Genomic DNA, 54655 nt, shown 5'->3' on the forward strand with positions numbered 1-54655 from the left:
CCTCCACCGCGGTGCGCTCGCCGTCCACCTCCACCACCGTGGAGCCCACTTCCTCCAGGGCGTCGCCGGCGCGGCGGTAGGCGCCGACCCCGACCACCTGGGGGTGGGGCCGGCCGTGGGGGCCGCGCGCGGTGAGCACCAGGCCGTCGTCACCACGCTCGATGCCGAGCCGGTCGACGCCCGCGGTCTCCAGGCAGGCGCGCCTCCACGGCTGCAGGTCGCGACCGCTGGCCTGCTCGAGGGAGGCGACGAGGTCGTCGAGGGTGGTGTTCCCCCACGCGTGCTCGGCGAAGTAGGCGCTCATCCCGCGAGAGAAGGTCTCCTCGCCGACGAAGTGCATCAGCTGCTTGAGCACGGCCGCGCCCTTGGGATAGGTGATCGAGTCGAAGATCGACTCGGCGTCGGCGACTGTCGGCACGGGCTGACGGATGGGGTGCGAGGCCGGTCCCTGGTCGGCGAGGTAGGCCGCGAGCTTGTCGCCCACGAGGTTGTTGGCCGCCGTGTCGCCGTAGGCCGTGGCGCGCTCGGCGGCCCACATGCACGCGAACTCGGCGAACGCCTCGTTGAGCCATAGGTCGTCCCACCAGCGCATCGTGACGATGTTGCCGAACCACATGTGCGCCATCTCGTGCAGCAGCACGTTGGTGAACAGCTGCCACTCGGCGGTGGTCGGCTCGTGGCGACGCAGGATGGTGTCGGACCACGTGACGCAGCCGTAGTTCTCCATCGCCCCGCCGAAGTCGGGCAGGAAGACCTGGTCGTAGCTGCGCTGCGGGAAGGCCATGCCGAAGCGCCCCGCGAAGAACGCCAGGCCCTGCTCGGTGAGGGTGAACAGCTGGTCCGCGTCGCGCTCGAGGGCGGTCTGCAGCGTACGGCGGGCGTACAGGCCGAGGTCGTGGCCGTCGACCTCGCGGCGCACCTCGACGAAGGGACCGGCGACGACGACCGGGTTGTAGGTCGACAGCGGCGGGGTCGGCTCGAACGTCCACCGCCGGGCGTCGTCGACGTCCTCGATCCGGGGCTCGCCGGAGTTGCTGACCACGGTCCACCCGACCGGCGCGGTGACCGTGAACGCGTGCGGGGCCTTGAGGTCGGGCTGGTCGAAGCAGGCCCAGGCGTAGCGGGCCTCGTCGGGCTCGAAGGTCGTCCAGAGGTAGACGTTCTCGTCGGCCGGGTCCACCGCCCGGTGCACCCCTCGGCCGTCGGTGGTGTCGCGCTGGACGGTGGCGACGACCAGCTCGTTGTCCCCGGCGAGGCCCGAGAGCTCGATGCGACCCTCCCGGGGCGCGGGGAGCGGCGTGCCGTTGAGGATCGCCGACTCCACCTCGGCGCAGCAGTCGACGAACGTCGTCGCGCCGGGCGTCGCGCCGAACCGCACGGTGCTGACCGCGCGGAAGTCCGGCCCGTCGACCAGCCCGGTCAGGTCGAGCGAGACGTCGTAGGACGTGACGGACAGGACGGCCGCGCGCTCGACGGCCTCCTCCTGGCTGAGACTGCGGACGGTCACGGGCGGGTCCTCTCGAGTGGGTGCTGCCCCGACCCTAGGTCGATCCGCCGCCCGGTGGCACCGCCCTGCGGGCCGGACGCGCGATCCTTGCTATCGTGCGCCCGCCGGGGCCGGTCCCGGCGCGGACGAACGGAGCTGCGGTGCTGGTGCGACGCCTCGTGGGAGTCCTGGCACTCGCGGTGGTGTCCGGGTGGCTCGTTCCCACCGCCGCAGGGGCGGCCGTGCCGCGCCCCGGATCCGTCGCAGCGGAGCTCCGGTCGGTGCCGCGTGCGCTGTACCTCGTGGTCGGTACGCCGTCCTTCGACCACTTCACCCTGCGCGCCGTCGCGGACGACTCGGCCGCGGGGCACCGCGTCGTGCTGCAGCGCCGGACGCCGAAGGGATGGACGGGAGTGGCGGCACGCCGCTTCTCGCGCGACGGCAAGGCCCGCTGGGAGGTTCCCCGGCCTGATCGGCGCATCACCTACCGGGCCGTCACGCGGATCGGCGGAGAGCGCATCGTGTCCACCGAGGTGAACTTCTCCTAGACGGAGGCGTCGGCTGCCGGACCTGTCGGGCCGACGCCCGGACGCGGTCGCCCGCGCGACCTGTCATCCCCGCGTTCCTGCGAGCGGCCAGTGCGGTCCTCCTGACTCACCCGCCACGTCACCAGGACCGCACGTCGCGCACGTCGCGCACGACCGCAGTGCGACGCGCCCCATGACGTGCACGTCGACGACGCCCACGTCCGAGGCCGTCGCGCCACCTGGTCGACTACGCTCTGCCTGCCCACGACCGATGCCACCCGCGGCAACGTCAACCTCGAGGACGTCCGTGCCCTTCACCCTGTCGCACGTCGCGGCGATCGTGCCGCTCGCGCGCCTCCCGTTCAGCACGCCCGCGCTGGTCGCCGGCGCCGTCGCACCGGACGTGCCGTACTTCGCCCGCGCGCTGCCCGTCCCGGTCAGCGCGCAGTCCTGGTACGAGCCGCTCTTCAACGCGACCACCTCCCACACCGTCACGGGCAGCCTGGTCGTCGCCGTGCCGTACGCGGTCGTCCTGACCGTCGCCTGGTGGGTGGCGGAACGGCCTGTCGGTGCCCTGGTGGGCGCCCCGCCCGCACCGGAACCGCAGCGGAGGCAGCGACCAGCAGCCGCGTGGGTGCTCCTGTCCGTGCTCGTCGGGATCGCCACCCACCTGCTGTGGGACTCGTTCACGCACAGCGACGGATACGTGGTCGAGCACTGGTCCGCGCTCAGCGACCCGGCCGTCGGTGGGATGACGTGGGCACGCCTGGTCCAGCACGCGAGCACGGTGCTCGGACTCGTGGTGCTGGCCCACGTCGTGTGGCGAGCCAGGAAGGACTTCCGTCCACGGCTGGGCGCAGTCGTGGCGGTCGCCGCGGTAGTAGCCGCCGGAGTGCTGCTCGGCGCGCTGCGCGAGTGGCGACAGGCCGAGACGTACGGCACTCCCGTGTCGGTGGAGGCGCTGCTCCGGAGCAGCGCCGAGGGCGCGGTCGTGGTGCTGGTCGGTGCCAGCCTGGTCTTCGTCCTGGTGTGGTGGGCGGCGCAGCTGCGGCGCGAGCGGGAGCGGTAGATGGACGTCCAGGACTACCGGGACGCGCGCCACCGGATGCTCGTCGAGATGGCGATCGAGCTCGGCGTGCCGGCGGACCGCGCCCCGGCCGTGGTCGATGGCGTGATCGAGGCGCAGCGACGCCGCATCGTGCGCACCGCCGACCCCGACCAGGTCGTCGTCCCCGCGCTGCGTGAGGAGGTGCTCGGCGGACGCTCCCGCCGCCCCCAGCTCGCTGCCGGCGTGCTCGTCGCCGCCGTGACGGCGGCCTTCGCGGTCACCGCCCTGACCGGTCCGCCGGACCCCGAGAAGGTCGAGCGAAGCGCCGTGACCGTGCCTGCCTTGATCGGTCTCACCGCCGACGAGGCCGCGACTGCGCTGGGCCGCGCGGGCATCTCCTCGCGCGTCGACCCGGTGCCCCAGTGCGACCCGGCCGGGCAGGTGCTGGGCTCGGTGCCCCCGTCGGGCGACACGGTCCGGCGGGACGAGGTCGTCGTCGTCATGGCGACGACGACGCCGTCGTGGAGGTGCCCCGCGGACGCCGCCGTTCGCTCCCGGGCGTGGTCGTTCCTGCGCTTCCTCGTCTCCGGCTCGGCACGCCCCCGCCTCGCGCCCGAGGTGCGGCTGTACGTCGACGGCGAGGCGGCCGGGACGGCCGACGGGACGCACGCGGCCACGTCACCCGACTGGCGCCGGCGCGTGCGCGACCCCGTCGTGGCGTACGCCCTGCGACCCGTGGCCAACGACCTCGGGCAGCCGGTCGTCTCGATCACCAGCGGACCACCGCCGCGCACCACGTGCGGCCTCCCGACGGCGAGCCCGTCCGGTGTCGCCGGTGCTCCCACCCGCGTCGTGCTGACGGTCGGCGGCGGCACGGTCGGTGGAGGTGACGGAGCCGAGCTCGGGTGCCAGCTCACGATCGACCTCTTCGAGGACGACGCCGGAGACATCGCCGTCGTCTCCGTGACGCTCCCCGGTGGCACGGGTCTGGGCCCGCCGCCCTGGGTACGGACCCGCGACGACGGGGACGCACGCGCCGGATGAGCTCAGTCCGGGGGGCCGTACGGGTGCAGGTGCAGCACCTCGGAGAGACGCTCGCCCACGAGCAGCCCGCGCACGCTGTTGCCCCGGTCGTCGAGGGCAGGGCTGTAGGAGCCGATCCCCAGTCGCCCGGGTGCGACCGCCATCAGCGCCCCGTCCACGCCGGACTTCGCCGGCAGTCCGGCGCGGTGGAGCCACCGACCGCTGCCGTCGTACATCCCGCACGTGGCCATGACGCTGACGACGTCGGTCGCGACGTGCCGGGGAAGGACCTGCTCGCTCGACCCCGGACGGCTGCCCCACCCGGCCAGCGTCGCGCCCATCGTGGCCAGGTCGACCGTGGTGATCGAGATGGCGCACGCTCGCGCCAGGACCTCGACGGCATCGTCGACACCGCAACGCAGCAGGTCCCCGTCGCGCATGAGGTGGCCGAGCGCCCGGTTGCGGTGTCCGTGCTCGATCTCGTGGGCGGCGACCTCGTCATCGACGGCGAGGTCTCGACCGGCGGCCCGCGAGCAGGTGTCGACGATGCGCTCGACGCGCTCGTCGGCGTCCCGACCGGACACGAGCGACGCCGCCATCAACGCACCGGCGTTGACCATGGGGTTCGGTGGGCGGCCGGTCTCCTCCTCCAGCACGAGCGCGTCGAACGGTGCGCCGGTCGGCTCGACACCGACCGACTCGAGCACCTCGTCCCCGTGGTCGAGGAGCGCGAGGGCGTAGATCCACGGCTTGACCACGGACTGGATGGCGAACGGCACGTCGGCGTCGCCGGCCCGGCTGAGACGCCCGTCGATCGACATCGTCGCGAGACCGAACAGGCCCGCGCCTCGGTCCTGGTCCAGGCGGACGTCGTGCACCTCGCCGGACCGCTCGTCGAGGAACCGCTCGTGCTCGCGGGCCAGGACAGCGGTCAGGTCGTGCGTGTCACCAGCCACGCCTCGATCGTACGGACGGCGCCCACGCGGAGCGGTGAGTGAGCCACGTTCTGGGCCCGGGAAACGTGGCTCACGCACCGCTGGGACGGATGCGCCGCGGGCAGCGGTGAGTGAGCCACGTCCTGAGCGCCGAGAACGTGGCTCACGCACCGCTCGGGGCCGGGGGAGGGATCGGTCGTCGGGCCGAGCCTCAGGTCATCCGGCGCAGCACCGAGACCGGCACCCGCTTCACCACGGCGCCGAGGGGAGCCCACGGCCACGCAGGTACGCGGGCCGAGGGCTTTTCCTTCTCGATCGCCGCGACCATGGCGCGCACGCCCTTCTCGGTGGACGTCATGAGCGGCGTCCGTGCCGACGTGCCGGACATCTCCGAGACGATGTAGCCGGGGTAGAGCACGGTCACCTTGATGGCCGTCCCGTGCACGTCGGCGCGGAAGCCCTCGGCGAGGTGGGCGACGGCGGCCTTCGTGGCGGCGTACGTCGTGGTGTTCCTCGGCATCCCGCGCAGCGCCGAGAAGGACGAGACCATGACGAGGTGGCCGCGGGCCTGCCGCCGGAAGATCGCGGCGGCGGCCTCGGTCTGGGCGAGCGCGCCGATGAAGTTGGTCTCGGCGGTCTGCCTGTTGGCGTCGAAACGGCCGGTGCCGAGCGGCTGGCCCTTGCCGAGCCCGGCGTTGACGACCACCCGGTCGAGCCCGCCGAGCTCCTCGGCGAACTCCTCGAAGACCCGGAACACCGCGTCGTGGTCGTTGACGTCGAGCGCCCTCACTGCGACCCGCACGCCGGGGTGGGCGGCCTCGATCTCGGCCTTCAGGTCGTCGAGGCGATCGGTACGCCGCGCGCACAGGGCGAGGTCGTTGCCGAGGGCCGCGAGTTGGCGCGCCATCTCGGCGCCGAGCCCGCTGCTGGCGCCGGTGATGAGGGTGGTGGTCACGAGGGCTCCTGGTGATGCGTGGTCAGCGGTAGGTGATGAGGTCGGGGGTGAGGTGGTCGTGGGCGTTGAGGGCGACGAGCGTCGTGCCGCGCGACCCGCGCACGAGCGTCGTCACGCCGGAGTTGACCGACACCGGGTTGATCCGCAGCCACAGCTCCGCACGCACGGCCGGGTCGTCGGCGAGCAGGGTCGCGGCGGTCCAGGCGATCGCCCCGCCGCTGGTGAGCACGACGGCCGTCCCTCGCCGGGGCAGGATCTCGACGAGCCGGGCCACGGCCGCGTCGACGCGCGCGCCGAAGTCCGCGAACGACTCGTCGTACGCCTCCGCGTGCTCGCCGGAGGTCCAGCGTCGGGTCGCGTCCTCGAACCACCGCTGGAAGGCGGCCTTCTCGTCCTCGCCCTCGGTGGTGCTCGGCGGGGCGTGCACGTCGAGGACCTGCAGGTGGTCGAACTCGTTCCAGCCCGCGTCCACGGTGATGTCGACATCCCAGCCGCCACCCTCGAGCACGCCGCGGGCGGTCTGGTCGTGGCGCTTCATGTGGCCCGCCACGACGAGGTCCGGGCGGACGCCGCGCGCCGCGAGGGCGGCGCCGAGGATCCGCGACTGCTCGTGACCGAGGTCGGAGAGGTTGTCGTAGTCGTCCGCGCCGAAGGACGCCTGCCCGTGCCGCACCAGGAAGATGCGACTCACGACAGGACCTCCGCGATGCGCCGGTCGAGGATCTGCACGCCGGGGCCGAACAGGGCGAACATCTCGTTGGTGGTCTGGCCGTGGAAGTAGCGGTAGTAGATCTGCTGGGCGATGACCGCGTTGCGGAACAGCCCGAAGACCTCGTAGAACCGCCACCGCTCGGGGGTCATGTCGAAGCCCATCCGGTCGCAGTAGGCCTGCACGAACTCCTCGCGGGTGATCATCCCGGGCAGGTCCGTGGGCACCCGCTTGGTCATCTTGAGCTCGTCGGAGTCGTCGGCCTGGACCCAGAACGCCAGCGCACCGCCGACGTCCATCAGCGGGTCGCCGAGCGTGGCCATCTCCCAGTCGAGGACGCCGACGACGCGGGTCGGGTCGTCGTGGGCGAGGACGATGTTGTCGATCTTGAAGTCGTTGTGGATCACGCACGTCGCGACGTCGTCGGGCTGGTGCGCGTCGAGCCACGCCATCACCTCGACGAGGTCGGGGTTGTCCGGCGTGAGGGCGTTGCGGTAGCGGGTCGACCAGCCCTCGACCTGCCGGCGGACGTAGCCGACGCCCCGGCCGACGTGCCCCAGCCCCGCGGCGTCGGCGTCGACGCCGTGCAGCTCGGCACAGACGTCCACCACGTTGAGGCACAGCTGCCGTGCCTGCTCGGGGGAGAGCGGCACGTCTGCGGGCCACGTGCTGCGCGGGATCACGCCGTCGATGCGCTCCATCGCGTAGAAGTCGCCACCGAGCACCGTCGGGTCGTCGCAGAAGGCGACCATCGGTGCGACGTAGGGGAAGACCGGGGCGAGGGCCGCCTGGATCTCGTGCTCGCGCCGCATGTCGTGAGCGCCCCTGGCCTTGGTGCCGCCGGGGGCGCGCCGCAGGATCAGGTCGCGCCCCGAGGGGTAGCGCAGCAGGTAGGTCAGGTTGGACGCGCCGCCGGAGAACTGGCGCACGTCGGGCTCGCCGTCCAGCCCGGTCGGGTCGGCGGCGTGGGTCCGCAACCAGGCGGACGCCGCTCCCACGTCGAAGGCGTCCTCCGCGCGCACGTCCCGCGCCCCCGGCACCGCGGTCACGAGCCGGCCCGGTGGAGCTTGGCCGCCTGGTCGCGCATCACCGCGTCGTAGGCGGGACGGTCGGCCCACTTGAGGAAGTACGCCTGACGCGCGGGCTCGTCGGGGACGATCACGTCGTCGCCGGCTTCCATCCCGGCCAGGACCGCGGCCGCGATGTCGTCGGCCGTGATCGGCGAGCGCTCGACGAGACCTGCGACGACCTGGCCGACCAGCTCGTCGCTGCCCTGCATGCTGTCCATCAGGTTGGTGCGGAAGTAGGACGGGCAGACCACGCTTGCCCGGATGCCGTGGGCGGCCAGCTCGTGGCCGCAGGTCTCGGTGAAGGCCACGACCGCCGCCTTGACGGCGTTGTAGGAGCCCATCCCCGCCGGGTGGACCAGGCCGGCGAGCGACGCGACGTTGACCAGGTGGCCCGAGCCCTGCTCCTTCAGCAGCGGGACGAACGCCCGCGTGCCGCGCACCGCGCCGAACAGGTTGATGTCGGTGATCCACTGCCACTCGTCGATCGTGCAGACGTCCACCCGACCGCCGCCGGCGACACCGGCGTTGTTGACCAGCACGTCGAGGCCGCCCCAGCGCTCGCGGACCGCCTCGACGGCCGACGACCAGTCGGCGTCGGAGGTGATGTCGAGGACGAGGTCGATGCCGTCCCCGGTGACGCGGTCGGTGGCGAGCACCTCGTCGCCCCTGGCGCGGAAGGCGGCGACGAGGGCGGCGCCGAGGCCCGACGCGGCACCGGTGACCAGGACGCGACGCGGGGTCGGGGTGGGGGTGCTCATGCGGTGTGCTTCCCGATCTCGATCTTCGCGATCACGTTGCGGTGCACCTCGTCCGGGCCGTCGGCGAGCCGGAGCGTGCGCGCGCCCACCCAGGCGGCGGCCAGCGGGAAGTCGTCGGACATCCCGGCGCCGCCGTGCAGCTGGATCGCCATGTCGATCACGTCGAGGGCCATGGAGGGCACCTCGACCTTGATCTCGCTGACCGCGGAGTAGGCCTCGGCGCTCATGCCCTGGTCGAGCAGCCAGGCGGCGTGCAGAACCAGCAGGCGGGAGCGGTTGATCGCGATGCGCGCGTCCGCGATGCGCTCGCGGTTGCCGCCGAGGTTGGCGAGCGGCTTGCCGAACGCGGTGCGCGAGGTGGCGCGGGCGACCGCGAGCTCCAGGGCGCGCTCGGCGAGGCCGATGGCGCGCATGCAGTGGTGGACGCGCCCGGGACCGAGCCGGCCCTGGGCGATCTCGAAGGCGCGGCCCGGACCGAGCAGGACGTGGGAGAGAGGCACCCGCACGTCGTCGAAGGACACCTCGCCGTGGCCGAGGGGCTCGTCGTAGTAGCCCATCGTCGTGAGCATCCGCTCGACCCTCACGCCCTTCGCGTCCCGGGGGACCAGCACCATCGTGTGTCGCGAGTGCCGGTCGGCGTCGGGGTCGGACAGGCCCATGAAGACGAACACCTTGCAGTCCGGGTTGCCCACCCCGGTCGACCACCACTTGCGGCCGTTGATGACGACCTCGTCGCCCTCCACCCGCGCGGTGGCGGCCATGTTGGTGGCGTCGGAGGAGGCGACGGCCGGCTCGGTCATGCAGAACGCACTGCGGATCTCCGCGCGCAACAGGGGCTCGAGCCACTGCTCCTTCTGCTCGTCGGTGCCGTACTTCAGCAGTACCTCCATGTTGCCGGTGTCGGGCGCGTTGGAGTTGAAGACGAGCGGGGCGAGGAATGAGCGGCCCATCGCCTCGGCGACCGAGGCGTAGTCGACGTTGCTGAGACCCTCGCCACCGTCGGTGCCGAAGTCCGCGGGATAGCGGCCGGCGTGGGTCGCGGGGAGGAAGAGGTTCCACAGGCCCTGGGCGCGGGCCTTGGCCTGGAGTTTGGCGATGACCGGGTCGGGCGTCCAGTGGTCACCGCCCGACTCGCGGAGCCGGGTGATCCGCTGGTGCGCGGCCGCCTCGACCGGCTCGATCTCGTCGGCGACGAAGGCGCGCACGCGGGCCTGGAGGTCGGCGGCGCGGGGGGAGAGCGAGAAGTCCATGCCGTTGACCTTCGCACACTGTTGAGCAATGCTCAACAGTGTGACGGAGCACAGCACGGAGCCTGGTGCGACGTCTGCGGACGCGCCGGTACGCCGGCGGCTGAGCGCGCAGGAGCGCCGCCGGCAGCTGGTGGGGATCGGGCTGGCCAAGATCGTCGAGAGGCCGATCCAGGACCTTCCGTTGGACGACGTCGCCGCCGAGGCGGGGATCTCGCGGGGGCTGCTCTTCCACTACTTCCCGACGAAGACCGACTTCTACCTCGCCTGCATCGCCGCGGCCGGGCGACGGATGCTGCGGACCACCGCGCCGGACCCCGACGCCCCCGGACCCGAGCAGGTGGAGACCATCACCCGCCTGATGATCGAGCAGATCGATCGCCGGCGTGACTTCTACCTCGCGCTGGTCCACGGCCACGGCGTCGCGGACCCGAGGGTCACCGAGGTGATGGAGTCGGTGCGCGACGGCAGCACCGACCGCGTCGTGCGAGCGCTCGACCTGCCCGACGACCGGCGCGACGTCGTACGCGCGTGGTGGGCGTATACGGAGGACCGGGCGCTCAGCTGGTCGGCGGTGCCGACCGGCGAACGCCCGGTCCCGGTGTCACGGCTGGTCGAGGAGTGCGTCGCCGCGCTCCACGCCCTGCTCGCGATCAGGTGATGCTCTGTCGCGGGTGAGGACGGGCCTCACCCACGGGTCACTTGGTGACCTTCGCCTTCACGGCGAAGCGCAGCTTGTCATCGAGCGGCTTGCCCTCGCACGCGAGGACGGTGCCGCGGCCGCACTTGTAGCGGGTCGAGCCGTTGATCAGCGAGACCGAGACGGCACCGACCTTGCGGTTGTCGAAGGTCACCTTCTTGGATCCGTCGCCGCGCTTGTTGAGCTTGATCGTCTTGACCTGGCGCTTGCCGTTGAGCTTGTAGATCACGACGACGGCGGCCGGCGAGGTGACGCGGGCGGGTCCGCTGACCTTGAGGGACAGCTTCCACTTCTTGCCGCTGAGGCCCTTGCCAGGACCGAACGCGTAGGACGCGGACGACAGGTGGTGGATCTTGGTGCCGAACCGCTTGGAGCGCTTGCCCTTGCTCAGGACCTTGCTGCCGAAGATGCGTCCGCCGCCGAACTGGGCCTGGATGTCGGCGCCCTCCGGGAAGTTGACCGCGGGCGTGAGGTTGCCGGCGACGTAGTTGGCGTAGTTCTTGTGGAACCCGCCCTTGCCCTTGAGGGCGCGGTCGATCGCGTGGAGGCTGTACTTGTTGCCGTCGCCCTTGAGGGTGCCGGCCTGCTTCCAGGCCTTCTGGACGATCTTGAGGCCGTAGCGGCTGGAGAGGTACTCCCAGAAGACCCAGTTGCCGTACTGGAAGCCGCTGGTCTGGCTGAAGGCGTCGAGCGGGATCTGCGGGGCGTAGATCTGGCTGGCCGGGAGGTACTGGCGGTTGTCGTTGACCGCGGTCGCGATGCGCTCCTCCATCCAGGTCGCCGTCGACTCCATCATCCACGGGTCCTCGGCGTAGTCGTAGGCGTACTGGACGGCGTGGAAGAACTCGTGCCCGGCGGTCACGGTGAGGTTGTCGAGCGGCGTGCCGTTGGGGAACTGCGTGGCCGCGAAGTCGTTGTCGAGGACGCAGTAGCCCGACGCGGTGCGCTTCTTGGCCTTGCGCTCACCGGCGCAGAAGCCGTAGAGGTCGCCACCGAGGTCCTTGAGGTAGACGTCGAAGAGCGGGTTGCCGCCCTTGGTGCCGTCGCTGACCGGCTTGCGGTAGCCCATCTGGTCGACGATGGTCGTCCACACCGAGTCCATGACGGCGAGGTTGGTGGCCGGCCAGTCCGGCGTCGGCGGGGCGTCGGTGCCGGTGGGCACGTAGTGGATGCACAGGCGGGTGTTGCACAGCGGCGGCGCCTCGGCGACGGTGTAGCCGAAGCCCTGCGGGTCGCTGAAGCCGTCGGTGGGGCGCGCGAGCAGGCGGTCGGCCAGGCGGCGGTCGGCACCGCGGAGCTGGGACTTCTGCATGAACAGGTCGCGCAGCACGATCGTGGCGGACGGGTCGCTCGGGCGGGAGTTGCCGGCCAGCACGCGACGAGCGGTCGCGAGGGTCTCCGAGGCGCTCGGCTCGTAGGCGAGCTCGAGGCTCGGCTCGACGGGCGGCTGCGTGAGGTCGATGACGCTCCGGGCGTCGAAGCCCTCGAGCTCCTGGGTGACGCCCGGGACCGCCGGGCGGTCCTGGTCGGCCGCGGTGGCGGGCGCGGCGAGTGCCGCGCTGCCGACCAGTGCGACGGCCAGGGCGGTGGTGACGATTCTGCGCATGGTTCCCCTCGTGGTTGTCAGCTCGTGAGTGACACTAACCCAGCCGTCGGACGCCGAAACCTGTCGAAGGGCGGCGTCTCGGCGTCAGAGGTCGGCGATGTGCTCGATGATCGCGGTCGTGGAGATGGCCGGCGTCCGGGGCAGGTAGACGACCTCGCACGCGTCGGCGAGCTCGTCGAACTTCCCGGCCCAGTCGTCGCCCATCACGAGGACGTCCGCCTCGTGCTCGACGATGTAGTCGCGCTTCTGCTCCAGGCTCTCCTCGACGAAGACCGCGTCGACGACCTTGAGGGCCCCGACGATGGCCAGCCGCTCGCGCTGGGTGAAGATCGGCGCGCGGCCCTTCTTGCGCTCGTTGAGGGCGTCGGCAGAGACGCCCACGACCAACCGGTCTCCCAGCTCGGCCGCGCGCTCGAGGACGCGCAGGTGCCCGACATGGAACACGTCGAACGTGCCGAAGGTGATCACGGTGCGAGGCATGCGCGGCATTCTGGCACGGCAGGGGAGGATGACCGGCATGGCCGCGACCCCGACCGCCCAGAGGCCCAGCGTCTCGCTGATCACCCCCGACCCGGGGGCCGACGAGGCGCGCCGCCGCGGCCTGCGCCGGATGCGCACCGTCGCCGTCGGGCTGCTCGTCCTCGCCGCGTGCGTGTACGTCGCCACGCTCGGCCGCGACGACGTCTGGGGCTTCGTCAACGCGGGTGCCGAGGCGTCGATGGTCGGTGCGATCGCCGACTGGTTCGCCGTGACCGCGCTGTTCAAGCACCCGCTCGGGCTGCCCATCCCGCACACCGCGCTCGTCCCGCGACGCAAGGACGAGCTCGGCAAGGGGCTGGAGGAGTTCGTCGGGGAGAACTTCCTGCAGGAGGAGATCATCCGCGAGCGGGTCGCCGCGGCGGAGATCTCGGCGCGGGTGGGGGACTGGCTCGCCGACCCGGCCAACGCCCGCCGGGTGGTCGACGAGGCCTCCGACGTCGCCGCGATCGCGCTCGACAAGGTGCGCGACGACCACGTCGCCGACCTCGTCACCCAGGCGCTGGTGCCGCGCTTCCACGAGGAGCCGATCTCGCCGCTCCTCGGCACGACGTTGATGGAGGTGCTGCGCGACGACCTGCACCACGGCGTCGTCGACCTCGCGGTCGACGAGATGCACCGCTGGCTGGAGGAGAACCCCGAGACCTTCGTGAGCGTGCTCGAGGAGCGAGCGCCGTGGTGGGCGCCGCCCAGGCTCAACGACGCGGTCACCTCGCGGCTGCACGTCCAGGCGCTGGCCTGGCTCGAGGACATCCGCGACGACCCGCACCACCGAGCCCGCGAGGCCCTCGACTCGATGCTCGGGCAGCTCGCCAGCGACCTGCTCAACGACGAGGAGACCCGCGCCCGCGCCGAAGCCTTCAAGGACCGGCTGCTCGAGCACCCACAGGTCGTGACGACCGCCATCTCGCTGTGGAAGGCGATGCGCTCCGCGCTGCTCGCCTCGGTCCGCGACCGTGAGGGAGCCGTACGCCAGCGCCTGCTTCTCGAGCTCAACGCGTTCTCGCTGCGGCTGCGTGAGGACGCGGCGCTCCGCGAGCGGCTGGACCGCGCCGCGGCCGACGTCACGGTGTTCCTCGTCGAGCGCTACGGCGCCGAGGTGACGACGGTGATCACGTCCACGATCGAGCGCTGGGACGGCAAGGAGGCCGCCCGGCGCATCGAGCTGCACGTGGGGCGCGACCTCCAGTTCATCCGGATCAACGGCACCATCGTGGGCGGGCTCGTCGGCGTGCTGATCCACGCGCTGAGCCTGCTCGTGCACTGATCGCGACGTGCCCGGCCGTCACGACCGGCCGCGGCAGGGCTTCATCACGGGCATCACCCGCGTGGCGCTCTGCCGCGCCCGGGCGTACGCGTCGTCGAAGTGCGCGAGGTACTGGTCGTGGAGCCACTCGTTGCCGACGACGCGGAGCATCACCTCGTCGTTGTAGAACAGCCCACCGCACGTCGTGTTGGACGTGCCGGTGACGACGAGGTGGGTCTCACGTCCTCGGAGACGGGCGTGGGCGACGAGCATCTTGTCGTGGGTGAGCACCGTGCGGACCTGCGCGTCCGGGACGTCGCCGGCGGGAAGGTCCTGCTGGAGCCAGTTCTCCACGGTGTCGCGCGACGTCACGATGCGGACCCGACAGCCCTTGCGGGACAGCCGCGCGAGCTGGTCGCGCACGTCGGCGCGCTGGATGACGGCGAACATCGCCGACACGTCTCGCGCGCCGCGGGTGCAGGTGATGGCGCGCAACGTCGTCAGCAGGAGGTCGCTGCGTCGCGGATAGACGGTCGCGGTGACCGGCCCCTTGGACCACTGCTTGTCCTTGTCCGTCCACCGCACGCCGTCGACCTTCGGGCTCTGTGCCCACAGGCGGTCGAAGTAGGCGACGCCGAAGTCGTGCAGTCCGGGGTCGTCGATCTTCAGGAACGAGTTGTACTGGCGGTACTGCCGGTCCTCGAGGTTGGCCGAGGACGTGATGAAGGACTGCACGCCGCCGATGTCGGTGACGTAGAACTTGAGGTGCTGGACGTTCTGGCTGTCGGGGTACGGCCCGGGCGCGCGCCACGGCAGGCAGGCGCCCTTGCAGATGACGACGTTCCTCCGGTCGGGGTCCTGCTCCTCGATCGTGCGGACCAGCCGGCGTCCCTGCCTGTTGAGCCGCAGGTCGTCGTCGCCGACGAGCAGGACGACCGCGCCGCGCCGCTGGGCGGCGATCAGGGCGTCGGTGGGCGGCTGGATGTCCCACCGGAACATCGCGACCCGGATGGTGTCCCCGGGCCCGGCGCTGTCGAAGAGCCGGCTCGCGCGTCCGAGGACCGTGGGGTCGCCCGGGACGGTCGGCGGCGAGGTGAAGCAGGCCTCGAACCCGTCGCGGGCCGCGCAGCCGGTCTTCCCCGGAGGCTTCGCGGACGGACCGACGGGCGCGGCACGCTCGGCGCCGACGGGGGAGCCGAGGCTCAGCAGGGCCGCCACCAGGCCGAGCAGGCAGAGGGAGGCGACGGACCGGGACCACCGTGGGGTGCGCACGGACGCCTACCCTAGAGAAGTGTCCAGCGACCTGCCGCCGACCGGCGCTACCAGCGAGCCCCTCGACGTCCCGATCCGCGACGAGTCGATCCGGCTCGGCCAGTTCCTCAAGCTCGCGAACCTCGTCGAGACGGGCGCCGAGGCCAAGCCGGTGATCGCCGACGGCGCGGTGCGGGTCAACGGGGAGGTCGAGACGCGACGGGGCCGCCAGCTCGTCCCCGGCGACGTGGTCGCGCTGGGCGGGCTGGCGGCCCGTGTCGCCACGGGGGAGGTCGAGATCGACGTCCCCTGGTGAGTGGCGACGGTGAGGTGGAGCGTCCCCCGACTACTTCACCTCACGGGTCAGCACGCGCCACGTGCCGACGACCAGCGGCAGCAGCACCCACACGCCGGAGGCGGTGGCGAGCTGTGCCCAGTCCTGACCGGCCATCTCGCCGGCGAAGAGCGGCTGCATCACCGAGTCCAGGTTGAGCCACCTGCCGGCCTCCTCGAGCGAGGAGACGGCCATCGTGGCGATCGACCAGATGGTCGGCAGGACCAGCACCGACACGATCGCGACGGGCGTGTTGAGGAACAGGAGCCCGAACGCCACGCCCTGCAGGACGTAGATCAGCAGGGCCAGCAGCACGCCTCCGCCGACGGCGGCGGTCAGGTCCCACTCGCCGGTGCCCCCGGCGATGTTGGCCACCGCCGACGCGGCGACGGCGACGACGAGCACCACGGCAGCCAGCACGAGCGCGGCCAGGGCCTTGGCCAGCACGACCCGGCCGCGGCGCGGCTCGAGGGTGAAGGTCACCAGACCCGTCCGCTGGGTCCACTCCGCCGTGGCGGCCATGATGCCGAGCACGGGCAGGAGCATGGCGAGCGGCAGGGTCGAGAGCTCGAGCAGGCTGCGGAAGGACGCGTCCTCGGCAGGGCCCCAGATGAGGAAGGCGGCCAGGATGATCGCGGCGACGGCGGCCATGACGATGACCATCCAGCGGCCGGCGCGCGTGTCGACCATCTTGCGGAGCTCGGCCTGCAGGGTGCGGGAGAACGGCACTCCCGGTCGCCCCTGGAGGGGGGTCGGCCGCGGGTGGGTGTCGCTGCCGCCCACGGCGGGGGCAGTGGTGGTCGGGGTGCTCATGCTGCGTCTCCTTCGCGGGACGTGGCGGCCGTGAGGCCGAGGAACATCTCTTCGAGGCCTTCGGAGCCTCCGGACCGCAGCTCGAGGAGCACGACGCGCTCCTCGGCGGCGATGCGGCCCACGACGCCGGGCTCGGCGTCGACGACGAGGCCCGAGCCGGTGCGCGAGACGGGCACGTCGGCCTGCTCGAGCAACCCGGCCAGCCGGGCGTTGTCGGTCGAGTTGACCGTGGTGCCACCGCGGCTCAGCAGCTCCTCCTTGGAGCCCATCGCCACGATGCGGCCGCGACCGATCATCACGAGGTCGTCGGCGACGATCTGCACCTCGTGCAGCAGGTGGCTCGACAGCAGCACCGTGCCGCCGCCGTCGGCGAAGCGGCGCAGCAGCCCGCGCATCCAGTGGATGCCCTGAGGGTCGAGGCCGTTGGCCGGCTCGTCCAGGATCAGCACCTGCGGCTCACCGAGCAGCGCAGCGGCGATGCCGAGGCGCTGGCGCATGCCGAGGGAGTAGTTGCGGACCCGGCGGCCCGCCTCCTCGTCGGTGAGGCCGACCAGCGTGAGGACCTCCTCGACGCGGGAGCGGGAGACGCCGACCGACACGGCGGCGACCCGCAACACCTCGCGGCCGGTGCGGCCCGGGTGCTGGGCGGAGGCGTCGAGCATGACCCCGACCTGGCGTCCGGGGTTGTGCAGCTCGCGGTAGGTCTGGCCGAGGATGGTGGCCCGGCCCGACGTGGCGGGGGTCAGGCCGGTCATCATCCGCATCGCGGTGGACTTGCCCGCGCCGTTGGGCCCGAGGAAGCCGACCACGCTGCCGGGACGCACCTCGAACGAGATGTCGTCGACGGCGGTGAAGCCGCCGTAGCGCTTGGTGAGGTTCTCCACTGTGATCATGGCTCCAGCCTGCGCGGCCGAAGGGGGCCGGGACATCGGGCGCAGGGGTCGCTCGGGTCCGACCTCGGTATCGACCCGGCTCGCTGGCCGACACCTTGGTCGGACGCAGGGGTCCGACCCGGTCCTCTAGCCTCGCCACCATGGCCCCTACCCACGTCGTCCCCGAGCGACGCGGGCGCCTGGCGCCGACCTGGCGGTACGCCCTGGCCCTCCTCATCAGTCTCGTCGCGTGGGGCGTGCCGCTCCTGAGTGCGACCGAACGGACCTCCGACACCCGGCTCATGTGGTTCCTCTGGGGGGACCCGCTGCTCGGGCTCGTCTCCTTCGTGCTGATCAGGTGGCGGCACCGTCAGCCTGCGGCGGTGTCGGTGCTCCTCAACACCTTCACCTTCGTCTCCGCGTCGAGCGCGGGCCCTGCGTCGTGGGCCCTCGGCTCGGTCGCCTCCCACCGACGGTGGCGCCTGGTCGCGGTCGTGGTGCCGATCAGCGTGGTCGCCGGGATCGTCCAGGAGCGCATCGGGCTCGCGGAGGACACCCTGCCCCTGTGGGCGTCGCTCTCGTTCGGCGGTCTCGTGTCGGGGATCCTCGTCGCGACGGGCTATGCGATGGGCTCCCAGCGCCAGCTCGTCGACTCCTACCGGGCCCGCGCCGAGACGGCCGAGCGGGAGCAGCGCGCGCGGGTCGCGCAGGCGCAGGCCGCCGAGCGCACCCGGATCGCCCGCGAGATGCACGACGTGCTGGCCCACCGCATCTCCCTCGTGGCGATGAACGCGAGCACCCTGAGCTATCGCACCGACCTGTCGGAGGAGGACCGGGCGACGGCGGCGCGCTCCATCGAGGAGAACGCCCACCGCGCGCTCTCCGACCTGCGCGCCGTGCTGGGCGTCCTGCGCGACCCCACCCAGCCCGCGGACGAGGGGCCCGAGCGGCCGCAGCCGGGCATCGACGACCTGGCCGCGCTGGTCGAGGAGGAGGCTGCCGGCGGGATGCGCGTACGCCTGTCGCAGGCCGTCGAGGGTGAGCTGCCGACGAGCACGGGGCGCACGGCGTACCGCATCGTCCAGGAGGCGCTGACCAACGTCCGCAAGCACGCCCCCGGCACCACGGTCACCGTCGACGTCGCCGGCAGCCCCGACGACGGCGTGGTGATCGCGGTCCGCAACGCCGCGCCCGTGGCGCCGGTGCGCGGGCCGTCTCTGCCGGCGTCCGGCCTCGGCCTGCTCGGCCTGGCCGAGCGCGCCGCCCTGGCCGGTGGGCGGATCAACCACGGCGTGGACGCCACCGGCGGCTACTCGGTGCGGGCATGGATACCGTGGGCCACGTGAGCGACGAGGGGAGCGGGCGCCCGCAGATCCGGCTGGCCGTGGTCGACGACGACCCGATGGTGCGCACGGCGCTCGGCATGATGCTCGGCGGCGGCTCGGGGATCACCGTGGTGGCCGAGGCAGGCGACGGCGAGGAGGCGCTCTCGGTCGTCCCGTCGTCGGGGGCGGACGTGGTGCTGATGGACATCCGCATGCCCGTGCGCGACGGGCTCAGCGCGACCGAGGAGCTGCTGCGCGTCCACCCGCAGCTGAAGATCATCGTGCTCACGACCTTCGACACCGACGACATGGTGCTCAAGGCGCTGCGCACCGGCGCGGCCGGGTTCCTGCTCAAGGACACCCCTCCGGCGCGTCTGGTCGAGGCCGTCCGCACCGTGGCGTCCGGCCAGCCGATGCTCTCGCCGAGCGTCACGGCCCAGCTGATCGCGGCCGTGACCCGCACCGACGAGGGCTCGGACGCCGACCGGCGCACGCGTGCAGCGCAGGACGCGCTCGCCGGCCTGACCGAGCGCGAGCGCGACGTCGCCGACGGCGTGGCCCGCGGGCTGAGCAACGCCGAGATCGCCGCCGAGCTGTTCATGGGCGTCCCCACGGTGAAGACGCACGTCGGGCGGCTCTTCGCCAAGCTGGGCGTCGAGAACCGGGTGCAGGTCGCGATCCTGGTCCACGACGCCCAGGGGTGAAGGACCGCCCGACGTCAGGTGTGGCTGCCGGTCAGCGGACCTCGAGGAGGTCCACGACGAAGATGAGCGTCTCGCCCGGCTTGATGACGCCGCCGGCGCCGCGGTCGCCGTAGCCCAGGTGCGGCGGGATGACGAGTCGGCGGCGGCCGCCGACCTTCATGCCCTGCACGCCGGTGTCCCACCCGGAGATCACCTGGCCGATGCCGAGGCGGAACTGCAGCGGCGTGCCGCGGTTGTAGGACGCGTCGAACTCCTCGCCCGTCGAGTGGGCGACACCCACGTAGTGGACCGAGACGGTCGATCCGGACGCGGCCTCGGCACCGTCGCCCTCGACGAGGTCGGTGACCTCGAGGTCGGCGGGCACCTCGCCCATGTGCGGGTCGACGTCGGGCTTCTCGCTCACAAGTACTCCTCTGGGGGATGGTCGAAGGTGGTGCGTCAGGTCTGGTGGACGTAGCTGTCGAGCTGGTCGCGCTCGAACTCGAGCTCGCCGATGCGGTTCTTGACCACGTCACCGATGGAGATGATGCCGGTCAGCCGTCCGTCGGCCAGCACCGGGACGTGCCTGATGCGGTGCTCGGTCATCGTCTGCATGAGGTCGGTGAGCGAGTCCTCCGCTGCGCACGTGCGGACGTCGGCGGTCATGATCGAGCGCACGAGGCCGTCCAGGACCGCCGCGTCGGCGTGCAGGCGCCGCACCACGTCGCGCTCGCTGACGATGCCGTCGACCCGGTCGCCGTCCTCGCTCACGACGAGCGCCCCGACGTTGTGCTCGGCGAGCAGGGAGACCAGCTCGCGCACGGTGGCGTCCGGCCCGATGGTCACCACCGTCCGGTCGCCCTTGCCCTGGATGACGTCCTGGATCCTCATGGTCCACCCTCTCGTCCGGAGACTGATGATCAGTCACCGTAGCCAAGTGCGGCGTCGAGGGACAGGGCCGCAGGACCCGTTCCGACGGCCTTCCCGCGGCCGGGGTCAGTCGAGGACCGGGGGTGCCTGCCGGTCGCGCAGGCTGCTGACCGAGCCGGGCCCGCGACGCGGCACGTCGGGGTCGGTGTCGTCCTCGATCGTGCCGAGGAAGGACAGGGCCGCGTCGTGCAGGTGGCCGTTGCTGGCCAGGGCGTTGCCGCCCCACGGGCCGTCGGTGCCGTCGAGCGAGGTGAACCGGCCACCGGCCTCGCGGACGATCACGTCCAGCGCCGCCATGTCGTAGAGGGCGAGCTCGGGCTCGGCCGCGATGTCGACGGCACCCTCCGCGAGGAGCATGTAGGACCAGAAGTCGCCGTAGGCACGGGTACGCCAGCACCGCCGCGTCAGCGAGACGAAGTCGTCGAGCCGGTCGCGCTCGTCCCAGCCCGAGAGGGAGGAGTAGCTCAACGACGCGTCCTCGAGTCGCCGCACGTCGGAGACCTCGCACCTCGTGGCCTTCAACAGCGAGCGGCCCGTCCAGGCGCCGTTGCCGGCCGAGGCCCACCAGCGGCGCTGCAGCTGCGGTGCGGAGACGACACCGAGGACGACCTCGTCGTCGATCGCGAGCGCGATGAGGGTCGCCCACACGGGGACGCCGCGGACGAAGTTCTTCGTGCCGTCGATCGGGTCGATGATCCATCGGCGCTGGCTGTGCCCGGTCGTGCCCTGCTCCTCGCCGACGACGGCGTCGCGCGAGCGGACGCGCGAGAGCGTACGCCTGATGCTCTCCTCGACGGCCTTGTCTGCGTCCGTCACCGGGGTGAGGTCCGGCTTGCTCATGACGTGGAGGTCGAGCGCCTTGAAGCGGGCCTGGGTCAGCGAGTCCGCGTCGTCGGCGAGCACGTGGGCCAGACGCAGGTCGTCGGTGTGGTCGTTGGAGCCGGTGATGGGCATGTTCACAGGCTATTCCCAGCATCGGGTCCTACTGTGCACGCATGGAACTCAACGGTGTGCCGTTGCACCCGCTCGTCGTGCACGCAGTCGTCGTCCTCGGTCCGCTCGCCGCCCTGACCGGTCTCGCGTACGCCTTCGTGCCGCGGTGGCGCTGGCTGCTCCGGTGGCCGCTCGTCGTCCTGGCCGTCGTCACGGCCGTCGCCGCGCTCGTCGCGGTCGCGGCGGGCGAGGACCTCCTCGCCGCGCGACCCGAGCTCGCACCGATCGTCGAGGAGCACGAGGAGGCCGGCGAGAACCTGCGCTCGGTCGCGCTGATCTACGCCGTCGTCGCCGCGGTCGGCGCGTGGGCCCTCGGCGGCACGTCCGCCCTCGCCTCCGGCCGGGGCGCGCGGCCGACCCGCTTCGGCATCCCGGTCATGGTGCTGCTCGCCGTCGCCGCGGTCGGCCTCCTGGTCACGCTCTACCTGGCCGGCGACTCCGGCGCCCGCGCCGTCTGGGGCTGAGTCCCCGGAGGGCCTACCAATCGCTGGCGCCCTCGCGCGCGGCCAGCAGCCGGCGGAACGACTCCACCCGGTCGGGGTCGGCCTCGCCCGACGCGACCGCCTCGTCGAGGCCGCACTCGGGCTCCTCGCTGCCGTGGGTGCAGCCGCGCGGGCAGTCCTCGGTCATCTCCTCGAGGTCGGGGAACGCCTCGATGAGGTTCTCCGGCTGGACGTGCGCGAGCCCGAACGACCGGATGCCCGGGGTGTCGATGATCCAGCCGTCACGGCCCGGGAGCTCCAGGAGGTAGGCGCTGGTGGACGTGTGCCGGCCGCGACCGGTGACCGAGTTGACGATGCCGACCTCGCGGCCGGCGTCGGGGACCAGCGCGTTGACGAGCGTCGACTTGCCGACGCCGCTGTGCCCGACCAGGACGCTGGTGCGGCCCCGCAGGCGCTCGCGCACCTCGGTGAGGTCGCCGGCGCCCTCGCCCTTGAGCTGCGTGACGACCCACGGCACGCCGAGCGAGCGGTAGGTCGAGAGCAGCGTCTCCGGGTCGGCGAGGTCGGCCTTGGTGAGGCAGAGCAGGGGAGCCATGCCGGCGTCGTACGCGGCGACGAGGGCGCGGTCGATGAGTCGCGGGCGCGGCTCCGGGTCGGCGAGCGCGGTGACGACCACCAGCTGGTCGGCGTTGGAGACGATCACCCGCTCCACCGGGTCGTCGTCGTCCGCGGTGCGGCGCAGGGTGGTCGTGCGTGGGACGACCTCGACGATCCGGGCGAGCGAGCCGTCGTCGCCGCTGGTGTCGCCGACCACGCGGACCCGGTCGCCGACGACGACGCCCTTGCGGCCCAGGGGACGTGACTTCATGGCCATCACGCGGTGGCCGTCGACGAGGAGCGTGAAGCGGCCCCGGTCGACGGTGACGACGACGCCGTCGACGGCGTCGTCGTAGGTGGGTCGGTCCTTCGTGCGCGGACGGGTACGACGGCGTGGGCGCTCGTAGTGCTCGTGGTCGTGCTCGGAGTACCGACCCGTCACGAGGGCGTACCGTCCGTGCGACCGTGGACGGCGACGGTCCACGCCGTCGCGAAGTCGGGGAACGTCTTCGACGTGGTGGCGATGTCCTCGACCAGGACGCCGTCCACCGCCAGCCCGAGGATGACACCGGCGTGCGCCATCCGGTGGTCGGCGTAGGTGTGGAAGGTCCCGCCGTGCAGGGCCGCCGGACGGATGTCGAGCCCGTCCTCGCGCTCGGTGACGTCGGCGCCGAGGCGGCCGAGCTCGGTGGCGAGGGCGGTGATCCGGTCGGTCTCGTGGCCGCGGATGTGGGCGACGCCGCGCAGGTGCGACGGGGACTTGGCGAGGGCGCACAGCGCGGCGACCGCCGGGGTGAGCTCGCCGACGTCGTGCAGGTCGAGGTCGACGCCGGTGAGCCGCTCGGGCCCGCGGACCGTGAGGTCGCCGTCGACCAGGGTGACCTCGCACCCCATCAGCGCGAGGATGGCGCGGAGCTCGTCGCCGGGCTGCGTCGTCGAGTCGGGCCAGCCGGTCACGGTCACGCTCCCGCCGGTGGCGGCGCCCAGCGCGAGGAACGGCGCGGCGTTGGACAGGTCGGGCTCGATGTCGTGGTCGACGGCCTTCACCGGCCCCGGGGCGACCGCCCAGCGGTTGGCGTCGGAGTCGTCGACCTCCACGCCGTGCTCGCGCAGCATCTGGACGGTCATCTCGATGTGGGGGAGCGACGGGACGGGCTTGCCGACGTGGCGCACGTCGACGCCGTGCTCGTAGCGTGCCCCCGCCAGCAGCAGCGCGGAGACGAACTGCGACGACGCGCTCGCGTCGATGGTCACCGTGCCGCCCGGCACCGAGCCGGTGCCGCGCACCGAGAACGGCAACGCTCCGCGACCGCCGTCGTCGACGTGGACGCCGAGCGCGCCGAGCGCCGCGAGCACCTGGCCGACGGGTCGCAGCCGCATGTGCGGGTCGCCGTCGAAGGCGACGGTGCCGGTGGCCAGCCCGACGACGGGCGGCACGAAGCGCATGACGGTCCCGGCCAGTCCGCAGTCGATGTCCGCGTCACGGTCCCAGGCGCCGGGGGTCACGGCCCAGTCGCCGGCGCCGTCCGCGGCGGTGTCGTCGACGCGGGTGCCGAGGGAGCGCAGCGCAGCCGCCATGAGGAGCGTGTCGCGCGAACGGAGCGGCCGGCGTACGACGCTGGGGCCGTCGGCGATCGCTGCCAGGACCAGGGCCCGGTTGGTCAGCGACTTGCTGCCAGGCAGGGACACGACGCGGTCGACGCGCTCGAGGGGACGCGGGGCCGGCCAGAGCTCACTCACCCGCGCAGCCTATCGAGGGCAGCGGGCGCTCAGGTCAGCTGCGCCTTGGCGAGCCTGGCCTCGCGCCGCGCGTCCTTGGCGACCTGACGTGCCTCGCGCCGGACGTCGGCGGCGGCGCGTCGGGCGCGCCAGGCCAGGCCGGGCTTGCCGTCGGTGTCGACCGCAGCGAGCAGCAGACCGCCGAGGACCGAGGTGTTCTTGAAGAACTGGAGGCGCTGGGCCGCCTTGGCCTTCGGGTCGGTCTCGTCCCAGAACGCGTGCCCTGCCAGCGTCGTCGGGACGAGGGAGGCGGCGAGCACGGTCGCGCTCAGGCGCGGCGCCCGGCCGGTGGCCAGAGCGGCGGCGGCGAGGATCTGCGCGCCGGCGTTGATGCGCACCAGGGTGGCGGGGTCCGAGGGGATCGGCGCCTGGGGAACGGCCTGCTGGGCAGCGGGGACGACCTTGTCGGTCACCTTCTTGGCCTTGGCCGCGTGGCCCTCGGTGTTGCGCAGGGCGTTCACGCCGCCGGCGACGAAGATCGAGGCCAGCATCGGACGGGCGAGCAACCGGGTGATCGTCATGGGCACTGTCTACACGATCGGGGGGAGCGGGCGCTCCGTCCGCAGGGGTGCCGGGCGCGGCTCAGCCGAGCCTGGCGCGCCAGGTGTTGTCGGCCGGGTCGGCGTCGCCGCCCGCCGGGGCCAGCGTGGCGGTGACCTCGGCGCCGCCCTTCGCCAGGACGACCGCAACGAGGAAGGAGGCGTCACCCGCGACCGCGCAGGTCACGGTCTGCTTGCCCCAGCTGCAGCGACCGTCGACGGTGCGCACGACCTGGGCGTCCGGTGCCGAGATCGTCAGCACGCCGGTGCCCCCCGCCATGCCGGACACCGTGACGACCAGGGCGTACACCGGACGCGTGCCGCTCACGGTGCCTGTGACCGACGCGTCCACGGGCGTGGCCGTCGGGCTCTCGGTCGGGGTCTGGGTCGGCTGCTCGGTCGGCTGCTCGGTCGGGACCTGGGTCGGCGTCTGGGTGGGCGTCTGGGTGGGCGTCTGGGTGGGCTGCTCGGTGGGTGAGGGAGTCGTGGTCGGGCTCGGCGTCGGCGTCCGGGTCGGCTGCTGGGTGGGGGTGGGGTCCTTCGTGGGACTGGGGGTGGGTGACGGGGTCGGGTCCTGCGTGGGTGCCGGGGTCGGGTCCTGGGTCGGGTCCGGCGTCGGCTGCTGGGTGGGGTCGGTCGTGACCGACGATCCGGGCGTCACGTCGGCGCCGTCGGGTGGGAGGACGAGGGCGGGCGTGGTGCGCGACCGCTCGCTCCGCGACGGGCTCGCGCCGCCGGACGGGGTGGCACCGGAGGTCTCGCCGGCGACGGACGACGTGGCCTCCCGGGCGCTCGGCGCGGCGGGATCCGCCGGGCCACGGCTGCCGAGTGCGATGCCGCCGGCGACGACGGCGGTGCTGAGGGCGACGCCCGCCACCGCCGCTGCGCCGGAGTTCGCGGTGACGAGGTCGCGGACCCTGCCCCAGACCAGGCCGATCCCGCCGCCCAGCGTCCCGGACGCCGCGGCACCGCCGAGGTACGCCGTCGCGGCACCCCCCAGCAGCAGCGGCGCCAGCAGGGCGCCGAGGTGGGAGTTGACCTCGGTGAGCTCGAGGTAGACGGCCATGCACGAGCGGCACTCGTCGAGGTGGTGCTCGACCCTGGCGCCGTCGCGGCGCGAGGTCGCACCTCGCACGTAGGCGCCGAGCTGTCCGTGGGTCCACCGGCAGTCGTCCTGGTCGAGCTCGGCGACGTGCTGGGTGAGGAAGGCCTGGCGCAGCCCCTCGCGCGCCCGGTAGGCGAGCGCGGACACGGAGTTGGCGCTCATCCCGAGCATCTCGGCGATGTCGGCGGGCTTGTCGCCCTCGACCTCGGTGTGCCAGAGGACGAGCTGCCAGCGCTCGGGGAGACTGGCGAACGCACGGGCCGCCGCGGCGCTCTCGAAGCCCTCGACCGCGGTGTCGCGGAACGGGACACCCGGGTCGAAGGCCTCCATGTCGTCGGTCGTGTGCAGCCGCGAGCCGGCGCGGAAGCGGTCCACCTGCAGCCGGCGCACGGACGTGAGGAGGTAGGCGCGGAATGCGACGTCCGGTCCACCCCCGCGCTGCAGCACGCCCAGCACCTTGACGAACGCCTCGGAGACGAGGTCCTCGGCGTCCCCGCCCGGCAGGATCTGGCGGGCGAGCCGCCGGGCGGCGTCCACGTGGCGCTCGAAGAGGATGCCGTAGGCGTCGACGTCCCCGCCGCGGACCGCCGAGATCAGCTCGGCATCGCCCGGCGCCTCGATGCTGGCGGCACTGCTCATGCGGATCGACGCTTCCCAGGGGCCCGGCCCGGTCGGCCGGGGCCGTTCGACTGTAGCCCTCGGCGCGCTCCGTGGCGCCCCCGAAGAACGAATCCGGGAAAAGTCGGTCTGGTCCGCGTCATGGACCGCGATGAGGCACGTCACACCCGTGAGGCATGACCGAGCCTGCCGAGGGGGGTTGCCGTGAAGATGTTCGCCGCGCGTGGGCGACGACTCACGGCTTCCGACCCTGGGGTGAGTGAGCCGCGGTCCACCGTCGAGCGGTCGGGGTTGCCGCACCGGTTGGAGGCTGTCGGCGAGGCACTCACCTCAGGGTCGGACGTCCTCGAGGCCTGCGCCGTGGCGGGCGGCGAGCTCGCCCGGGACGGGGCCTCGGTGGCGGAGGTCGTCGACGCGTTGCGCGTCACGTGGCAGGAGCTCACCGGCTCCGACCCGGGCCTCGACGTCGTGCAGACGATGCTCACGGCCTGGAGCGAGACCACGCTCGGCTACCTCCACCAGCTCTCCTGCGAGGACCCGCTCACCGGGCTGTCCAGCCAGGCCCACCTCCGCTCCCGGCTCAGCGAGCTCTACCGGCTCGGCGACGCGGTCCGCGGTCCCGTCGTGGGGGCGTACGCACTCGTCGTCTTCGGCATGCGCCCCGGTGACGACCCGGTGGAGGCGCCGGTCGACCACTTCACCCGCGCGATGCGGCTCGCGCGGGCCGGCGAGCTCGCCCGCACCGCCTTCGCCCGCGACGAGACGGTGGCTCGCGTCGGGACGCACCGTGTCGGCATCCTCACGCGCCGCGACGAGCACCTCGGCCGGCGGGTCCAGGTCCTGCGCACCCTGCTCGAGGGTGTCGAGCCGGGCTCGCCGGTGCGGGTGTGGATCGAGGGCCTGCCGGGCACGGACGCCGGCGCCGCGATGCTGTTCGACGAGCTCGCCCGCGCCTGACGTCCCTCGCGCCCGGCCCCGCCGGCCCTGGGGTCGTGGGTCTCGGTACGACCCGTTGCGACCTCGTGCCTCGGTCGCAGGGTCACTCGACCTCCCTCCCCACGCCGTGCGCTCGTCCCTCGCGCCCGGCTAGGGTCGTGACATGTGCGGCCGCTACGCCTCGTCCCGGAGCCCCGAGGACCTCGTCGAGGAGTTCGAGGTCGTCGAGAGTCGCATCGACGGACCGCTGGCCGCCGACTACAACGTGGCGCCGACCAAGGAGGTCTACGCCGTCGTGGAGCGTCCGCCGTCACGCGAGTCGGGACGTGACGGGGAGCCGCCGCAGCGCCAGCTCCGGGTGCTCACGTGGGGCCTGGTGCCGTCGTGGGCCAAGGACCCGTCCATCGGCAACCGGATGATCAACGCGCGGATGGAGACGGTCGCGGAGAAGCCGGCCTACCGCAAGGCGTTCGCCACCCGGCGAGCGCTGCTGCCGGCCGACGGCTACTTCGAGTGGTACCCCAGCTCGCAGACGAACGCCAGGGGCAAGCCGGTCAAGCAGCCCTTCTTCATCCGACCGAAGGACGGCGGTGTCCTGGCCATGGCCGGTCTCTACGAGATCTGGCGCGACCCGACGAGGGCCGAGGACGACCCCCACCGCTTCCGGTGGACCTGCACGGTCCTCACCACCCAGGCCGAGGACGAGCTCGGCCACATCCACGACCGGATGCCCCTCATGGTCGAGCGCGAGCGGTGGGACGCGTGGCTCGACCCGACGACCGCCGGCGACACCTCGCTGCTCGTCCCGGCAGCTCCCGGCCGGCTGGAGGCGTACGCCGTCCCGACGCTCGTCAGCAACGTCCGCAACAACGGCCCGGAGCTCGTGGAGCCGCTGCCGGCCGAGGGGGACCCCTCGTGAAGAGGGCGACGGTCCGCTCGGTCGACACCCCGCACGGGGAGGGCAGGCTGCACACCCGCCGTGCCAGCAGCCCGATCGCGACGCTCCTGCTCAGCCACGGCGCCGGGGGAGGCGTCGAGGCGCGTGACCTGCACGCCCTCGCCGACGCCCTGCCCGCGCAGGGCGTGTCCGTCGTGCTCTTCGAGCAGCCGTGGCGGGTGGCCGGTCGCAGGATCGCGACGGCCCCACCGACCCTCGACGCCGCGCTGACCCGGGCCGCCGACGTGATGCGGGTCCGTACGCCCCTCGTCGTCGGCGGCCGCTCCGCCGGCGCCCGCTCGGCCGCCCGCACGGCCCGGGCGCTCGGCGCCAGCGGGTGCCTCGCGCTGTCCTTCCCGCTCCACCAGTCCGGGCGCACCGAGCCCACGCGGCTGCCGGAGCTCCGGGGCGTCGGCCTGCCGACCCTGGTGGTGCAGGGGGAGCGCGACCCGATGGGCCGCCCCGAGGAGTTCCCCGGCGACCAGGACGGCCTCGACGTCGTGGTGATCCCCGGCGGCGACCACGGCCTCAAGGTGCCGGCGCGCGGCGAGCTCAGCCAGGACGAGGCGATGGGGATCGTCGTCGAGTCGACCCTCGAGTGGCTGGTGCGCGAGGTCGTCGGGAATCCCTCGGCCTGACCCGCTGTTGGGACCAGTGTGCAGTCACTGACCCTTGAACGACCGCGACCCCGAGAGCGCGGTACTGACCCTGCGGCCACGGCGGTACTGTGGGAGGCGATGACTGAATCGCTCGAGGACCAGGCGTCCTCCACCGAGACCCCCGAGGTCGACCGCGCCACGGAGACCGACGACGAGCGCTCGGCGCGCTTCGAGCGCGACGCGCTGCCGTTCCTCGACCAGCTCTACGGTGCCGCGATGCGGATGACCCGCAACCCGGCCGACGCCGAGGACCTCGTCCAGGAGACCTTCGCGAAGGCCTACAGCGCCTTCCACCAGTTCAAGCCCGGCACCAACCTCAAGGCCTGGCTCTACCGGATCCTCACCAACACCTACATCAACTCCTACCGCAAGAAGCAGCGCCAGCCGCAGCAGTCGATGTCTGAGGACGTCGAGGACTGGCAGCTCGCACGCGCGGAGTCGCACTCCTCGACCGGGCTCCGGTCCGCGGAGATGGAGGCGCTGGAGCACCTCCCCGACTCCGAGGTGAAGGAGGCGCTGCAGCGGCTGCCGGAGGAGTTCCGCCTGGCCGTCTACCTCGCCGACGTCGAGGGGTTCCCCTACAAGGAGATCGCGGAGATCATGGACACGCCCATCGGTACCGTGATGTCGCGCCTGCACCGCGGTCGCCGCCAGCTCCGCGACATGCTCGCCGACTACGTGCGCGCCAACGACCTCCTGCCGGCCAGCTCCCTCCCCGGCGGCACCGAGGGGAGCGGATCGTGAGCACGCACGAGCACGGCGGGTCCCACGAGCACGGGAAGGACGACTGCGTCGACTACATCGAGCGGATCGTCTACTTCATCGACAACGAGCTCGACCAGGCCGACTGCGCCGTCGTCGAGATGCACCTGCGCGAGTGCGGTCCGTGCCTCGAGCGCCACGACCTCCAGAAGGCCGTCAAGCAGCTCGTGCAGCGGTCCTGCTCGGAAGCGGCCCCCGAGTCGCTGCGCGACCGCGTACGCCTCCAGCTGCGCGAGGTCCGCGTCCAGATCACCGAGGGCGGCGGCGCCTGAGCGTGCCACCCGATTCGCCGCGACCCGGCGGATTTGAGACACTGCTCCGAGCACCGATTCCAGGAGGACCACCATGGGCAAGACCGGACGCAAGCGCCGCGCTCGCAAGAAGAAGGGCGCGAACCACGGCAAGCGCCCCAACGCCTGAGCGTCACTCGACGTCAGCACCGTAGAAGTCCCCGCCAGCGGCGGGGACTTCTGCACGTCCGGGCCGGGTCAGGCGTCGCGGACCATGTCGCCCAGGGTCGGCTGCGACAGCAGCGTCAGCGCCGACACGTGGGGCAGGTGGAGGTCGCCCCCGTGCTCGCTCAGCAGGGCGCGCACCTCGTCGACCGCGACGCGCCGCTCGTGCTCCGCCATCTCGATGCGCTGCCCCAGCGTCGCCAGCGCCTCGCGCAGGACGTCGTCCATGTGGTCCCTCCTGGGTCCGGGCGCGCGCCCCCGCGCACGCGGCTCGAAGCCTCCCATGCCTCCGGGGTCCGGACGCGGAGCACGCACCGATCCCGACGTGTGGTCTAGTCAGGCTTGCCTTGACGCTCGTCTAGAGCCTCGTCATGAACCTCTCCGCGTCGACCACGACGCGGGTGATCTCGCCGGCGGCGAGGACCTTGCCGCCGGCGGCGTCGCGGGCGCTGACGGTGAAGCGGTGCAGCCGCCCGTCCTCGTAGGCGCTCGACGCGCTGACCTCGACCCGGGCGCCCACCGGGCTCGCGGCGAGGTGCTCGACCTGGACCCGGGTGCCGACGCTCGTCGACCCCACCGGGAGGGTCCCCGCGAGCGCGGCGCAGGTCGCTGCCTCGAGCCAGGCCAGCAGTCGCGGCGTGCCCAGCACCGGCAGCGACCCGCTCCCCACGGCGACGGCGGTGTCGTCCTCTCCGACGGTGAAGGTCAGCGTGGCGGGCTCGGGAGAGGTCATCGGCGGGGCCTTCCGGGAGAAAGTCGGGTCGGTGGGGCAACCTGAGGCACGCACGTACGTCTACCAGACATGAGCACGAGGACCTCGCACGCGGGGACGGGAGTGGGGACGGGCATGGGCACGGGGGTGGAGGCGTCGGTGGACATCACCGAGCTCTACGCCGCCCACCGGCTCGCCCTGGTCCGGCTCGCGGTGCTCCTCGTCGACGACCTCGCGTCCGCCGAGGACGTCGTGCAGGACGCGTTCGCGGCGCTGGCGAGGCGCCCGGAGGCGGTGCGGGACCCGTCGAGGGCGCTGGCCTACCTGCGGGTCTCGGTGGTCAACACCGCCCGGTCCGCGCTGCGGAGGCGGCGCACCGCCCGGGCGTACGCGCCACCCCGCGACACGGGTCCGCCGTCACCTGAGGAGAGCGCGGTCCTGGCCGAGGAGCACCGCGAGGTGATCGTCGCGCTGCGTCGCCTCGCGCCACGCCAGCGCGAGGTCCTGGTGCTGCGCTACTGGTCGAACCTCACCGAGGCCGAGATCGCCGCCGCGCTGGACATCAGCCAGGGCACCGTCAAGTCGACCGCCAGCCGCGCGCTGGTGGCGTTGCAGAAGTCCCTGCGCGAGATCGAGGGGGAGGAGGAGCGATGAGCACCGACGACGTCATGGACCTCGAGGACCGCCTGCGTGCCGCCCTCGCCGCCCGCGCCGAGCTCGTACGTCCCGAGGACCTCGGCCCGGTCGCTCCGGTCGTGCCGCTGCGTCCCCGTTGGCGCTCGCCGTGGGTGCTGCTCGCCACCGCCGCGGCGGTGCTGCTCGTGCTCGGCGTCGTCCTCCAGGGGCTGGCCCCCGACCCGCGGTCCGACGACGTGGCGCCGGAGCCCGGACCCCAGGTCGAGCTCCCGCAGGACGTCGGGCGGGACTGGCAGGTGCGCAGCGACTCCAGCCCGGCGGTCCTCGACCTCGACGGGGACGGCGTCGACGAGACCGTCCGGTTCCGGGCCGAGGAGACGAAGGACTTCGACGGCCGGATCCGGCTGGAGACGACCCTCAGCACCACCGGCGAGGACGCCTACGGCGTCGCCCGGCTGTCCACGACCATCGGGACCTACGCGCGTGATCCCATCGACGCGGACGGCGACGGCGACCAGGAGCTCGTGCTGCCGTTCGACAGCATGGGCGGTCCGGGGGAGCCGTCCTACCCGATGGTCTTCGACCTGCGCGACGGCCTGCTCGTGCAGGCCGCGGTCAGCGACCCCGAGCTCCTGCTGATGGGCAACACGCCTGTCGACGGTGGCCGTACGCCGTACTACGAGCTGGTGCGCAGCCAGACCTACTGGTTCGAGGACGGCAGCCTCTACTCCGGCCGGTCGGTCAACGCCTTCGCGGAGGGCCCCAACATGACCGCGACCCGTCCGGCCTCCATGGTCTTCGACGCGTGGCGCTGGGTGCTCGACGCGGAGGGCGTGCTGCGCCCGCAGGACGCCGGCTGCGTGGCCGAGACCCCGCGCGGGGCCATCCGGCCGTGCGAGCCCGGCGCTCGGGACGCCCTGCCCGTGCTCGGCCCCGAGGCCACCGAGTTCTTCGGGCCGGGCGAGGAGTTCCGGTGGACCGAGGGCTACCGCTACGTCGCGCGCCTCGAGCAGCAGGGGGAGCCGACGCTGGTCGTGCAGGGGGGCGACGGCCGTACGCTCGAGCACCCGATCGACGTCGCCGACCCGCGGGTCATGACGACCCAGCCGACGCGGATCTTCTACGACGGTGCGTCCGTCGTCGTCCGGTCGGCCACCGACCCGGCGGTCTTCCAGGTGCTCGCGCAGGACGGCGACGCGCTGCGGGAGCTGGCGCCCGTCGGCGACGTCCCGCTGACGACGGACGCGTCGCACCGCACGTGGCTGACCACCGACGGCGCCCTCGTCACGGTCGTGGCGGAGGACGACGCCAGGTGGCGGGCGTACTTCTGGGCGATGGTGTCCTCCACCGAGATGGTGGCACTGCCCGCCGGCGAGGTGTGCTTCGCCGACGTCACCGACACGTCGACCGCACGGGACTGCTGAGCCGGTCGCGCCCGTCAGAAGCGCTTGCGGAAGGCCAGCAGCGCGACGCCCGGCACCGGCGACCAGTCCCGCGCGGGGTCGCGCTCGTAGCCCAGGCGGGCGTAGACCCGGTGGGCCGACGTCATCGTCGCCAGTGACGACAGGGCCATCCCGGTCGCGCCGTGCTCGCGGGCGCGCTCCTCGCACAGCCGGGCGAGCGCCGTCCCGGCGCCGGCGCCCTGCGCGGCCGGGTCGACCGCGAGCATCCGGAACTCGCCCTCGTCCGCGCGGGCGATCTCGCGCCACGGCGATCCCGGCGGGCAGAAGGTGACCAGCCCCGCGACCCGGTCGCCGTCGACCGCGACCCAGACCTCCGCCTGCGCGTCGCGGGTCGCCACGTCGTGGAGCCGGGCGGCGTAGTCGTCCTCAGCGCCGGTCAGGAACGGCTCGTAGGCCGCCACGCACACGTCGCCGGCGGCGGCGTGCTCGTCGGGGCGGATGCGCCGCAGCTCCACGGGTGCCACTCAGATGCCGAACGTGTTGCGGGGGTAGGCCGCCTCCACGTCGGTGATCACGTTGACGAGGTAGGGCACGCCAGCGGCGTAGGCGCGGTCGAGGGCGGGCCCGATCTGCCTCGGGTCGGTCACCGTCTCACCGGCTCCGCCGAGCGCGGAGACGACCTGGTCGTACGGCGTGCGCTGGGCCAGGTCGGCGACCACGTCGTAGCCGTACAGCATCTGCATCGGGCCCTTCTCCAGGCCCCACGCGGAGTTGTTGCCCATGACCATCACGACCGGGAGGTCGTGGCGGACGAGGGTGTCGACGTCCATCAGCGAGAAGCCGGCGGCGCCGTCGCCGAGCAGCAGGGTCACCTGGGCGCTCGGACGCGCCAGCCGCGCGGCGATGGCTGCGCCGAGGCCCGCGCCGAGGCAGCCGTAGGGGCCGGGGTCGAGCCAGCCGCCGGGACGCTGCGGCTCGACGTACTTCCCGGCGAACGACACGAAGTCGCCGCCGTCGCCGATCACGACGGAGTCGTCCGCGAGGCGCGGCACGAGCTCGCCGTAGATGCGGGCGGGGTGGATCGGGTCGGCCTCGGCCGTGAGCAGCTCGGCGTCGCGCGCGGCGGCGGCTCGCACGAGGTCGGCCAACCGGTCGGACCAGTCGGACCAGTCGGGCTTGTCGCCCGACTCGATGGCCGCCTGCAGGCCGTCGAGGATCGTCGTGAGGTCTCCGGACACCGAGCCGGCGAGGTCGGCGTGCGCGGCCACCTGGGCGGGGGAGTCGGCGACGTGCACGACCCGCGCCGGCGTCGCGCCGTCCTTGCCGCCGAACACGCCGTAGCCGAGCCGGAAGTCCAGCGGGGTCCCGACGACCACCACGAGGTCGGCGCCGGACAGCGCGGCCCCGCGGGCCTTCGTGACCAGCGAGCGGTGCCCGCCGGGGATCAGGCCGCGGCCCATGCCGTTGGTCAGGGTCGGGATGCCGAGGTCCTCGACGAGGCGCAGCGCGGCTGCCTCCGCGTGGTCGGCCCAGACGTCGGTGCCCAGGACGAGGACCGGTCGCTCGGCGTCGGCGAGCAGGCGCGCGACGGCCTCGATCGCGTCCGGGTCCGGCTCGACGCGGGTGCCCTCCCCGGAGCCCACGGTGCCGGTCGAGGAGTTGAAGAACTCGTCCATCGGGACGTCGACGAAGACCGGGCCGCGGTGGCTCGAGCGGGCCAGCGTGAACGCCTCGTCCATGCCGGACGCCACCTCCCCGGCGGTCATCAGGGTCCTTGCGGACTTCGCGACGGGGGCGATGAGGGGTGGCTGGTCGAGCTCCTGGAGCGAGCCGGATCCCCAGCGGTTCTGCGGGGCGCGCCCGCCGACGACGACCATCGGCGACCCGGCGAACTGGGCCTGGGCGATCGCGCTGATCCCGTTGGTGACGCCCGGGCCGGCGGTGAGCACGGCAAGGCCGGGGACGCGGGTGAGCTTGCCGGTCGCCTCGGCGGCGAACGCGGCGGTCTGCTCGTGGCGTACGTCGAGCAGCCGCATCTGCGGCGGCTCGCCCTCCTGGTTGAGCTTGACCGCGCCGTCGTACATCGGGAAGACGTGGGCGCCGGACAGGGTGAACATCGTCTCCACGCCGTGCGCGCGGGCCACGTGGACGGCCAGCTCGCCGCTGTGGCCGCTGATCTCCCCGGTGCTGTCCCCGGCGGCGCCTGCGGCGCTCTCGCCTGTGATCTCGCTCATGCCCGCAGGTTAGCCGGTGCCTACTCGCAGGTAGGGAGCGTTGGTCATCCGGAGCGCCTCGATCACGACCAGCAGCAGGTCGGGACGGACCGTCGGTGGCTCGGGGGCGAGCGAGAGGTGCACGAAGAGCGCGCGCAGGAACGCCTGCGCCGCCGCGGTGGGTGCGAACGGATCGTGGTCGACCGGGCCGCCGAAGGGGTTGCCGGCCGCCCCGATGCGGTGGACCCAGGGCTCCAGCACCTCGGTCCCGAGGGTGTTGCGGCGCAGGATGCGCATGGCGGCCGCGGCCATCCGGTCCGGCTCTCCCGAGGCGAGCGGCGCCTCGGCCGGCTGCTGGAGCAGCCGCTCGGCCAGCACGTCGAGGAGCACGGCGTGCTCCGGGCCGGCGAGGTGGGGGGACTCGCCGAGTGCGCCGATCGTGTCGGCGCCGTGGGCGATGGCGTGCGCCCAGCCCTTGCCGGGGACGAAACCACGGGTGTCGGCCTCGCTCAGGAACCAGACAGCGATCCGGTCGCCCCAGTCGAGGACCTTGGCGGCGGGGACGAGGTGGTGCTCGTTGGTGCGCTCGAGGCACTCGGCGACGACGAGCGCGCTGAAGCTGCGCCGGAAGACGGTGTCGGTGCCCGACTCGCCGAGCCCGACCGACAGGCCGGCCGCCATGCCGTCGCCGAGCCCGACGAGGAGGTCGTCGTAGACGCCCTTGTCGATCCACGTCGCCAGCGCGGGGTAGGCGGTGCCGTCGCGCACCTCGGGCTGCGTCGAGCCCAGCATGGCGGTGAGCTCGGCCGTCAGGTCGTCCAGCGGCCGGTCCGACGGGACCTCGAACCCGGCTGCCTGCACCTGGTCCCAGTAGCCGATCGACATGCGCCCCATCCTGCCAGCCTCCGGCGACAGACCCCCAGCCCGGTCCGTCCCCGGTCCGTCCCCGGTCCGTCCCCGGTCCGTCCCCGTCCGGGTGGCGTCCTAGGCTGACCGCGTGCCGTCCCTCCACGAGCTCGTGCGAGCCCACACCGACCTCGTCGAGGACGACGTGTCGTGGCTCCAGCTGCTCATGGCGGACTGGCAGATCCTCGCCGACCTGTCCTTCGCGGACCTCGTCCTCTGGCTGCCCGACCGGGAGGGCAAGGGCTACTGGGCGGGCGGCCAGATGCGCCCCACCACCGGACCCACGGCGCTGGTCGACGACGTGCTGGGCACCTTCATCCCGACCGGGCGCCGCCGGATGCTCGACGAGGCGTTCGCGACCGGGCGGCTCGTCCGCGAAGGCGACCCCGAGTGGCGCGACGACGTGCCGGTGCGGGTCGAGGTGATCCCGGTGCGACGCGACGGCCGGGTGATCGCGACCATCGCGCGCAACACCAACCTCCTCGGCGTACGCACCCCGAGCCGCCTCGAGCTCAGCTACCTCCAGACGGCAGCCGAGCTCACCCAGATGATCGCCGCCGGCCACTTCCCGCTCTCCGACCAGCGCAGCGACCACGCCGACTCGCCGCGGGTGGGGGACGGGTTCGTCCGCCTCGACCCCGCCGGGCGGGTGGTGTACGCCAGCCCCAACGGGCTGTCGGCCTACCGCCGCCTCGGCCTGCAGGGCGACCTGGCCGGGCTCCTGCTCACCGAGCTCACCCGCGACCTGGTGCCGGCCCGCAAGCGACCGGACGAGGAGACGCTCAGCGCCGTCCTCGGCGGGCGCGACGGACGCGCGACCGAGGTCGGGACCGACGAGGTGACCCTCATCGTCCGGAGCATCCCCCTGCGCCCGCAGGGCGACCGCAGCGGGGCGCTGCTGCTGGTGCGTGACGTCACCGAGCTGCGCAGGCGCGACCGCGAGCTGGTCACCAAGGACGTCACGATCCGCGAGATCCACCACCGGGTGAAGAACAACCTGCAGACCGTCGCGGCGCTCCTGCGCCTGCAGGCGCGTCGCACCACCGCCGAGGACGCCAAGGCAGCGCTCGAGGAGGCCGTGCGCCGCGTCGGTTCGATCGCGATCGTGCACGAGACACTGAGCCACGCCGTCGAGGAGACCGTCGACTTCGACGAGATCGCCGACCGGCTCGGCTCGATGGTCGTCGACGTCAGTGGCGTCGAGGTGCCGGTGCGTGTCGTGCGCGAGGGCTCGTTCGGCAAGCTCTCGTCGGAGGCGGCGACGCCGCTGGCCATGGTGCTGACCGAGCTGCTGCAGAACGCGGTCGAGCACGGGTACGCCGGCGCGTCCGGCCCGGCGCAGGGCCGGGTCGTCGTCACCGCGCGCCGCATCGTCGGGCGGCTGCACGTCGTCGTCGAGGACGACGGTCGTGGGCTGCCCGACGGCTTCGACGTGGACGCCTCGACCCAGCTGGGCCTGTCGATCGTGCGCACGCTCGTCGAGTCCGAGCTGGGCGGCGTGCTGGAGATCGGCCCCGGGAGCCGGGGCACCCGCGTCCAGGCGGACGTACCCCTGGACTGAGTCCTGCCGGGACCGCTGTGGACCGAGCCTCGTGGGGAGGCTCAGGCGGTGCGGATGCGGGCCCGGGCGTTGCGGCGCTTCAGCGCGCGACGCTCGTCCTCGCTGAGGCCTCCCCAGACTCCGTGGTCCTGGCCGGCCTCGAGGGCCCAGGCGAGGCACTGCTCGCGCACCTCGCAGCGTCGGCACACCTGCTTGGCCTCCTCGATCTGGAGGATCGCGGGTCCGGTGTTGCCGATCGGGAAGAACAGCTCGGGGTCCTCGTCGAGGCAGGCAGAGCGACTGCGCCAATCCATGGGTGGGGGAATCCCTCTTTCTCGATTCACAGGCAGGTGCTGTTGTCGGACGTTCAGCTGGGCCCGGGCGCACGCCGATGATCACCGACGTGGGCAGCGTCCAGACTCGCAAGACTTGAACGTTCACACAACCCCCCACGGTGGTCGTGTCCGTCACAACTACTGTTGCCCAGTGCCCGTTACGCCCCCGGACGTCCCCCCTGGTCCAGACGCCACCCCACCCCCGCCGCTCGTCGTCGCCGCCTCCCTGGTGGGCGTGGAGGCGTGCGCGCTGCTCGCGCTGGGCCTGCTCGAGGTGGTCAACCTCCGCGCGATCCGTCTCACCATGGGCGTCACCACGACGCTGTTCTTCCTCGCCGCCGCAGCCGGCCTCGCCTGGTGCGCCTGGTCACTGTGGCGGATGCGTCGCTGGGCGCGCGGTCCGGTGGTGATGGCGCAGCTCATCCAGCTCGGGCTCGCGTGGAACTTCCGCGACGTGTGGAGCGTCGTGCTCCCGCTGGCCCTCGCGGCGTCCGCGCTGGTCGTGGTCGCCGGCCTGCTGCACCCCGCGACCACACAGGTGCTGGAGGAGCAGGACACCGTCTCCTGAGCAGACCTGTTCAGTCCTGCTCGAGCGAGGTGCGCAGCTGGGCGAGCGTGCGGGTCAGCAGCCGTGAGACGTGCATCTGGGACACGCCGATCTCCTCGGCGATCTGGGACTGCGTCATGTTCTTGAAGAAGCGCAGCAGCAGGATGCGCTTCTCCCGCTCACCCAGGCCCTCGAGCAGCGGCTTGATCGACTCGCGGATCTCGACGTGCTCGATGTTGGCGTCCTCGACGCCCAGGGTCGCGAGCATCGCCGGCGGACCCTCGTCGTTGTCGTCGGAGGCGTCGAGCGACAGCGTCGCGTAGGCGTGGGAGGACTCGATGCCCTCCATGATCTCCTCGACCGTGCACCCGATGACCTCGGCGAGCTCACGCGGCGTGGGGGAGCGGCCCAGCTTCTGGGTCAGCTCCCCGGTCGCCCCGCCGATCTGCATCCGGAGCTCCTGCAGGCGGCGTGGGACCCGGATCGCCCAGCCCTTGTCGCGGAAGTGCCGCTTGATCTCGCCGATGACCGTCGGCGTCGCGTAGGTGGAGAACTCCACCCCGCGGTCGGTCTCGAAGCGGTCGACCGCCTTGATCAGGCCGATCGTCCCGACCTGAACGAGGTCCTCGAACGGCTCCCCGCGGTTGCGGAAGCGCCGCGCGCAGTGCTCGACCAGCGACAGGTGCAGGTGCACCAGGTCGTCGCGCGCCACCGACCGTGCGGCGGCGCTCGCGTCCTCGTCGCGGAGGATCGTGAACAGCTCGGCGCTGCGCGCGCGTACGTGGTCGAGGCCGGTGAGCACGACGTCGTCGTCGAGCCCCCGGTCCGCGACGGCCTCAGCAGCCACCATGTCGTCCCCCGTGTCCCCCGTCGGATGGCTCATGTCAGAGCTCGGCACCCGTCAATCCCGCAGCGACCGCCGACGTCACCGTGAAGCGGACGCGGAAGCGCCCACCCTCGGATCCGGCCGACGCGTCCTGCGCCATCGTGTCGAGCACCTGCCAGGCGAAGCTCTCGGTGTCGAGCGGGGGGTTGTCGATCGCCTCGGTCTCGAGCTCGACGGTCATCGAGCCGCGACCGAACCAGAAGCAGGCGACCAGGTCGGTGCCGGGGTCGGCCTCGGGGATGGCCAGTGCGCTCGCCTCGCCGATCGCGATGCGCAGGTCCTCGATGTCGTCGATGGTGAAGTCGAGCCGGGCGGCCAGGCCGGCGGCCGTCGTGCGCACGATCGTGGCGAAGGCGCCCTCCGCGGGAAGCCGGAGCTCGACGTCGGCGCGGGCGCCCCCCGTGTTCTCTGCCATCTGCGTCCGTGTCCCGTCCTCGTGGCTGGTCTGCTGCGCCACACCCTAACCGGAGGGGGCGGCGGTCGAGCGTGATCGGGGTGGGACGCGAAGGACCCGCCACCCACATGGGTGACGGGTCCTCTCACTGGACTGACGAAGCGGGCTGGGCTTCGAACACGAAGCAGCAAGCTGCTCGGAAGAAGGTCCGAGCAGTCGCGACTCCGTCGCGTCTGCTCAGGCCTTCTTCGTCTCCCAGAAGATCTCGGCGATCTCGTCGATCTTGGCGAGCAGCTCGTCGGCCTTGCCGGCGTCGAGCTCACCCTTGGTGCCGGACGCGCCGGCGAGCTTGGTGGCCTCGTTGACGAGCGTGTGGAGCTGGGGGTACTTCTCGAAGTGCGGGGGCTTGAAGTAGTCGGTCCACAGCACCCACAGGTGGTGCTTGACCAGCTCGGAGCGCTGCTCCTTGATGAGGATCGCGCGGGTGCGGAAGTCGGGGTCGTCGTTGTCGGCGACCTTGGCGATGATCGCCTTGATCGACTCGGCCTCGATGCGCGCCTGGGCGGGGTCGTAGACACCGCAGGGGAGGTCGCAGTGGGCCGAGACCTCGACGGTCGGGGCAAGCAGGTGGCGAAGCATCGTGTTCCTCTCGATCGGGAAGGTGCGTCCTGCTGCGACACTACTCCGCGTGCAACGGCGTCGGCAGCGGGGTCTCGTCCCGCGGGGTGGGGCCGGACGGGCACCCTTCGGGACCGCGGTCGTCCGGGGCAGGTCGATGCTCCCGACCCTGCGCGAGGGCGACCTCCTGCTGGTGGCGTACGGGGTCCGCATCCGTCCCGGTGACCTCGTCGTGGCCCGGTTCGTGGACGGCACGCTCACGGTGAAGCGGGCCGTCGAGCGGCGGCGTACCCGCTCCGGCGCAGCCGGCTGGTGGCTGCTCAGCGACAACCCCGAGGAGGGCGTGGACTCGCGCCACCGCGGCGTGGTGCCCGAGGCCGACGTGCACGCCGTCGTGCGGGCTCGGGTGTGGCCTTCGCCACGTGTGGGACGCAGGCTCCGCCGACGCTGAGCTGTGCCAGTATCCCGGGCATGGCCGTGCCGCACCCCCACTCTGGCGATCCCGTGTTCGACCTCCACGTCGGCGGCAAGATGGAGACCGTCTCGACGGTCGCGCTGAACGGGCTTGACGAGCTGTCGCTCGCCTACACGCCCGGCGTCGCCCGCGTCTGCGAGGCGATCGCGGCGGACCCGTCGATGACGCAGCACTACACGTGGGTGCCCAACACGGTCGCGATCGTGACCGACGGCACCGCGGTCCTCGGCCTCGGTGACATCGGGCCGGCGGCCGCGATGCCCGTGATGGAGGGCAAGGCGGTGCTGTTCAAGCAGTTCGGCGGCGTCGACGCCGTCCCGATCTGCCTCGACACCACCGACGTCGAGGAGATCATCGAGACCGTCGTGCGGCTCGCGCCCAGCTTCGGCGGGATCAACCTCGAGGACATCTCCGCGCCCCGCTGCTTCGAGGTCGAGGCCCGGCTCAAGGAGCGGCTCGACATCCCGGTCTTCCACGACGACCAGCACGGCACGGCCGTGGTCGCCCTCGCGGCGCTCACCAACTCGTTGCGGCTCACCGGCCGTGACGCCGCGACCGCCCGGGTGGTCGTCCAGGGCGCCGGCGCCGCGGGCGTCGCCGTCGCACGGATCCTGCTCGAGGCGGGCGTGAGGGACGTGGCCGTGCTCGACCGGCAGGGCGTGCTCAGCTCCGATCGCTCCGACCTCACCGAGGTCAAGGCGGCCCTCGCCCGCGACACCGCCGACCACTTCGGCCGCCGGGGGAGCCTCGCGGACGTGATGGCCGGCGCCGACGTCTACATCGGGGTGTCCGGTGGCCAGGTGCCGGAGGAGATCGTCGCGTCGATGGCCGACGAGGCGATCATCTTCGGGCTCGCGAACCCGACCCCCGAGGTGCACCCCGACCTCGCGCACCGGTACGCCCGCGTGGTCGCGACGGGACGCTCCGACTTCCCCAACCAGATCAACAACGTGCTGGCCTTCCCCGGCATCTTCCGCGGGGCCTTCGACGTGCACGCCACGGCGATCACCGAGGGCATGAAGGTCGCGGCCGCGACCGCGCTCGCCGAGCTCGTCGGCGACGACCTCCGCGAGGACCTGGTGATTCCCTCGCCCTTCGACCCGCGGGTCCCCGGAGCCGTGCGCGAGGCCGTCTCGGCGGCGGCGCGGGCGGACGGCGTCGCGCGCCGCTGACGCAGCTCGGCGGAGGGCCGAGCACCGCGTCGCGGCGCACGCAGGCAGTGCGCCTCCCTCGGAGCCGGTGTCAGAACCAGCGATTCGCGAAAACGGTCGGAGCCGGGGCCGCCGGCGTCTAGCGTGCGGCCATGGATCCTTCGAGCCTCCTCTCGCACACGCGGCCGATTCGCAACGCCTCGAGGGTGGCGGCCCTTGCTCTCGTCGTCGTATCCGCCGTGGCCGGGGCCGGCGCGTCAGCGTCGGAACGAACACCGACAGACAGTCGCGCGGCGGTCGCCATGCCGCGCACGCCCGGTCCCGTTTCGCCCCGGGCTCGCGTGAAGGTGTCGTTGCGCGCGCCGAACAGCGTCATCTCCGGCGAGGCCTTCGTGGTGCGCGGCCGGGTCAAGCACTCGCCGACGCGAGCGCGGGTCGTGCTCAAGCAGCGGCTGGACGGCACGGAGGGGTGGTCCAAGGTCAAGAAGGCGCGGGCGAACAAGCGCGGAGCCTTCGCCCTCCGGGTCCGCATGGACGACACGTCGCGCTCCTACCAGGCATGCGTCAAGAAGAAGTGCAGCAAGTCCACCCACGTCACGTCCCGGCCGGCCCCGCCTCCTCCCCCGTCCGGTGGTTCGATGGACTACTCCTGGACGCGAGCGAGCGACGGCGCAAGCTTCAGCGCCCGGGTGACCGACCTGTTCGTCGAGGACATCGGGTACAACACGCTCGACCAGCAGCTCGGCGAGGCCAAGATCTTCTTCTCGATCAACGGGAGTGGCGCGATCACCAACCGCACTCCCGGGCGCAACGCTTCTCCGGACTTCACACAGGTCGCTCCCGTGCTCCCGATGTCGTCCGCGTTCTGCCAGAACGCCACCGTGTCCGCGACCTTGGGCGGGCGCTACAAGATGGACCCGTTGGAGGTTTCCACCTCCGAGGGAAGCAGTGGGTGGGACGCCAACCTCGTCGACACGTCCTACTGCGTTGCGGCCACGGCTCGTGGAAGTGGGTTCGACGACTCACTGTCGCCGGGAGCGACCGGCTACCAGAGCTACGACGAGACGGCCTTCGGCGGCTCGGCCGACTACTACGTCTACGTGCCGGAGTCGATGATGACGACAGTCATGGCCGAGCTGGAGCGACCGGCGTTCTGGGTCCTGCAACGGGGGACGGGCTCTGCTGGGGTGGGCCGCGAGTACGGGCTGGGGGTGTGCCACTACGGGATCGCGGTCGTCGCCACGAGCTCGGAGGGCGCGGCCGTCTGCGCGCAGGGGGTCCAGTGACACCGAGGACGATCCGCGCAGGCGCGCCGTCGAGGCCTGCTCACCGATGGCCGGACGTACTGCACCCCTGACGCCGCTGACGGGCCCGGCCCGGCCCGTACGGGGAGGACCGCGCCGGCGTCAGGCGCGCTTCGTCCCCGGCGGCACACCGATCCGGGCGCTGAGCCCGGCGAGGGCGGTGTCGAGGTCGTCGGCGACGACGACGTCGTCGAGCAGCTCGCGCCGGACGAAGCCCGCGTCGACGAGGCCGGAGATGGCGTCGAGCAGCGGGGTCCAGGTGCCGCCGAGGTCGAGGAAGCCGACCGGGTCGTCGTTGAACCCGATGGAGCGCCAGCTCCACACCTCGATGATCTCCTCCAGGGTCCCCAGGCCGCCCGGCAGGCACAGGAAGGCGTCGGCGAGGTCCGCCATCATCGCCTTGCGCTCGTGCATGGTCTCCACGACGTGCTGCTCCGTGAGGTCGTCGCGCCCCCACTCGCGCTCGATCATCGACCGCGGGATGACCCCGACCACCTCGCCGCCGGCGTCCAGCGCGCCCTGCGAGACCTCGCCCATCAGCCCGTGCCCGCCGCCGCCGTAGACGAGCCCGATGCCGCGCTCGGCGAGGCCGCGACCCACGGCGTACGTCGCGCGCACCAGCGCGGGGTCGACCCCGCTGCTCGAGGCACAGAAGACGGCGAGGCGGCGGATGGCTGGGCTCACGGCACCGGAGTCTAGGAGGGCCAGGAGGGCTCAGAACCCGATGGACGGCTCCGGCGCGACGAGGGTCCGCATCGCGCGGGCCAGCTCGGCGTACGCGCCGGGCCGGTGCTCCTGCACGAGGCCGGCGCGCAGCCGGGAGCCGATGCCGCGCCCGAGGTAGCCCGCACCGAGGACGTCGACGTCGAGGCTGAGGTCGGCGGGGGAGTCGGTGCGCGTCGCGGTGCCCGTGCCGCCGGAGCAGGCGAGGCGCCAGCGCCCGGCGTTCCAGGGCGCGAAGCGGTCGGCCAGCTCGACGACCACGTCGCAGTCGTCCTCGTAGGTCCGCAGCGACCACGCGTGAGCGAGGTCGACGAGGCGGACCCACGTGCTGTCCCAGGTCTCGAGCGACCCGGTGCCGCGCGGGCCGCCCACCCAGTCGAGGACGGGGTCGTCGACGCCGAGATTCTCGAGCCGGGTCGTGCCCATGAGGTCGAGGTCGACGACGCGGCGGGCCAGTGCGAGGCGGGCGGCGGGGTCGCCGCACAACGTGCCGACCGTCACCGTGCCGGAGGGGCGCGCCTTGCTCCACTTGTGCTCGCGGCGCAGGCCGACGAAGCCGACGTCGCGGCCGTCGCGCCGGGCGAGCAGGACCCGGCGCCGCTCCTTGTCGCGGAGCTGCTCCGGCGCCTCGAGGGCCATCAGCGAGAAGTAGTCGGGCGAGCCGACGATGGTGCCCGGGTGGTCGGGCGCAGAGCCGAGCTGGCAGGCCCGCATCCGCTCCGTGACACCGGGCCCGGACATGGTGACCAGGTGCGTGGTCGTGCGCGCGGCGTCGTCCTCGAGGTGGGGTGCGGTGAAGGTGGTGCCGCGACCGAGCTCGACCTGGAGCGTCAGGACGGCGTTGCCGTAGCCGTACCTGCCGTAGATGGCGGCCTCGCTGGCGTGGAGCGCGGAGACGGCGAGACCGGCGTCGTGCGTGCGGGCGAGGTGGTCGGTCATCATCGCGGTCAGGACGCCGCGACGGCGGCAGTCCGGGTGGACGCCGACCCAGGTGAGCCCGGCGATCGGGACGACCCGGCCGCCGGGCAGCGACATCTCCATCGGGCGTACGCCGTAGACGCCGCTGTGGGTGTCGGTCGGTCCGTCGGGGAGGTCCGCCGCGAAGCGCTGGTCCTCGGGGAGGCCGAGCCGGACGTGCTCGGCGTCGGAGTCGGTCTCCTCGCCGAACCAGACGAGCTGGTCGGTGGCCAGGAACCGGTCGAAGTCCTGCGCGGGTCGCACGTCGATGCTCACCCGGCCAGCCAATCGTGCGGTGCCGGGACCCGCAACCCGATAACGACTGCGGGTCGCTAGGGTCGGAGCATGTTCGCCGTTTACGCCGAGTCCTTCTCCTCCGACGACCCGCTCGCGGGCCTGGTGGTGGGTGAGCGGCCGGCCCCGGAGGCGCCCGAGGGATGGGCCACGGTGACGGTGAAGGCGGCCAGCCTCAACCACCACGACCTCTGGTCGCTGCGGGGCGTCGGGCTGCGCGAGGAGTCGCTGCCGATGATCCTCGGCTGTGACGCCGCGGGCCTCGACGAGGACGGCAACGAGGTCGTCGTGCACGCCGTGATCGGGGACCCCGGACGCGGCGGCGACGAGACGCTCGACCCGGGTCGTTCGCTGCTGTCGGAGAAGCACCAGGGCACGCTCGCCGACCAGGTGGTCGTGCCGCGTCGCAACCTCGTCCCCAAGCCGGCGTCGCTGTCCTTCGAGGAGGCGGCCTGCCTGCCGACCGCCTATCTCACCGCCTACCGGATGCTCTTCACCCAGGGACGTCTGACGCCCGGCGAGACCGTCCTCGTCCAGGGTGCCGGCGGCGGTGTCGCCACCGCGCTGATCATCCTCGGCCGTGCCGCGGGACTGCGGGTGCTGGCCACCAGCCGCGACGAGGCCAAACGGTCCCGCGCGGTCGAGCTCGGCGCGCACGAGGCGTACGAGTCGGGCGCGCGGCTGCCGGTGAAGGTCGACGCCGTGATGGAGACCGTCGGACGCGCGACCTGGAGCCACTCGGTCCGCTCGCTGCGCCCGGGTGGTCGCATCGTCATCAGCGGCACGACGTCCGGCCCGCGGCTCGACGACGCCGAGCTGACCCGCATCTTCTTCCTCCAGCTCGCGGTCATCGGCTCCACGATGGGCACCCGCCACGAGCTCGACGCCCTCGTGAAGTTCCTCGACGCCACCGGCACGCGGCCGCTGCTGGACCGCACGCTCCCCATGGAGCAGGCCCGCGAGGGCTTCGCCGCGATGGCCGGGGGAGACGTCTTCGGCAAGATCGTGTTCACCCGGTGAGGCACGTCCTCACCGGCGCCGGGTCCGGCATCGGACGAGCGCTGGCTGAGCGCCTCGCAGGCCGGGGCGACGACCTCGTCCTCCTGGCGCGCAGCGACGCCCGGGCCGCCGAGCTGGCCGGCGACTTCCCCCACGCGCAGCTGCTGGTCGCCGACCTCGCCGACCCCGGCACGCTCAACGGCCTCGGCCGGCAGGTCGACGGGGCGGTCGACTCCGTCCTCCACGTCGCGGGGGTGGTCGACCTCGCGCCCGTCGAGGGGCTGCGCCTGGCCGCGTGGGAGGAACATCTCACCGTCAACCTCACGGCGCCCGCCGTGCTCACCCGCGAGCTCCTGCCGCACCTGCGTGCGGCCCGCGGCACGGTCGTCTTCGTCAACTCCTCCGCCGGCCTGTCCGCGAGCGCGGAGTGGTCGGCGTACGCCGCGTCGAAGTTCGGCCTGCGCGCCTTCGCGGACTCGCTGCGCGCCGAGGAGGCCGACCTCGGGGTCCGGGTCAGCACCGTCTACCCCAGCCGCACCGCGACGCCGATGCAGGAGAAGGTCCACGAGCAGGAGGGGAGGACCTACGACGCCTCCCGCTGGATCAGGCCCGAGACCGTCGTCGACACCATCCTCCACGTCGTCGACCTGCCTTCGGACGCCACGATCCCCGACGTGACCGTACGACCCCTCGCGCCGCGACCGGGCGCCTGAGGCTCCCGGCGCTCGCTGCTCCTCAGTCGTCCCGGGCCTCGGCGCCGGCCGCCGGCTCGCGCGAGCGCCAGCTGAGCGCGCCCACCAGCAGCATCCGCAGCTGCGTGCGGGCCTGCGCGAGGATGCGGGCCTCGGAGTCCGGGTCCTCGACAAGGCGCTCGGCCATCGTGACGACGAACGACACGATGAGGTCGGCCAGCAGGGCGATGTCGGTGGAGGAGTAGTGCTCGGCCGCCCCGCTGCGGGCGATGTCGGTCGAGAGCTCGCGCGTGATCAGCTCGATCTCGTGGGTGATCGCCTCGCGGACGCGCGGGGGACCGGCGACGCGTTCGCGGGCGATGAACGCGTAGTGGGTGCGGTTCTCCCGGACGTGCTGGGCGACGATCGGCAGTGAGCCGTCGATGAAGTCGCGGTACTCCGGCGCGTGGCGCCACACGTCGAGGAGCATCAGGCGCAGGGAGCGGAAGCTCTCGTCGACCAGGGCGAGCCCGAGCAGCTCGAGCGAGCCGAAGTGGCGGTAGAACGCGGTCGGGACGACCCCGACCTGCTTCGCGACCTGGCGCAGCGAGATCGCGGCCAGGTTGGAGTCGGCGGCGAGGGCGAGCGCGGCGTCGAGGATCGCACGACGGGTGCGCTCCTTGCGCTCGGCACGCGACTCGGCGTCCGGCGCCCGGGGCCGGGACTCCGTGGGCATCCCCCGATCGTAGGGCACCGGTCCGCGAGGGACCGGTGCACGACTGTCCACCGACGGGCCCCGGATCACGTGCCGACCTGTTGACGAGAGTCATCCGTGCCGCGACAGACGAGTGAACGTACGTTCACTGGAAGTGCCGGCGTGGGTGTCTTCGCCACGATCGCCCGCTCGCCGCCCAGCCGTCGTGGCAGTGCTCCGCACCCGAGATCCGTGCTGTGCACGCGGGATCTCGGGTGCGAAGCAGGGCGGTCCCCGGATATCCGGTGACTCCAGACGACGTGCCGGTCGCCCCGGCCCGCGAGAACCGGGCCCTCAGTCCTCCGGGTCGTCGAGCCGCGCCAGCCACGTGGCGAACCGCTCGACGGGCACCTCGAAGTCCGGGTTCGCGTCGACGAAGGCCTGGAGCTGCTCGGCGAGCCACTCACACGTGAACTCCTCGTCGCCACGGCGTCGTATGAGCTCCTCGATCCCGCGGTCGGTGAAGTACACCCGCGCCGACCTCAGTAGTCGGTGCCGCGGGCGGCCGGCGACTCGAAGGCCGCGTCGAGCAGGGTCTTCTGCTCCTCGACGTGGCGCTTGACCGTGCCTACGGACGGCGAGGCCGACGCAGGCCGGGTGATCGGCTGGACCTCGACGTCGAGCTGCGGCCAGACGTTGAGGTGGTAGTGCGGCCACGGGCCCATGTTGCGCGGCTCGTCCTGCACCCAGCGGACCGCCTTGAGGTGGGGGTACTTGGCGATCTCGGCCTTGATCTCCTCGACCGGGTTGGGGTAGAGCCGCTCGACGCGGCCGATCGCGAAGGCGTCGCCGTCCTCGCGCTTGCCCCGCTCGACCATGAGGTCCCACGTGACGCGGCCCGAGCACATGATGAGCGTCTCGACCTTGGCGGGGTCGGCCGCGTCGTCGCCGATGAACGGGCGGAAGGTGGTGTCCCCGACGAAGTCGGCCGGCTGCGAGGCCGCCTCCTTGCGCTTGAGCATCGACTTGGGCGTGAAGACGATGAGCGGACGGTGCTCCTCGCCCAGCGAGTGGCGCCGCAGCAGGTGGAAGTACGACGCGGGGGTCGAGGGCTGCGCGACGACCATCGCGTCCTCGGCGCTCATCGTCAGGAAGCGCTCGATGCGCGCCGACGAGTGGTCGGGACCCTGGCCCTCGTAGCCGTGGGGGAGCAGCAGCACGACGCCGGACTGCTGGCGCCACTTGGTCTCACCGGCGGAGATGAACTCGTCGATGATCGTCTGTGCGCCGTTGACGAAGTCGCCGAACTGCGCCTCCCACAGCACCAGCGCCTCGGGGCGCGCCACGGAGTAGCCGTACTCGAACCCGAGGGCGGCGTACTCCGAGAGCAGCGAGTCGTAGACGTGGAACTTCGCCTGGTCCTCGGTGAGGTTGGTCAGCGGGGTCCACTCGTCGGCGTTGGTGCGGTCGATGATCGTGGCGAAGCGCTGGACGAAGGTGCCGCGGCGCGAGTCCTGGCCGGCGAGGCGGACCGGGCGGCCGTCCATCAGCAGGGAGCCGAAGGCGAGGATCTCGCCGGTGCCCCAGTCGATCGGGCCGTCGGTGATCGCGGCCGAGCGCCGCTGCAGCTGCGGCATGACCTTCGGGTGGACGGTGAAGCCCTCCGGAGGCGTGACGTAGCTGTCGGCGATCCGCTTGAGGACCTCGGGCGTCACCGCCGTGGAGAAGTCGCCGGCCGGCTTGTCCGGGTAGTCCGGGACGGTCGTCCACTCGATCGGCGCCTCGGAGCTGGCCTCGCGGACCTCGGTGAAGACCCGCTCCAGCTGCTGCTGGTAGTCCTTCAGGACCTGCTCGGCCTCCTCGACCGTGATGTCACCGCGCCCGATGAGGGACTCGGTGTAGAGCTTGCGCACCGAGCGCTTCTGCTCGATCAGGTCGTACATGAGGGGCTGGGTGTACGACGGGTCGTCGCCCTCGTTGTGACCGCGACGGCGGTAGCAGACGAGGTCGATGACGACGTCCTTGTTGAACGCCTGGCGGTAGTCGAACGCGAGCCGGGCCACACGGATGCAGGCCTCGGGGTCGTCGCCGTTGACGTGGAAGATCGGCGCCTGCACCATCCGCGCCACGTCGGTGGCGTAGAGGGAGGATCGCGACGAGCCGGGTGCGGTGGTGAAGCCGACCTGGTTGTTGATCACCACGTGGACGGTGCCGCCGGTGCGGTAGCCGCGCAGCTGCGAGAGGTTGAGGGTCTCGGCGACCACGCCCTGCCCGGCGAACGCTGCGTCACCGTGGACGAGGAGCGGGAGCACCGGGAACTTCTCGCCCTGGTCGAGGATGTCCTGCTTGGCGCGGGCGATGCCCTCCAGGACGGGGTTGACCGCCTCGAGGTGCGACGGGTTCGCGGCGACGGAGACCTTGATCTTGTCGCCGGAGCCGGCGACGAACTCGCCCTCGGCGCCGAGGTGGTACTTCACGTCGCCGGAGCCCTGGACCGTGCGCGGGTCGATGTTGCCCTCGAACTCACGGAAGATCTGGCTGTACTTCTTGCCGACGATGTTGGCGAGCATGTTGAGCCGGCCGCGGTGGGCCATGCCGATCGTGACCTCGTCGAGGCCCTGCTCGGCCGCGGCCTCGCAGATCTCGTCGACGAGCGGGATGGTCGTCTCGCCACCCTCGAGGCTGAAGCGCTTCTGGCCGACGAACTTGGTCTGCAGGAAGGTCTCGAACGCCTCGGCCTGGTTGAGCTTGAGCAGGATCCGCAGCTGCTCCTCGCGGGGCGGCTTCACGTGCGGCTGCTCGACGCGCTCCTGGATCCACTTGCGCTGCTCGGGATCCATGATGTGCATGTACTCGATGCCGGTGGTGCGGCAGTAGGAGTCGCGCAGGATGCCGAGGATGTTGCGCAGCTTCATGAAGCGCCGGCCGTCACCGCCGAACGACCCGGTCGCGAACTCGCGGTCGAGGTCCCACAGGGTCAGGCCGTGCGACTCCACCTCGAGGTCGGGGTGGCTGCGCTGGCGGTACTCCAGCGGGTCGGTGTCGGCCATCAGGTGGCCGCGCACGCGGTAGGCGTGGATGAGCTCGAGGATCCGGGCCTGCTTGACGATGTCGTCGTCGTGGCTGGCCACGACGTCGCGCGCCCAGCGGATCGGCTCGTAGGGGATCCGCAGCGAGCGGAAGATCTCGTCGAAGAAGTCGTTCTCGCCGAGCAGCAGGCCGTGGACCCGCTTGAGGAACTCACCCGACTGCGCACCCTGGATGACGCGGTGGTCGTAGGTCGAGGTCAGCGTCATCGCCTTGCTGATGGCGTTGCGGTTGATGGCCTCCTCGGAGGCGCCCTGCCACTCCGGCGGGTACTCCATCGCGCCGACGCCGATGATCGCGCCCTGTCCCGACATCAGGCGCGGCACCGAGTGCACGGTGCCGATCCCGCCCGGGTTGGTGAGCGACATCGTGGTGCCCTGGAAGTCGGCGACGGTCAGCTTGCCGTCGCGCGCCTTGCGCACCATCTCCTCGTAGGCGGTCCAGAAGGCCGCGAAGTCCATCGACTCGGCGCCCTTGATGTTGGGCACGAGGAGCTGGCGGGTGCCGTCGGGCTTCTGCATGTCGATCGCGAGGCCGAGGTTGATGTGGGCCGGCGTGATCAGGTTGGGCTTGCCGTCGACGACCTCGTAGCCGACGTTCATCTCGGGCATCGAGCGCAGGGCCTTGACTAGCGCATAGCCGATGATGTGGGTGAAGGACACCTTCCCGCCGCGGGCGCGGGCGAGGTGGTTGTTGATGACGGTGCGGTTGTCCCACAGGAGCTTCACCGGGACCGAGCGGACCGACGTGGCCGTGGGGACCGACAGCGAGGCGTCCATGTTGGCCGCCGTACGCGCCGGGGCGCCGCGCAGGACCGTGTAGGTCGGCTCGTCGCTGGAGCCGGACGGGGCGGCGGGCTTGGACTCCTTGGCCACCGGCGTGCTCGTGCCCTTCGCCGGCTCCGCTGCGGCCGCGTCCGGGCGGGGCCGGGAGGTCGCGGCGGGCTTGTCGGCGGGCTTGTCGGCGGGCTTGTCGGCGGACTTGTCAGCGGGCTTGTCAGCGGGCTTCTCGGCGGGCTTGTCAGCGGGCTTCTCGGCGGGCGGGGCAGCGGCCTTCTCGGCGGGCGGGGCAGCGGCCTTCGCGGGTGCCTTCGCCGGCGCCTTGGCCGGGGCCGACGTCGCGGCCGAGGTCGTGGCCTTCGCCGGCGCAGCGGTGGCCGCCGCAGGCTCGGGCGCGCTCCCGTTGCCGAAGTACTTCGCCCACTCCGGACCCACGCTCGCGGGGTCCTTGTCGTACTGCTCCCTCATCTCCTCCACGAGCCACTCGTTGGCTCCGAGGTCGGATGACGGTGCAACCGAGGACTGGTTGCCGGACTGCCCGTTCGGGGACTGCGCCACGCTTGTTTCGCCTCTTCCAGGATTCATCGCGCAAAAGATTGACCAAGTCGCACTCAAGGCTAGTCCCACACGCACGCAAATGCAGGGGCGGGCTCGTCGTTTGATGCATGGTGTGGGCCACACCGTCCCAGCACCACCCTGGAGTCGTCATGCCAAGCCCCGCGCCGGGCCGCACGCCGCGGGCCCGTCGGGTCGTGGGACCCCTGCCCGCCCTGCTCGCCCTGCTCGTCGCGCTGCTCGCGGGCTGCCAGTCCCACGGCGGACCGGGCGCCGCTCCCGAGCGGCCCAGCCGCAGCGACGACCAGGTGACGCTGAGCTCCCACGGGGTCCCGACGAAGGTCGGCATCCACCGCGTGCACGGCCGGCTCCCCGTCGCGCGACGCAAGGCCGTACGCCGGCAGGTCGGCGCGGTGGTGGACGCCTGGTGGGACGCCGCCTACCTCGGTGGCACCTACCCCCGCAGCGCCTTCCCGGCGGCCTTCCCGGGGTTCACCGACGCGGCCGAGCAGCGGGCGCGGGAGGACAAGGCGCTGCTCACCAACCAGACCGGTGGGCCACGCATCGACTCCGTGACCGCGCGCAGGCGCACGGTCACCCTCGACATCCTCGCCACCGGCAGGCAGGCGCGTGCGGTCACGGCGCACTTCGTGCTCGCGTTCGACACCACCGGCGACAAGACCGGGACCACCACGGTTCGCGGCCGGCTGTACCTCACCCACCGGCGGGGGGCCTGGCGGGTCTTCGGCTACGACGTCGCGAAGGGGTCCCGATGAGGAGCCGAATGCAGGGCCTCCACCGGGCGGCGAGGGCCGTGGTCCTCACGGGCGTCCTCGCGGCGACCGCGCTGGTGGTGCCCGAGTCCGCCGTGCAGCCCACCGACGTCGCGCTCGTCAAGATCCGGCACGCCCAGGGCGTGGCCACGGGCGGCGAGGACGTCGTGTGGATCCTGGCCGTCGGGTCCGACGCCCGCCCCGGAGAGGCGATGACCCGCGCCCGCGGTGACGCGCTGCAGCTGGTCGGCATCAACACCCGCACGGGCTCGGCGACCGCGATCGGCGTGCCCCGCGACTCGTGGGTGAGCATCCCGGGCCACGGCAGGGAGAAGATCAACTCCGCCCTCTACTTCGCCGGCCCGCGCGGGATGGCCGGCGCGATGCGCAACCTCGTCGGCATCGAGCCCGACTACGTGATGGTGACCCGTTTCCCCTTCTTCGAGGACATGGTCGACGACATCGGCGGCATCACCGTGACCAACCCGCGGCGGTTCGCCGACCCGTACCTGAAGAGGGAAGGGTTCCGGAAGGGACGCATTCACCTCGGCGGCTACGACGCGATGGCGTTCTCCCGCATCCGCAAGGGGCTGGCCGGCGGCGACTTCGACCGGTCGGCCAACCAGCAGCGGACGCTGCGCGGCATCCACGCGCGCATCCGGAGCCAGGCCGACCGGCCGGGGTTCATCGAGCGCGGTGTGATGTCGGTGATGGCGCACATGGACACCAACGCCTCGCCGGCCGAGCTGTTCGAGATCGCGCAGGCCGTGGCCCAGGTCGACCCGCGCAGGATCACGACGTGCGTGGTCGGGGGCCGGGTCGGCTTCGTCGGCGCGGCGAGCGTGGTCTTCCCCGACGTGCCGCAGGCGCGGCGCCTCGGGCGCGAGGCCCGGCGAGACGCCGCCCTGCGGCACTGCTGAGGTGCAGCTCCTCAGCGACCGGGGTCAGCGCTCGTAGATGCGGCCCGACGTCCGCGCCAGGTCGATGACGACGGCCTCGGCGTAGAGGGTGACCCGCAGTGCGACGACCTGCGACCCGCGGTAGCCGGTGTCGACCAGCTGGCGCTGGATCTCGCCGACCCCGCCCGGCAGCTCGACGACGCCGCCGGGCGCCGGGACCTCGACGGCCTGCCCGCCCACGGTGATCGAGCCGACGGCCGTCGAGATCTTGGAGCCGACCCGCTTGCCGGCCTTCTGGCGCATCGCCGCGCGCGAGCTCACGTCGTTGATGACGAGCTGGGCGGTGGGGATGGACACCGACCGGATGGCCGTGCGCGACCAGCCCTTGGCCACCTTCTTCGCCCGGTGCTGGTCGCCGTTGACCTGGTAGGTCACGCCGTCGAGCAGGACCGGCACCGGCAGCAGCTGGCTGGCGTGGGGGACCTGGTAGGTCTGCGTGCGTCCGCGCGAGCCCTGGCAGGGGAGCGCCTTGTGCTGGACGTTGCCGAACCGCAGCGCACCCTGCAGCGCCTGGTAGTCCATCGCGGTGCCGCCCGAGCGGAACACGCCGACGGGGGCGGGCCCGCCCATCCGGACCCGAGCCGTACCGAGCTCGACGAGCTGGCGCCGGTCGCCCGCGGTCACCTCGATCCGCAGGGCGGAGGCCTGGGACTGGGCGTTGCTGCTGTTGGCGCGCCCGTTCTCGTAGCCGAGCGCGATGGTGCCGAGGCCGGGGATCGCGATCGGCTTCGTGACGTCGCTGAGCACGTCGAAGACCTGCTGGGCGACCTGCTGGGTGCCGGTGAAGACGGTGTCGGTGACCTGGTCGAGCGGCGCGAGCAGCTGCTGGAGCTCGGGCGGGAGCTGCTGGACGACGGTGTTGTCGAGGAGCTCGAGGGAGATGCTCGCGAAGGTGAAGCCCTCCTCGTGGCCGTAGCCCTGAGGGGTGTGGAAGGCGTGGGCGGTGGTGCGCAGGCCCTTGATGACCAGGCGGGGGGTCGTCAGGGGACCGACCGTGCCGCCGATGCTGATGTCGCCGATCGTGTTCGTGCCCCGGACGCCGTGGGTCGTGCCGTCGGCGTAGGTCTCGGTGCGGCTGGTGCTCGCCGAGACGTGGATGAGCGGGTTGTCCGGCACCGACACGACGCTCCGCTGCTCGCTCACCTTGCCCACCGACCGGGTGCACA

General features: G+C 72.5%; 60 protein-coding genes (2 of these 60 running past the window's edge). 26 read left to right on the forward strand and 34 right to left on the reverse strand.

The window, feature by feature from the left end:
• Nucleotides 1-1507: the 5' portion of an aminopeptidase N gene (pepN, locus tag F4692_RS13790; protein WP_179620177.1), read on the reverse strand. 926 nt of this gene lie to the left of the window's left edge; 1507 of the gene's 2433 nt are visible here — the first part of the coding sequence; the start codon lies at nucleotides 1505-1507; its stop codon lies off the left edge, out of view.
• A 221-nt stretch (nucleotides 1508-1728) separates the two neighbouring features.
• On the opposite strand from pepN, the gene F4692_RS13795 reads away from it, so the two are divergent.
• The 3 genes from F4692_RS13795 (at nucleotide 1729) to F4692_RS13805 (ending at nucleotide 4105) form a co-directional block, all read left to right on the forward strand.
• Nucleotides 1729-2034 carry a hypothetical protein gene (locus tag F4692_RS13795; protein ID WP_179620178.1) on the forward strand — a complete coding sequence of 102 codons (306 nt, stop codon included), beginning with the start codon at nucleotides 1729-1731 and terminating at the stop codon, nucleotides 2032-2034.
• 286 nt (nucleotides 2035-2320) lie between these two features.
• Nucleotides 2321-3082: a DUF4184 family protein gene (locus F4692_RS13800; protein WP_179620179.1), complete on the forward strand. Its 762-nt coding sequence runs from the start codon at nucleotides 2321-2323 to the stop codon at nucleotides 3080-3082.
• The gene (locus tag F4692_RS13805) at nucleotides 3083-4105 is read left to right on the forward strand and encodes a PASTA domain-containing protein (protein ID WP_179620180.1); all 1023 of its coding nucleotides are present in this window, start codon (nucleotides 3083-3085) and stop codon (nucleotides 4103-4105) included.
• Nucleotides 4106-4107: 2 nt separating this feature from the next.
• On the opposite strand, the gene glsA is transcribed toward F4692_RS13805, so the two are convergent.
• The 6 genes from glsA to F4692_RS13835 form a co-directional block, all read right to left on the reverse strand.
• The gene (gene glsA, locus F4692_RS13810; protein WP_179620181.1) at nucleotides 4108-5040 is read right to left on the reverse strand and encodes a glutaminase A; all 933 of its coding nucleotides are present in this window, start codon (nucleotides 5038-5040) and stop codon (nucleotides 4108-4110) included.
• 190 nt (nucleotides 5041-5230) lie between these two features.
• Nucleotides 5231-5974 (reverse strand): SDR family oxidoreductase, encoded by a 744-nt coding sequence (locus F4692_RS13815; protein WP_179620182.1) that lies wholly within the window; start codon nucleotides 5972-5974, stop codon nucleotides 5231-5233.
• A 22-nt stretch (nucleotides 5975-5996) separates the two neighbouring features.
• The gene (locus F4692_RS13820) at nucleotides 5997-6665 is read right to left on the reverse strand and encodes a histidine phosphatase family protein (protein ID WP_179620183.1); all 669 of its coding nucleotides are present in this window, start codon (nucleotides 6663-6665) and stop codon (nucleotides 5997-5999) included.
• Nucleotides 6662-7705 carry a phosphotransferase family protein gene (locus tag F4692_RS13825; RefSeq protein ID WP_308645304.1) on the reverse strand — a complete coding sequence of 348 codons (1044 nt, stop codon included), beginning with the start codon at nucleotides 7703-7705 and terminating at the stop codon, nucleotides 6662-6664. The genes F4692_RS13820 and F4692_RS13825 overlap by 4 nt, the downstream gene beginning before the upstream one ends.
• A 23-nt stretch (nucleotides 7706-7728) precedes the next feature.
• Nucleotides 7729-8511, reverse strand: a complete 783-nt coding sequence (locus F4692_RS13830) for an SDR family NAD(P)-dependent oxidoreductase (RefSeq protein WP_179620185.1) — start codon at nucleotides 8509-8511, stop codon at nucleotides 7729-7731.
• Nucleotides 8508-9761, reverse strand: coding sequence for an acyl-CoA dehydrogenase family protein (locus F4692_RS13835; RefSeq protein ID WP_179620186.1), 1254 nt, complete (start codon nucleotides 9759-9761; stop codon nucleotides 8508-8510). Before F4692_RS13835 ends, F4692_RS13830 begins: the two co-directional genes overlap by 4 nt.
• A 40-nt stretch (nucleotides 9762-9801) precedes the next feature.
• Here F4692_RS13835 and F4692_RS13840 point away from each other — a divergent pair, with 40 nt between their 5' ends.
• Nucleotides 9802-10419: a TetR/AcrR family transcriptional regulator gene (locus F4692_RS13840; protein WP_218858421.1), complete on the forward strand. Its 618-nt coding sequence runs from the start codon at nucleotides 9802-9804 to the stop codon at nucleotides 10417-10419.
• Nucleotides 10420-10456: 37 nt separating this feature from the next.
• On the opposite strand, the gene F4692_RS13845 is transcribed toward F4692_RS13840, so the two are convergent.
• Nucleotides 10457-12064 carry an MXAN_6640 family putative metalloprotease gene (locus F4692_RS13845; protein ID WP_179620187.1) on the reverse strand — a complete coding sequence of 536 codons (1608 nt, stop codon included), beginning with the start codon at nucleotides 12062-12064 and terminating at the stop codon, nucleotides 10457-10459.
• A gap of 84 nt (nucleotides 12065-12148) precedes the next feature.
• A complete protein-coding gene (locus F4692_RS13850) occupies nucleotides 12149-12544 on the reverse strand; it encodes an FAD synthase family protein (RefSeq protein ID WP_179620188.1) in 396 nt (131 codons plus the stop codon).
• 37 nt (nucleotides 12545-12581) lie between these two features.
• On the opposite strand from F4692_RS13850, the gene F4692_RS13855 reads away from it, so the two are divergent.
• On the forward strand, nucleotides 12582-13868 hold the full coding sequence (locus tag F4692_RS13855; RefSeq protein ID WP_179620189.1) for a DUF445 domain-containing protein: 1287 nt from the start codon (nucleotides 12582-12584) through the stop codon (nucleotides 13866-13868).
• Between the two features lie 18 nt (nucleotides 13869-13886).
• Here F4692_RS13855 and F4692_RS13860 read toward each other — a convergent pair whose 3' ends face one another.
• Complete coding sequence (locus F4692_RS13860; RefSeq protein ID WP_179620190.1) at nucleotides 13887-15119, reverse strand: phospholipase D-like domain-containing protein; 1233 nt, start codon at nucleotides 15117-15119, stop codon at nucleotides 13887-13889.
• Between the two features lie 73 nt (nucleotides 15120-15192).
• Between F4692_RS13860 and F4692_RS13865 the strand changes: the two genes are divergently transcribed.
• Nucleotides 15193-15414 carry an RNA-binding S4 domain-containing protein gene (locus F4692_RS13865; protein ID WP_308645323.1) on the forward strand — a complete coding sequence of 74 codons (222 nt, stop codon included), beginning with the start codon at nucleotides 15193-15195 and terminating at the stop codon, nucleotides 15412-15414.
• A gap of 30 nt (nucleotides 15415-15444) precedes the next feature.
• Here the strand turns inward: F4692_RS13865 and F4692_RS13870 are convergent, their stop codons facing one another.
• Together F4692_RS13870 and F4692_RS13875 are read right to left on the reverse strand one after the other, a co-directional pair.
• Complete coding sequence (locus F4692_RS13870; RefSeq protein ID WP_179620191.1) at nucleotides 15445-16245, reverse strand: ABC transporter permease; 801 nt, start codon at nucleotides 16243-16245, stop codon at nucleotides 15445-15447.
• Entirely contained in the window at nucleotides 16242-17138 is an 897-nt protein-coding gene (locus tag F4692_RS13875) for an ATP-binding cassette domain-containing protein (RefSeq protein ID WP_179620192.1), read from the reverse strand. The genes F4692_RS13870 and F4692_RS13875 overlap by 4 nt, the downstream gene beginning before the upstream one ends.
• Before the next feature lie 140 nt (nucleotides 17139-17278).
• On the opposite strand from F4692_RS13875, the gene F4692_RS13880 reads away from it, so the two are divergent.
• Nucleotides 17279-18463 carry a sensor histidine kinase gene (locus F4692_RS13880; RefSeq protein ID WP_179620193.1) on the forward strand — a complete coding sequence of 395 codons (1185 nt, stop codon included), beginning with the start codon at nucleotides 17279-17281 and terminating at the stop codon, nucleotides 18461-18463.
• Nucleotides 18460-19146: a response regulator transcription factor gene (locus tag F4692_RS13885; RefSeq protein WP_308645305.1), complete on the forward strand. Its 687-nt coding sequence runs from the start codon at nucleotides 18460-18462 to the stop codon at nucleotides 19144-19146. Before F4692_RS13880 ends, F4692_RS13885 begins: the two co-directional genes overlap by 4 nt.
• A gap of 31 nt (nucleotides 19147-19177) precedes the next feature.
• On the opposite strand, the gene F4692_RS13890 is transcribed toward F4692_RS13885, so the two are convergent.
• The 3 genes from F4692_RS13890 to F4692_RS13900 form a co-directional block, all read right to left on the reverse strand.
• Nucleotides 19178-19519 carry an FKBP-type peptidyl-prolyl cis-trans isomerase gene (locus tag F4692_RS13890; protein WP_179620515.1) on the reverse strand — a complete coding sequence of 114 codons (342 nt, stop codon included), beginning with the start codon at nucleotides 19517-19519 and terminating at the stop codon, nucleotides 19178-19180.
• Between the two features lie 65 nt (nucleotides 19520-19584).
• Nucleotides 19585-20016 carry a CBS domain-containing protein gene (locus F4692_RS13895; RefSeq protein WP_179620195.1) on the reverse strand — a complete coding sequence of 144 codons (432 nt, stop codon included), beginning with the start codon at nucleotides 20014-20016 and terminating at the stop codon, nucleotides 19585-19587.
• A 105-nt stretch (nucleotides 20017-20121) separates the two neighbouring features.
• Nucleotides 20122-21009, reverse strand: a complete 888-nt coding sequence (locus tag F4692_RS13900; RefSeq protein ID WP_179620196.1) for an inositol monophosphatase family protein — start codon at nucleotides 21007-21009, stop codon at nucleotides 20122-20124.
• Between the two features lie 41 nt (nucleotides 21010-21050).
• Between F4692_RS13900 and F4692_RS13905 the strand changes: the two genes are divergently transcribed.
• Entirely contained in the window at nucleotides 21051-21512 is a 462-nt protein-coding gene (locus tag F4692_RS13905; protein WP_179620197.1) for a DUF2231 domain-containing protein, read from the forward strand.
• 13 nt (nucleotides 21513-21525) lie between these two features.
• On the opposite strand, the gene rsgA is transcribed toward F4692_RS13905, so the two are convergent.
• The 4 genes from rsgA to F4692_RS13925 form a co-directional block, all read right to left on the reverse strand.
• The gene (rsgA, locus tag F4692_RS13910) at nucleotides 21526-22530 is read right to left on the reverse strand and encodes a ribosome small subunit-dependent GTPase A (protein ID WP_179620198.1); all 1005 of its coding nucleotides are present in this window, start codon (nucleotides 22528-22530) and stop codon (nucleotides 21526-21528) included.
• Complete coding sequence (gene aroA / locus F4692_RS13915) at nucleotides 22527-23828, reverse strand: 3-phosphoshikimate 1-carboxyvinyltransferase (protein ID WP_179620199.1); 1302 nt, start codon at nucleotides 23826-23828, stop codon at nucleotides 22527-22529. The genes rsgA and aroA overlap by 4 nt, the downstream gene beginning before the upstream one ends.
• A 29-nt stretch (nucleotides 23829-23857) precedes the next feature.
• On the reverse strand, nucleotides 23858-24388 hold the full coding sequence (locus tag F4692_RS13920; protein WP_179620200.1) for a DoxX family membrane protein: 531 nt from the start codon (nucleotides 24386-24388) through the stop codon (nucleotides 23858-23860).
• 61 nt (nucleotides 24389-24449) lie between these two features.
• Nucleotides 24450-26150, reverse strand: coding sequence for a sigma-70 family RNA polymerase sigma factor (locus F4692_RS13925; protein ID WP_179620201.1), 1701 nt, complete (start codon nucleotides 26148-26150; stop codon nucleotides 24450-24452).
• Nucleotides 26151-26384: 234 nt separating this feature from the next.
• Here F4692_RS13925 and F4692_RS13930 point away from each other — a divergent pair, with 234 nt between their 5' ends.
• The 6 genes from F4692_RS13930 (at nucleotide 26385) to F4692_RS21955 (ending at nucleotide 29843) form a co-directional block, all read left to right on the forward strand.
• Nucleotides 26385-27086 carry a hypothetical protein gene (locus F4692_RS13930; protein ID WP_179620202.1) on the forward strand — a complete coding sequence of 234 codons (702 nt, stop codon included), beginning with the start codon at nucleotides 26385-26387 and terminating at the stop codon, nucleotides 27084-27086.
• Between the two features lie 142 nt (nucleotides 27087-27228).
• Entirely contained in the window at nucleotides 27229-27984 is a 756-nt protein-coding gene (locus F4692_RS13935) for an SOS response-associated peptidase (protein ID WP_179620203.1), read from the forward strand.
• Nucleotides 27981-28640 carry an alpha/beta hydrolase family protein gene (locus F4692_RS13940; protein ID WP_179620204.1) on the forward strand — a complete coding sequence of 220 codons (660 nt, stop codon included), beginning with the start codon at nucleotides 27981-27983 and terminating at the stop codon, nucleotides 28638-28640. Before F4692_RS13935 ends, F4692_RS13940 begins: the two co-directional genes overlap by 4 nt.
• A gap of 99 nt (nucleotides 28641-28739) precedes the next feature.
• Nucleotides 28740-29405 carry a sigma-70 family RNA polymerase sigma factor gene (locus F4692_RS13945; RefSeq protein ID WP_179620205.1) on the forward strand — a complete coding sequence of 222 codons (666 nt, stop codon included), beginning with the start codon at nucleotides 28740-28742 and terminating at the stop codon, nucleotides 29403-29405.
• A complete protein-coding gene (gene rsrA / locus F4692_RS13950) occupies nucleotides 29402-29695 on the forward strand; it encodes a mycothiol system anti-sigma-R factor (RefSeq protein WP_179620206.1) in 294 nt (97 codons plus the stop codon). Before F4692_RS13945 ends, rsrA begins: the two co-directional genes overlap by 4 nt.
• A gap of 73 nt (nucleotides 29696-29768) precedes the next feature.
• The gene (locus tag F4692_RS21955; protein WP_369759046.1) at nucleotides 29769-29843 is read left to right on the forward strand and encodes a 50S ribosomal protein bL37; all 75 of its coding nucleotides are present in this window, start codon (nucleotides 29769-29771) and stop codon (nucleotides 29841-29843) included.
• A gap of 68 nt (nucleotides 29844-29911) precedes the next feature.
• On the opposite strand, the gene F4692_RS13955 is transcribed toward F4692_RS21955, so the two are convergent.
• Nucleotides 29912-30106: a hypothetical protein gene (locus tag F4692_RS13955; protein WP_179620207.1), complete on the reverse strand. Its 195-nt coding sequence runs from the start codon at nucleotides 30104-30106 to the stop codon at nucleotides 29912-29914.
• A gap of 130 nt (nucleotides 30107-30236) precedes the next feature.
• Nucleotides 30237-30611 (reverse strand): thioesterase family protein, encoded by a 375-nt coding sequence (locus F4692_RS13960; RefSeq protein ID WP_179620208.1) that lies wholly within the window; start codon nucleotides 30609-30611, stop codon nucleotides 30237-30239.
• Between the two features lie 69 nt (nucleotides 30612-30680).
• Here F4692_RS13960 and F4692_RS13965 point away from each other — a divergent pair, with 69 nt between their 5' ends.
• On the forward strand, nucleotides 30681-31244 hold the full coding sequence (locus F4692_RS13965) for an RNA polymerase sigma factor (RefSeq protein ID WP_179620209.1): 564 nt from the start codon (nucleotides 30681-30683) through the stop codon (nucleotides 31242-31244).
• A complete protein-coding gene (locus F4692_RS13970; protein WP_179620210.1) occupies nucleotides 31241-32650 on the forward strand; it encodes a hypothetical protein in 1410 nt (469 codons plus the stop codon). The genes F4692_RS13965 and F4692_RS13970 overlap by 4 nt, the downstream gene beginning before the upstream one ends.
• Before the next feature lie 14 nt (nucleotides 32651-32664).
• On the opposite strand, the gene F4692_RS13975 is transcribed toward F4692_RS13970, so the two are convergent.
• From F4692_RS13975 to F4692_RS13985, 3 genes are read right to left on the reverse strand one after another with little or no spacing between them, the layout of a single operon-like run.
• Nucleotides 32665-33144: a GNAT family N-acetyltransferase gene (locus F4692_RS13975; protein WP_308645306.1), complete on the reverse strand. Its 480-nt coding sequence runs from the start codon at nucleotides 33142-33144 to the stop codon at nucleotides 32665-32667.
• A 9-nt stretch (nucleotides 33145-33153) separates the two neighbouring features.
• On the reverse strand, nucleotides 33154-34863 hold the full coding sequence (locus tag F4692_RS13980; protein WP_179620212.1) for an acetolactate synthase: 1710 nt from the start codon (nucleotides 34861-34863) through the stop codon (nucleotides 33154-33156).
• A gap of 9 nt (nucleotides 34864-34872) precedes the next feature.
• Nucleotides 34873-35727 carry a DUF2785 domain-containing protein gene (locus F4692_RS13985; RefSeq protein ID WP_179620213.1) on the reverse strand — a complete coding sequence of 285 codons (855 nt, stop codon included), beginning with the start codon at nucleotides 35725-35727 and terminating at the stop codon, nucleotides 34873-34875.
• A gap of 112 nt (nucleotides 35728-35839) precedes the next feature.
• Between F4692_RS13985 and F4692_RS13990 the strand changes: the two genes are divergently transcribed.
• Nucleotides 35840-37309 carry a sensor histidine kinase gene (locus tag F4692_RS13990; RefSeq protein ID WP_179620214.1) on the forward strand — a complete coding sequence of 490 codons (1470 nt, stop codon included), beginning with the start codon at nucleotides 35840-35842 and terminating at the stop codon, nucleotides 37307-37309.
• 41 nt (nucleotides 37310-37350) lie between these two features.
• Here F4692_RS13990 and F4692_RS13995 read toward each other — a convergent pair whose 3' ends face one another.
• Nucleotides 37351-37602, reverse strand: coding sequence for a WhiB family transcriptional regulator (locus F4692_RS13995; protein WP_056601527.1), 252 nt, complete (start codon nucleotides 37600-37602; stop codon nucleotides 37351-37353).
• Nucleotides 37603-37774: 172 nt separating this feature from the next.
• Here F4692_RS13995 and F4692_RS14000 point away from each other — a divergent pair, with 172 nt between their 5' ends.
• Nucleotides 37775-38191 (forward strand): hypothetical protein, encoded by a 417-nt coding sequence (locus F4692_RS14000; RefSeq protein WP_179620215.1) that lies wholly within the window; start codon nucleotides 37775-37777, stop codon nucleotides 38189-38191.
• Between the two features lie 10 nt (nucleotides 38192-38201).
• Here F4692_RS14000 and F4692_RS14005 read toward each other — a convergent pair whose 3' ends face one another.
• The 3 genes from F4692_RS14005 to sodN form a co-directional block, all read right to left on the reverse strand.
• Complete coding sequence (locus F4692_RS14005) at nucleotides 38202-39053, reverse strand: RNA polymerase sigma factor SigF (RefSeq protein WP_179620216.1); 852 nt, start codon at nucleotides 39051-39053, stop codon at nucleotides 38202-38204.
• Nucleotide 39054: 1 nt separating this feature from the next.
• A complete protein-coding gene (locus F4692_RS14010) occupies nucleotides 39055-39471 on the reverse strand; it encodes an ATP-binding protein (RefSeq protein ID WP_179620217.1) in 417 nt (138 codons plus the stop codon).
• 216 nt (nucleotides 39472-39687) lie between these two features.
• Nucleotides 39688-40089, reverse strand: coding sequence for a superoxide dismutase, Ni (gene sodN, locus F4692_RS14015; protein WP_179620218.1), 402 nt, complete (start codon nucleotides 40087-40089; stop codon nucleotides 39688-39690).
• Nucleotides 40090-40138: 49 nt separating this feature from the next.
• Here sodN and F4692_RS14020 point away from each other — a divergent pair, with 49 nt between their 5' ends.
• From F4692_RS14020 to F4692_RS14030, 3 genes are all read left to right on the forward strand, one after another.
• Nucleotides 40139-40519, forward strand: coding sequence for a S24 family peptidase (locus tag F4692_RS14020; RefSeq protein WP_308645307.1), 381 nt, complete (start codon nucleotides 40139-40141; stop codon nucleotides 40517-40519).
• A gap of 20 nt (nucleotides 40520-40539) precedes the next feature.
• Nucleotides 40540-41715 carry an NAD(P)-dependent malic enzyme gene (locus F4692_RS14025; protein WP_179620220.1) on the forward strand — a complete coding sequence of 392 codons (1176 nt, stop codon included), beginning with the start codon at nucleotides 40540-40542 and terminating at the stop codon, nucleotides 41713-41715.
• A gap of 332 nt (nucleotides 41716-42047) precedes the next feature.
• Nucleotides 42048-42980 (forward strand): hypothetical protein, encoded by a 933-nt coding sequence (locus F4692_RS14030; protein WP_179620221.1) that lies wholly within the window; start codon nucleotides 42048-42050, stop codon nucleotides 42978-42980.
• A gap of 120 nt (nucleotides 42981-43100) precedes the next feature.
• Here F4692_RS14030 and F4692_RS14035 read toward each other — a convergent pair whose 3' ends face one another.
• Both F4692_RS14035 and F4692_RS14040 read right to left on the reverse strand, forming a co-directional pair.
• Nucleotides 43101-43682: an LOG family protein gene (locus tag F4692_RS14035; RefSeq protein ID WP_308645308.1), complete on the reverse strand. Its 582-nt coding sequence runs from the start codon at nucleotides 43680-43682 to the stop codon at nucleotides 43101-43103.
• Between the two features lie 30 nt (nucleotides 43683-43712).
• Nucleotides 43713-44954: a GNAT family N-acetyltransferase gene (locus tag F4692_RS14040; RefSeq protein WP_179620222.1), complete on the reverse strand. Its 1242-nt coding sequence runs from the start codon at nucleotides 44952-44954 to the stop codon at nucleotides 43713-43715.
• A gap of 69 nt (nucleotides 44955-45023) precedes the next feature.
• Between F4692_RS14040 and F4692_RS21270 the strand changes: the two genes are divergently transcribed.
• A complete protein-coding gene (locus F4692_RS21270; RefSeq protein WP_179620223.1) occupies nucleotides 45024-45992 on the forward strand; it encodes a zinc-binding dehydrogenase in 969 nt (322 codons plus the stop codon).
• Nucleotides 45989-46684, forward strand: a complete 696-nt coding sequence (locus F4692_RS14050; protein ID WP_179620224.1) for an SDR family oxidoreductase — start codon at nucleotides 45989-45991, stop codon at nucleotides 46682-46684. The genes F4692_RS21270 and F4692_RS14050 overlap by 4 nt, the downstream gene beginning before the upstream one ends.
• Nucleotides 46685-46706: 22 nt before the next feature.
• Here the strand turns inward: F4692_RS14050 and F4692_RS14055 are convergent, their stop codons facing one another.
• From F4692_RS14055 to F4692_RS14065, 3 genes are all read right to left on the reverse strand, one after another.
• Nucleotides 46707-47378, reverse strand: a complete 672-nt coding sequence (locus tag F4692_RS14055; protein WP_179620225.1) for a TetR family transcriptional regulator — start codon at nucleotides 47376-47378, stop codon at nucleotides 46707-46709.
• Between the two features lie 312 nt (nucleotides 47379-47690).
• Nucleotides 47691-47867: a DUF6104 family protein gene (locus tag F4692_RS14060; RefSeq protein ID WP_179620226.1), complete on the reverse strand. Its 177-nt coding sequence runs from the start codon at nucleotides 47865-47867 to the stop codon at nucleotides 47691-47693.
• An 11-nt stretch (nucleotides 47868-47878) separates the two neighbouring features.
• On the reverse strand, nucleotides 47879-51787 hold the full coding sequence (locus F4692_RS14065; RefSeq protein ID WP_179620227.1) for a multifunctional oxoglutarate decarboxylase/oxoglutarate dehydrogenase thiamine pyrophosphate-binding subunit/dihydrolipoyllysine-residue succinyltransferase subunit: 3909 nt from the start codon (nucleotides 51785-51787) through the stop codon (nucleotides 47879-47881).
• Between the two features lie 167 nt (nucleotides 51788-51954).
• On the opposite strand from F4692_RS14065, the gene F4692_RS14070 reads away from it, so the two are divergent.
• Nucleotides 51955-52533 carry a hypothetical protein gene (locus F4692_RS14070; RefSeq protein ID WP_179620228.1) on the forward strand — a complete coding sequence of 193 codons (579 nt, stop codon included), beginning with the start codon at nucleotides 51955-51957 and terminating at the stop codon, nucleotides 52531-52533.
• Nucleotides 52530-53450 (forward strand): LCP family protein, encoded by a 921-nt coding sequence (locus F4692_RS14075; protein WP_257029763.1) that lies wholly within the window; start codon nucleotides 52530-52532, stop codon nucleotides 53448-53450. The genes F4692_RS14070 and F4692_RS14075 overlap by 4 nt, the downstream gene beginning before the upstream one ends.
• A gap of 24 nt (nucleotides 53451-53474) precedes the next feature.
• On the opposite strand, the gene F4692_RS14080 is transcribed toward F4692_RS14075, so the two are convergent.
• Nucleotides 53475-54655 carry the 3' portion of a choice-of-anchor P family protein gene (locus tag F4692_RS14080; RefSeq protein ID WP_179620229.1) on the reverse strand. It continues 241 nt past the right edge of the window, so only the last 1181 of its 1422 coding nucleotides appear in the window; its start codon lies beyond the right edge, outside the window; the stop codon is at nucleotides 53475-53477.

The organism is Nocardioides cavernae, assembly GCF_013410035.1.
Lineage (GTDB): Bacteria > Actinomycetota > Actinomycetes > Propionibacteriales > Nocardioidaceae > Nocardioides > Nocardioides cavernae_A.

What these genes read in the sequence shown, in the direction of transcription:
- F4692_RS13805 (WP_179620180.1), top strand. Translation starts at nt 3,083, where the DNA reads ATGGACGTCCAGGACTACCGGGACGCGCGCCACCGGATGCTCGTCGAG.
- F4692_RS13830 (WP_179620185.1), bottom strand. Translation starts at nt 8,511, where the DNA reads ATGAGCACCCCCACCCCGACCCCGCGTCGCGTCCTGGTCACCGGTGCC.
- F4692_RS13835 (WP_179620186.1), bottom strand. Translation starts at nt 9,761, where the DNA reads ATGGACTTCTCGCTCTCCCCCCGCGCCGCCGACCTCCAGGCCCGCGTG.
- F4692_RS13845 (WP_179620187.1), bottom strand. Translation starts at nt 12,064, where the DNA reads ATGCGCAGAATCGTCACCACCGCCCTGGCCGTCGCACTGGTCGGCAGC.
- F4692_RS13850 (WP_179620188.1), bottom strand. Translation starts at nt 12,544, where the DNA reads ATGCCTCGCACCGTGATCACCTTCGGCACGTTCGACGTGTTCCATGTC.
- F4692_RS13855 (WP_179620189.1), top strand. Translation starts at nt 12,582, where the DNA reads ATGGCCGCGACCCCGACCGCCCAGAGGCCCAGCGTCTCGCTGATCACC.
- F4692_RS13870 (WP_179620191.1), bottom strand. Translation starts at nt 16,245, where the DNA reads ATGAGCACCCCGACCACCACTGCCCCCGCCGTGGGCGGCAGCGACACC.
- F4692_RS13875 (WP_179620192.1), bottom strand. Translation starts at nt 17,138, where the DNA reads ATGATCACAGTGGAGAACCTCACCAAGCGCTACGGCGGCTTCACCGCC.
- F4692_RS13880 (WP_179620193.1), top strand. Translation starts at nt 17,279, where the DNA reads ATGGCCCCTACCCACGTCGTCCCCGAGCGACGCGGGCGCCTGGCGCCG.
- F4692_RS13890 (WP_179620515.1), bottom strand. Translation starts at nt 19,519, where the DNA reads ATGGGCGAGGTGCCCGCCGACCTCGAGGTCACCGACCTCGTCGAGGGC.
- F4692_RS13895 (WP_179620195.1), bottom strand. Translation starts at nt 20,016, where the DNA reads ATGAGGATCCAGGACGTCATCCAGGGCAAGGGCGACCGGACGGTGGTG.
- F4692_RS13900 (WP_179620196.1), bottom strand. Translation starts at nt 21,009, where the DNA reads ATGCCCATCACCGGCTCCAACGACCACACCGACGACCTGCGTCTGGCC.
- F4692_RS13905 (WP_179620197.1), top strand. Translation starts at nt 21,051, where the DNA reads ATGGAACTCAACGGTGTGCCGTTGCACCCGCTCGTCGTGCACGCAGTC.
- F4692_RS13920 (WP_179620200.1), bottom strand. Translation starts at nt 24,388, where the DNA reads ATGACGATCACCCGGTTGCTCGCCCGTCCGATGCTGGCCTCGATCTTC.
- F4692_RS13925 (WP_179620201.1), bottom strand. Translation starts at nt 26,150, where the DNA reads ATGAGCAGTGCCGCCAGCATCGAGGCGCCGGGCGATGCCGAGCTGATC.
- F4692_RS13935 (WP_179620203.1), top strand. Translation starts at nt 27,229, where the DNA reads ATGTGCGGCCGCTACGCCTCGTCCCGGAGCCCCGAGGACCTCGTCGAG.
- F4692_RS13945 (WP_179620205.1), top strand. Translation starts at nt 28,740, where the DNA reads ATGACTGAATCGCTCGAGGACCAGGCGTCCTCCACCGAGACCCCCGAG.
- F4692_RS13955 (WP_179620207.1), bottom strand. Translation starts at nt 30,106, where the DNA reads ATGGACGACGTCCTGCGCGAGGCGCTGGCGACGCTGGGGCAGCGCATC.
- F4692_RS13960 (WP_179620208.1), bottom strand. Translation starts at nt 30,611, where the DNA reads ATGACCTCTCCCGAGCCCGCCACGCTGACCTTCACCGTCGGAGAGGAC.
- F4692_RS13965 (WP_179620209.1), top strand. Translation starts at nt 30,681, where the DNA reads ATGAGCACGAGGACCTCGCACGCGGGGACGGGAGTGGGGACGGGCATG.
- F4692_RS13970 (WP_179620210.1), top strand. Translation starts at nt 31,241, where the DNA reads ATGAGCACCGACGACGTCATGGACCTCGAGGACCGCCTGCGTGCCGCC.
- F4692_RS13980 (WP_179620212.1), bottom strand. Translation starts at nt 34,863, where the DNA reads ATGAGCGAGATCACAGGCGAGAGCGCCGCAGGCGCCGCCGGGGACAGC.
- F4692_RS13985 (WP_179620213.1), bottom strand. Translation starts at nt 35,727, where the DNA reads ATGTCGATCGGCTACTGGGACCAGGTGCAGGCAGCCGGGTTCGAGGTC.
- F4692_RS13995 (WP_056601527.1), bottom strand. Translation starts at nt 37,602, where the DNA reads ATGGATTGGCGCAGTCGCTCTGCCTGCCTCGACGAGGACCCCGAGCTG.
- F4692_RS14005 (WP_179620216.1), bottom strand. Translation starts at nt 39,053, where the DNA reads ATGAGCCATCCGACGGGGGACACGGGGGACGACATGGTGGCTGCTGAG.
- F4692_RS14010 (WP_179620217.1), bottom strand. Translation starts at nt 39,471, where the DNA reads ATGGCAGAGAACACGGGGGGCGCCCGCGCCGACGTCGAGCTCCGGCTT.
- sodN (WP_179620218.1), bottom strand. Translation starts at nt 40,089, where the DNA reads ATGCTTCGCCACCTGCTTGCCCCGACCGTCGAGGTCTCGGCCCACTGC.
- F4692_RS14025 (WP_179620220.1), top strand. Translation starts at nt 40,540, where the DNA reads ATGGCCGTGCCGCACCCCCACTCTGGCGATCCCGTGTTCGACCTCCAC.
- F4692_RS21270 (WP_179620223.1), top strand. Translation starts at nt 45,024, where the DNA reads ATGTTCGCCGTTTACGCCGAGTCCTTCTCCTCCGACGACCCGCTCGCG.
- F4692_RS14055 (WP_179620225.1), bottom strand. Translation starts at nt 47,378, where the DNA reads ATGCCCACGGAGTCCCGGCCCCGGGCGCCGGACGCCGAGTCGCGTGCC.
- F4692_RS14065 (WP_179620227.1), bottom strand. Translation starts at nt 51,787, where the DNA reads ATGAATCCTGGAAGAGGCGAAACAAGCGTGGCGCAGTCCCCGAACGGG.
- F4692_RS14075 (WP_257029763.1), top strand. Translation starts at nt 52,530, where the DNA reads ATGAGGAGCCGAATGCAGGGCCTCCACCGGGCGGCGAGGGCCGTGGTC.